The following is a 47,539-nucleotide window of genomic DNA, read 5'->3' as shown; positions in this document are numbered from 1 at the left end:
CCGCCAAGCGCGAAGAAGTTATCGAACACGCTCACGCGTTCGAGGCCGAGCACGCTGGCGAAGCACTGCGCGAGGGTCGCTTCGAGCGCGTTGCGCGGGGCGACGTATTCATCGAGGCTTTGCCATTGCGGATCAGGCAGCGCACGACGATCGAGCTTGCCGTTCGGTGTGAGAGGCAGCGCATCGAGCACGACGAAGGCTGACGGCACCATGTAGTCGGGCAAACGCGAACTCAAATGCTCGCGCAACGCGCTCGCATCGATCTCCGAAGCCAGCGTGACATAAGCGACCAACTGCTGATCATCCTGCTGACGCGCCCGCGCGATGACCACCGCTTCGCGCACTTCCGGATGACTGGCGATCTGCGCCTCGATCTCACCCAGTTCGATACGAAAGCCACGAATCTTGACCTGATGATCGTTGCGGCCAAAAAACTCGAGACTGCCATCAGAACGATAACGCCCGAGATCACCCGTACGATACATCCGCGAACCAGGAGCAAAAGGATCGTCGATGAACCGCTCGGCGGTAAGCTCAGGCCGATTCAAATATCCCCGCGCCACGCCCGCACCGCCGACATACAGTTCACCCACCGCACCGATCGGCGCCAATTTCCCTTGTGCATCGAGCAGATAAACCGTGAGATCAGGAATACGCACACCGATCGGGCTATTGCCGTCCGCGCAATCTTCGCGTGTCAGCGGGCGATAGGTCACGTGCACGGTCGTCTCGGTGATGCCGTACATGTTGATCAGGCGCGGTTGCTGGTCCGAATGACGCGCGTACCAGGGTTCGAGCATCGACGGATTCAGCGCCTCTCCGCCGAAGATCACATAGCGCAGCGCAGTAGGAGCATCGTTAGTTTCCTGCGCCTGAATGAGGGCGCGAAACGCGCTGGGCGTCTGATTCAGAACAGTGACCCCCTCGCGCTGAAGCAGGCGAAGGAAATCCGGCGCGAACCGGGCGACATGCTGCGGCACGATCACCAGCTTGCCGCCATGACGCAACGCGCCCCACAACTCCCACACCGAAAAATCGAAGGCGAACGAGTGGAACAGACACCACACATCGCGTTCATGAAAGCCGAACCAGTCTTGCGTCGCGTCGAACAGGCGCACGATCTGCGCATGCTCGACCATCACGCCCTTGGGTTTGCCGGTCGACCCGGACGTGTAGATCACGTACGCAAGATGAGGCGGAGCGACGGGCACTTGCGGATCGTCTTGCGGATATGAATCGTCGAGCGATGCATCGGGATCGAGCACGGTCAGCGAACCGGTGTCACCCAGTGCATCACGGCCCGTGGCATCGGCGAGCAGCAGACGTGGCGTGGAGTCGGTGAGGATGTGATTCAGACGCTCGCCGGAATAGGCCGGATCGAGCGGCACATAAGCACCACCAGCCTTGAGTATCGCCATCAAGGCGACGACCATGCCGATGCCACGCTCCACGCACAGCGCCACGCGGTCTTCCGGACACACCCCGAGCGCAATCAGATGATGTGCGAGCCGGTTGGCGCGCGCATTGAGTTGCGCATAAGTAAGCGACGCATCTTCGAAGACCAGCGCGATCGCATCGGGCGTGCTTCGAGCATGCTGCTCGAAGAGTTGATGGATGCACAGATCCGCAGGATAGCCCGCGCCGACGTGGTTCCACGTTTCGACCAGCAGCGTGCGAATCTCGGGCGGCAGCACGTCGAGCTGATTCACCGGCGTCCGGGGCGCCTGTTCGAGCGCCTGCACGAGACTCGACAACGCCTGCCCCATGTACCCGCACAATTGCTCAGGCGACAGCGGCGAAACCGTCTGCGCGGTGAGTTCGAGACTATCGCCGTTGTCGTCCACCGAAAGCGTCAATGGATAGTTGGTGCGCTCTTCGGCACTGAGCAACTCGATCCCTTCGAAACGCCCATCGGTCGAGCCTTGATTGTGGCGATAGTTTAGCAACGCGCTGAAGAGCGGCGCGGGCGCGGCGACGCCACTGCATCGCTGAGCGAGCGCGAGCGGCGCATGCTGATGCTGCAGCAAGGCCGCGAGACGTTCGTGCGTGTCACGCACGCTGTCGACGACGGAAGCCCCATTCACATCGAGGCGAATCGGCAGGGTATTGATCAGCAGCCCCAAAGCCTGATCGACGCCCGCCTGCATGCGCCCGAGCAGCACGGTGCCGAACACGATGCGTCCATCGGAGTCGACTGCACTGCCCGCGTTCAGCACGCGCGCCCAGGCGAGATGACAGAGGCTCGCGAGACTCACGCCGAGGTTTCGGGCTTGTGCGCGCAGACGCGTATCGAGCGCTGCGGGCAGCGTCACGCGTGCTTCGCCGATGGCCGAGCCGTCATGATGCACATCGGTGAGACCGAAGGGCAGCGTCGGTTCGTTCACATCGGCGAGCATGTCGCGGAAGAACGCTTCGTGCGCTTGCTGATTCGCATCGAGCCGCGCCTGCGCGACCAGATTGCGGAACGGTTGAGCCGCGCCGAGCGTATCGCCCTTGCCGTTGACGATCGTATCGATTTCCGCATGCATCACATCGAGCGTCGCATGATCGCCGATCAGGTGATGCCAGTTCAACTGAACGAGCCAGCGCCCGCTTTGCGCTTCGGGCGCGATCGCGATTCGCATCAAGGGAGCCTGCGTGAGATCGAGGCGTTTCGTGCGGGCATCGAAATGCCGCGCCAGCGACCCGTCGATCTCCGTAATCGTCACGGGCGCCTTGCGCCAGACGACCTGAGCAGCGGCGCTGAGGCCATCGTGGATAAAAGCGGTGCGCAGGATGTCGTGCCGTTCGATGACGTGCTGCAGGGCATCGAGCCACGCGTCGAGCCGTGCGCGGCTATCGAAGGCGAGACGCGCGGTTTGCAGATACGGATCGCCCTCCGAGGTCAGCATATGATGGAACAGAATGCCTTCCTGCAAAGGCGCAAGTGAATAGATATCCTGAACATTGGCGAGCCCGCCGGGCACCTGCGCGACAATTCGATCGATGTCCGTTTGCGTGAGTTCGACGAGCGGCAGCATCGCCGGAGTAATCGCGGTGCAGTCGGGCGTGATCGCGTTGGGCGGCACGACGATATCGACCGTGGGCGCTCCGCCTTCGAGTGAAGCCGCCAGCGCGCTGAGCACGGGCGTGGCGAACAGATCGCGCACGCTCGCATGCACGCCGATGCGCCGCAGCCGTTCGATGAGCGTCACGGCGAGCAGCGAGTGTCCACCGAGCGCGAAAAAGTTGTCGTGACGTCCGACGCGCTCGAGCCCGAGCAGCTCGGCCCACAATTCGGCGAGCGCGGCTTCGGTTGAACCTTGCGGTGCTTCGAAGGGGCGCAGCGCGAACGCATCGGCTTGCGGATCGGGCAACGCGCGGCGATCGAGCTTGCCGCTTGGCGTCAGCGGCAACGCATCGAGCGTGACGAAGGCCGATGGCACCATGTAATCGGGCAAACGCGAGGCGAGATGCTCGCGCAAGGCGCTGGCATCGATATCGGCAAGCAGCGTGACATAGGCGACGAGTTGCTGATCCTGCGAACCCTGATGTCGCGCCCGCGCGATGACGACCGCCTCACGCACCGCCGCATGGCTTGCGATCTGTGTCTCGATCTCACCAGGCTCGATGCGAAAGCCGCGAATCTTGATCTGATGATCGTTACGGCCGAGAAACTCGATATTGCCATCGAGGCGATAACGCGCGAGGTCGCCGGTACGGTACATGCGCGCGCCCGCAACGAACGGATCGTCGAGGAAGCGCTCGGCGGTGAGTTCAGGCCGGTTCAGATAGCCGCGCGCCACGCCCGCGCCACCGATATGAAGTTCGCCGACCGCGCCCGGCGGCACCACGCGACGTTGCGCATCGAGGACATACGCGCGCGTGTTGGCAAGCGGCCTGCCGATCACGGGATGCGTCTGTTCGGCCGTGATCTCTGCAACGGTCGCATCGACTGTGCATTCGGTCGGACCATAGACGTTGAAGGCGCGAATCTGTTCGGCGCGCGCGAGTCGGTTCCAGGTCTGCGGCGTGAGCGGCTCGCCGCCCACGAGAATCGTAAGGGGCGATTGCCGTCGTTCGAGCAGACCAGCGGAGAACAGCGATTCGAGCTGAGTCGGGGTGCAGTCGAATACGTCGATGCCAGCGGTATCGAGGAAATCGACCAACGCCATCGCGTCGGTGCGCACATCGGCGGAAACGATCATCAGCCGATTTCCGGACAGCAAGGCGGTGAGGTTCTGCACCGAGGCATCGAACGCGATGCTCGCGTTCAGCGTGACGCCGGAGTGCGGCGCGCAATGGGCGAAGACCGTCGAATGCAGCGCGTGATGCAGGTTCAGCACATGACGATGCTCGACCAGCACGCCCTTCGGTTTGCCGGTCGAACCGGATGTATAGATCGCATACGCAAGATGATGCGAGGCGAGTCCGGGCACGAGCGGATCCCCTTGCGGCAGCGTGTCATCGAGCGACGCGGCGGGATCGACCACGTTGAGCGCGCCCGTGTCGCCGAGCGTATGACGGCCGGCGGCATCGGCGACCAGCAGCAGGGGCGCGGCGTCTTCGAGGATGTAACTCAGGCGCTCGCCCGGATAGGCCGGATCGAGCGGCACATAGGCACCGCCAGACTTGAGGATGGCGAACAATGCGGCGATCGCGCCGATGCCGCGCTCCATGCACAGCGCCACGCGGTCTTCCGGACGCACGCCCAAAGCGATCAGCCGATGCGCGAGCCGGTTGGCGCGCGCGTTGAGTTGCGCGAACGTGAGTGTTTCGTCGTTGCAGGCGAGCGCGACGGCATCGGGCGTGAGTCGAACCTGCTGTTCGAGAAGCTGATGGATGCACAGATGTTCGGGATAAGGCGCGGCCGTATCGTTCCATCGTTCGAGCAGCGCCTGTCGCTCGGGCAGCACGAGTTCGAACGCATTGAGCGGTGCATCGGGCCGCTCCAGCGCCTGTTCGAGCAAACGGGTGAAGCGCCGCGCGTGGGCATCCACGTCTTCGAGTGTATAGAGCGACGGATTGCCGTCGAACATCAATTCGATACCGAACGCGTCGCCCTCGTCATGCACGATCAGCGCGAGATCATCCGGCGTTCCATAGAAAGAGCGGTTCGAGCCGATCCGGCAGCCGGCGAAGTCCAGCGCGACGCTGTAATCGGGCATGATGTTCACGGTGGGACCGAAGAGCGGCCGGTCGGATTCGATGCGTCCCACATCGCGCCGGATGTCTTTGACGCGATAGCGCTGATGACGCAGGATGCGGCGGCTTTGTTTCGACACCGTATCGAGCAGATCGATGATGCTCGTGTCCGCATCCAGCGCCGCGCGCAATGGCAGCGCATTGGACAACATGCCCGGCACGCTTCTCGCCAGCCGTCCGACCCGCGCCGTGACCGGGAAGCCGAGCACCACTTCGGGCTGCCCGCTCAGACGCGCGACATAGGCGGCCATGACCGCCGTGATGAATTGCGGCCACGTCGCGCCGTTGCGCTCGGACACTTGCCGGAGAAGCCGCGTCGTTTCGGCTGACAGGCGCATTTGCGCGATCGCCTGTGCGGAATCATCCGCGAGAATCGGCTCGTGCGCCATGCATTCACCGAGAATCACCGGCTCGGGACAGTCCGCCAGATACTCGCGCCAGAACTGCTGATCGCGCTCGAAGGCGCTGGACGCGCGGTAGGCGTCATCGTCATCGATGAGATCGGCGAGCCGTCCCCAGCCGGCTGGCGCGGGCTCGCGTCGCTCGACCAGCGCGGAATAGACCGCCGCGAGGCGCTGCGTGAAAAGGAAAAACGAAAAGCCATCGAACGCGATGTGATGAATCCGCTGAAACAGGAAGAACCGCGTCGGGCCGGCCTGAAAAAGCGTGCCGTCGAAGAGGGGATGGCGGCCGAGATCGATGGCTTCGGCAAGCGCGGCCTGCACATGGCGATCGATGGCCTCCACGGGGTCGGGCGCATCGCTGACGTCGACCACGGGCAGCGTGAAGTCTACGAGCGTGTCCGGCACCACCTGATGCGGCATGCCATCGTCGATGACGATGCGCACCTGCATCGCGTCTGCTTCGCCCACCGTCTGCCGGACCGCCGCTTGCAATATCTCGACGTCGAGCGGCCCGATGATCTCCGTCAACTGCGCGAGATTGAAGCGCGGATCGCGCAAGTCGAGTTGTTGCCGAAAGAAGATGCCCGATTGAGCGGGAGCGAGAGGAAAGCTGAGCATGGCATCAATCCGTATATGCGAGCACACGGGTGCTCTGGAAACCGATGATCAAGGACATCGCTACCCAACACGCTTGGAAGAAACGCACGATTGTTCGCGCGTTTTTCCAGCCGGCCACGGATCCTTGCGTAAGTGTGTTAAGGATGAGCCCGATAAATTATGGTCGAATTAGAGAGGCTCGCGCATCGCCGGTGACAAGGCGATGAATGACAGCATCGCTCAGGGATTCACGATGCGCGACAGCGAGCCCAGTGCGACGAACGCTCTCATGCGCAGCGCCAGCGCGAGACTTCCCTGTGCCCGGATCACGTCCTTCACGGCCGGGTCGCTCAGCGATCCGAGCCGGTTGAGCGGTGTGCGAAAGCAATGCGCCAGCGTGATGCCGAACCCGTTATCGGCGGGGTCGACGCCATGCCACCAGAACGGCGGGATATAGAGGACATCGCCGGGATCGAGCGTCGCTTCGAATTTCATCAGCGCTGCATCCGCGGGAAAGAAGCGCGCCCGTTCCTCCATATGATGAAGGTTGGACTTGATCGGCCCGGCATACGCGTGCCAATCTTCATTCGAGAGCCGGAACATCGAGATGCGCTTCTTGCCGAGAATCTGCGTCGTCAGGGTTTCGTCCGTCGTATGGTAATGCCACTCGGTCGAGGCATTTCGATAAATGAAAAGACGGTCGCGCGCATAGACGCGTGGCGGCAAATCGCGGTTCGCATCGAGAAAATCATAGCTGCCGAGATCGGCTTTCCATTCCGACGGAATCGGCAGCGCGCGAATGGCCAAGGTGTCGTCCGGCGCGGCGTCGCGCAGGCGCGCGATGGCTTCATCGAGCTGGTACTTCGGCAGGTTCTGATGCCAGAGTCCGGCCGGGCTCGCGTTGAAGGTATCGGATACGCCCACCTCACGATTCGTCAGTGCTTCGAGATAACCGGGCGTGCCCCACTTCTTCAACGCAGGCCAGTCCGGGACAGCATGTCTGATGACGACGGGTTGCTGGGCGCACACGAAATCGCGCCAGAATCTGTCGTGTCCGAGTGTTTCGTTATCGATCGATGGAAGTTCCATGCTCCGGCCCGGAACGAGATCGATAACCTTCACGATGCGCTTTGCCATTTTCTATCCCCAGATCAAGGTTCAATGAGAACGCGGATCGATCGATCGGGCATCGATGAAGTCGAGGCATTGCCTGAGTGAACTATGCGCATGCTCCACTTCCCAGCCGGACGGAATGTCGAGATGAGCAGGCCAGAGCGAGCGTTGCCGCGATGCGTTGATCAGGACAAGGAACGTGCCTCGTTCATCGTCGAATGGGTTGTCCATGCTGTTGCTCCCTTCGTTCGCGTTTCCAGTCGCAATGAAATATAGGCAAAGGGAGTTAGCAATGAATTAGGCGTCGCGTGGGGGAGAAGCGTGGAGGGTGTTAGGGATTTTCGTCGGCTTGAACTCAAACACGCGCTGCTTCGCGATTGCTTCATGAGTTTGTCGAGCGCGTCAGCGCGTACCGGGACTCATGCGCTCCGCGATCGCGCGGCACGCTTCCTTGAGCGGCGCGATGTACGTTTCGAGCGGCGTCGCGCACTTTCTGAACAGCGGAATGCTGACGCTCACGCAGCCGAGCGTCGCGCCGTTCGCGCCGACGATCGCGCTGCCGTAGCAGAAAATCTGCGCCTCGTTTTCCTCACGGTCTTCCGCGTAGCCGCGCGCGCGGGTCGCGTCGAGTTCGGCGTCGAGCGCGACGCGCTCGATGATCGTATTCGGCGTGAAACGCTCGAACGCGATGCCTTGCAGCAGCGCATCGCGTTCGGCGGGCGTCTGCGTCGACAGATAAGCCTTGCCGACGGAACTCGAATAGAGCGTCACGCGCGTGCCGATGCGCGAGGCCATACGCACTGCGTGCGGGCTTTCGAGCTTTTCGACGTACACCATTTCCGAGCCGCTGCGCACCGCGAGGTGCACGGTTTCCTGCGTGGCGTCGCGGAGGATCTGCAACGCGTCGGCGGCCGCGATGCGCAAGTCCGAGCGCTCCCAACTGCGACTCGCGAGCGACATCAACCGCGCGCCGAGCGCGTAACAGCCGCCGCGCGCGCTCTCGACCACCAGCCCCTCCGCGATCAGCGCGCCGACGATGCGATACACCGTCGGACGCGGATAGCCGCTCGCCGCCGTGAGACGCGCGATGGTCGGCGGCTCGTCGGCATCGGCGATAACCTGCAGCACCGCCATGAACTTCGAAAAGGCGGCGGTGCCAGTGGCTTTGGCGGCGTCGAGGGATGTCGTGTCGGTCAGCATGATGCTGCGAATCATGCCACGAGATAGCCGCCGTCGACGGGAACGATCGCGCCGGTCATGAACGACGCCGCCGGCGACGCGAGAAACGCCGTCACGCGCGCGACGTCTTCCGGCAAGCCCCAGCGCTTCATCGGCGTGCGTTTGAGAATGGCTTGCGAACGGCCGTCGTCTTCCTGCAGCGCCTGCGTCAGCGGCGTCGCGATCCAGCCGGGCGCGACGGCGTTCACGCGGATGCCATCGGCGGCGTAGGCGATCGCGAGCGACTTCGTCAGTTGCGCGACGCCGCCCTTGCTCGCGCTGTATGCGGGCACGAGGCCGCCGCCGAAGAACGTCAGCATCGACGCCGTATTGACGATCGAACCCTTGCTCCGCGCGAGCAGCGGACGCGCGGCGGCGCACATGCGCATCGTGCCGTTGAGGTTCACGGCGATCACGCGCTCGAAGGTTTCGATGTCATGCTCGTCGCCGCGACGGATCATGCCCGCGCAGTTGACGAGCACGTCGAGCGCGTCGAGCTTCGCGAACAGCGTGGCGGCGCTGGCGGCATCGGCGACATCGAGCGCGGCGAGTTCGACGCCATCGCCGAGCGCGTCGCGTTGGGCGTCGGTCGGCGCGAGGCCGGCAGCGATCACGCGCGCGCCGAGCGCGGCGAACTGCTGCGCGATGCCCGCGCCGATGCCCTGCGTGCCGCCGGTCACGACGACGGTCTTGCCCTTGAAGAGGTCAGCTTGAAAAGTCATAACGTTGCGATTTAGACGGCGGGAACGGGCGCGGCCTGTTGCGCGGCATCTTCGATCGGCGCGCGCACGACGAACATGTAGACGAGCGCGGCGGCGAACGCGACGCCCGCGCTGATCAGAAATGCGTTCACGAACGAGTGCGTCTTGTCGACGACGAGCCCGGTGATGAACGGCGCGAACGAGCCGCCGAAGTAACCGCCGAAGTTCTGGATACTGCCGAGCGACGCGACCATGTGGCGCGGCGCGGCGACGGAAACGAGCGCCCAGGCTGCGCCGCTCGCCATGTTGACGAAGAACATCGCGGCCGAGAGATAGACGATCGCGAGCGTGAGATTCGGCGTGAACGCGGCCGGCACCGTGAACAGTGCGCCGCCGATGAGACCCGAGCAGATCGGCCACTTGCGGCTGCGGATCGGGGCGACGCCGCGCGCCATCAGACCATCGGCGATGAAGCCCGACGACAGCATGCCGAGCGTGCCCGCGAGATACGGAATCGTCACGACCCAGCCGGTCTTCGCGATCGTCAGATGCCGCTCGTGTTCGAGATACGCGGGCAGCCACGTGAGATACAGCCACACCATGTAGATCACGCCCATGAAGCCGAAGATCATGCCCCACGTCGTCGCCTTGCCGAACAGGCCGCGCCATTCCGCGAAGGTCATGTTGCGTTCGGTGCGCTGCGCGGGCTCGCCTTCAGTGAGATGCGCGAGTTCCTGCGAATCGAGCTTCACGTCCTTGCGATTGCGATAGACGATATACCAGCCGATCGACACCGCAATCCCGAGCGCGCCCATGATGACGAACATGTTGCGCCAGCCGAAGTTGAGCAGCAGCACGGTGAGGATCGGCGGCGCGAGCGCGGGTCCGATCGTCGATGACGTGACGAAGATGCCGGTCGGCTTGCCGCGCTCGCGTTGCGCGAACCATTCGGACACGACCTTCGCGCCGGCCGGAAACTGCGGCGCTTCGCCGATGCCGAGCGCGATGCGCGCCGCGAGGAACTGATGCAGGTTCGTCACGAGCCCGCCGAACAACTGCGCGACCGACCACACGAACATGCCGAGGCCGAGCATGACGCGCGCGCCGAAGCGATCGAGCATCGCGCCGATGGGCAACTGCGAGAACGCATACGCGAACGAGAACGCGGAAAGCAGCAGGCCCATCTGCGACGCGGACAGCCCAAGTTCCTGCGTGACGGAGTGATTCGCGATCGACAGCGTGCTGCGATCGAGATAGTTGACGATGCCCGCGAGCATCAAAAAGCTGATCGCGACGATCTGAACGCGCTTCAGGCGCGGTGATTTTTCCAGCATTGTTGTCTCCTCCGAATGCTCTTGTGAGTCTGCTAGAGGTGGTTTGGGAAATCAGCGGATGAACTGATCGACGAAATCCGCGCCGAGACCGACTGCCTCGTAATGCTTGCGGCACATGTCGACCTTGGTGAACACGTCTTCGTAGCCGGTGTAGTTGCCGTACGGGTCGCAATAGAACATCACGCCGTTCACCTGGAAGTACGTGATCATCTCTTCCACGTCTTCGGGCACGTAGAGCGTGTGCGTTTCGCCGGGCGGTTCGAAGACATAGCTGCCTTCGGTCGCTTCCCAGTCATGTTCCAGATAGCGCCAGCGGCCCTTCAGCACCATGCCGTGCACCGCTTGCGGATGACGATGACGCGACAGCACGCCGGATTTGCGCACGCGCAGGAGGTTCATCCAGTAGCCGGTCGAAACGTTCAGGCACAACGGGCGAAACCAGACGTTTTCGGCTTGCGGAACCCATTCGCGCTCGTCGGTGGGGATCGCATGACCGATGACGATTTCTTTCTGCGCTTCTTTCGGGAAGGGAAGTTGATACGGCGTCATGGCGTCGGCCGCGGGCTTTGGCGCGCTCATTGCGTCTCCTTGTCCATATTGTGGATGAATGAATCAAATTATGGACAAATATTCTTCCTCGTCGCGAGAATTGTCAAGATTCTTCATCGGACGCCGAATTCGTGCAGGGACGAAAAAAAGCGGCCCGTGTAACGGGGCCGCTTTTCGATCGCTCGAAGAATCCGAACGGTTTATCGCGCCATCATCAGCATGTGCACGTTATGCATCACCCACACCGTGCCGACGATCAGAATCAACGACATGAGTATGGTGTAAGCGAACGACATCGCGTGCCAGCGCTGTCCCTTCGACGCGTTCACGTGCAGGAAGAACACCACATGCACGATGACCTGCACCGCGGCCAGCACCGCGAGCGCGACGATCGCGCCTTCGCCCCGGAACGCGCCCGAGGTCGCGGCCCAGAACGAAGCCACGGTCAGCACGACAGCCAGCACGAAGCCGATGAGATAACCGCGCACGGTGACGTGCGGGAAATCGCTTGAGTCGGTATGCGTATGTGCCATCAGACCACGCTCCCAAGATAGACGAAGGAAAACACGCAAATCCAGACGATGTCCAGGAAGTGCCAGAAGAGGCTCAGGCACGCGAGGCGGCGCAGATCGCGCTCGCTCATCTGCGGCTTGCGTACGATCTGCACGACGAGCACGGCCAGCCAGATCAGACCGATGGTGACGTGCAGGCCGTGCGTGCCGACCAGCGTGAAGAACGCCGACCAGAACGCGCTGCGTTGCGGACCCGCGCCTTCCGCGATGAGATGCGCGAACTCATGCACCTCCAGCCACAGGAAGCCCGCGCCGAGCGCCGCCGTGACGAGCAGCCAGGCGAGCACCGCGCCCGACTTGCGGCGCGTCGCGGAGATCATCGCGAGACCGAAGGTCAGGCTGCTCGTGAGCAGCAGCGCCGTTTCGTACGCGACGTCCGTCAGGTTGAACAGATCCTTGGCCGTCGGGCCGCCTGCCGTTTGCATCGCGAACATCGCGAAGGTGGCGAAGAGCGACGCGAACAGCACGCAGTCGGTCATCAGGTAGGCCCAGAAGCCGAACACCGAGTGCGGCTGGTGTTCATGCTCGTGCGCGTGTTGCGCGGACAGTGTCGATTGCGACATTACATTGCCTCCAGTTCGGGTTCGCGCGCGGCGCCAGCCTTCGCGGGCGCCTTCGGCGGGCGATTGCGCTCTTCGGTCGCCTTCACGGTCGCGGCCGGGATGATGAAGCCGGCATTCTCACGGAAGCTGTAGCCGATCACCGTCGCGGCGATGCCGACGAGACCCACGATAGCCAGCCACCAGATGTGCCAGATCGCGGCGAAACCGAACGCCAGCGCGAACAGACCGATCACCAGTCCCGCACTCGTATTCGACGGCATGTGGATGTCGCCGAACGGACGCGCATCGATACGGCCGTGTTCCTTGGCATCGGCGAAGTCGTCAAGTTCGCGCACAGCCGGGAGATTCGCGAAGTTGTAGACGGGCGGCGGCGAGCTCATCGTCCATTCGAGCGTGCGGGCGTTCCACGGATCGCCCGTGACGTCGCGATACGCAGGCTGATTGCGGCGGATGATACTCACCACGATCTGCGCGACCTGGAACACGACGCCCACCGCGATGATCGCCACGCCGACAGCCGCAACGATGAAGTACGGCTGCCATGCCGGGTTGTCGTAGTGATTCAGACGGCGCGTCGCGCCCATGAAGCCGAGGATGTAGATCGGCACGAACGCGACGAAGAAGCCCACGAACCAGCAGACGAACGCGTTGCGGCCGAGTTTTTCGTCGAGCTTGAAGCCGAACACCTTCGGCCACCAGTACTGCACGCCCGCGAAGTAGCCGAACACCACGCCGCCGATGATCGCGTTGTGGAAGTGGGCGATCAGGAACAGCGAGTTGTGCAGCACGAAGTCCGCGCCCGGAATCGCCAGCATCACGCCGGTCATGCCGCCGAGCGTGAAGGTGATGACGAAGCCGATGGTCCACAGAACGGGCGTGGTGAACTGCACGCGGCCGCGGTACATCGTGAAGAGCCAGTTGAAGATCTTCACGCCGGTGGGGATCGAGATGATCATCGTCATAATGCCGAAGAAGGCGTTGACGTTCGCACCCGAACCCATCGTGAAGAAGTGGTGCAGCCACACGAGGAACGACAGCACCATGATGCAGCACGTCGCATACACCATCATGCGATAGCCGAACAGCGGCTTCTTCGAGAACGTCGCGATCACTTCCGAGTAGATGCCGAAGGCGGGCAGAACCAGGATGTAGACCTCGGGGTGACCCCAGGCCCAGATCAGGTTCAGGTAGACCATCGGGTTGCCGCCGCCGTCGTTCGTGAAGAAGTGCATGCCCATGTAGCGGTCCAGCGCCAGCAGCGCGAGCGCCACGGTCAGGATCGGGAACGTCGCCATGATCAGCACGTTCGAGCAGAACGCCGTCCACGTGAAAACGGGCATTTTCATCCACGTCATGCCGGGCGCGCGCATCTTCACGATCGTCACGAAGAAGTTCACCGCCGTCAGCAACGTACCGACACCGGACAACTGCAACGCCCAGATGTAGTAGTCGACGCCGACGCCCGGATTGAACTGCGTCTCCGACAGCGGCGGATACGCGAGCCAGCCCGTCGACGAGAACTCGCCGATGAACAGCGACAGGTTGATCAGAATGGCGGCTACGGCCGTCATCCAGAACGAGAGCGAGTTGATGAACGGGAACGCCACGTCACGCGCGCCGATCTGCAGGGGCACGACGAGGTTGAAGAACGCGACCAGCAGCGCCATGGCCATGAAGAAGATCATGATGGTGCCGTGCGCCGAGAAAACCTGGTCGAAGTGATGCGGCGGCAGATAGCCCGGCGAATCCATTGCGATGGCTTGCTGCGCGCGCATCATGACGGCGTCGGCGAAGCCGCGCACGAGCATCAGCCCGGCGACGACCAGATACATGACGCCGATGCGCTTGTGATCGACCGAAGTCAGATACTCGCGCCAGAGCCAGCCCCATTTTCCGAGTTTGGTGAGAAGGGCGACCGTACCGAGCGCGAGGATCGCCATGAAGACGGTCGCCCCCATGATGATGGGCTCGTGGTACGGGATCGCCTCAAGCGTTAATTTGCCGAACATGGCTTACCCCTTTGTTACACAATTTGCGCCTACGACCGAGTTGCCGTAGTTGTACTTCGCGACGATGTTGCTGAAGAGTTTCGGATCGACGGTCGAGAAGTAGCGCACCGCGACTTTTTCGCTCGGGCGTGCGACGCCCGCGTAGACGTCCATGCTCAGGTTCTCGGGCGCGGTCTTGACCTTCTTGATCCACGCGTCGAAGTCGGCGTCGGACATCGCCAGCGCGCGGAACTTCATGTCGGAGAAGCCTTTGCCGCTGTAGTTCGCCGAGATGCCCGCGTAGTCGCCCGCGTGATCGGCGAGCAGGTGCAGCTTCGTCTGCATGCCGGCCATCGCGTAGATCTGGCTGCCGAGTTGCGGGATGAAGAACGAATTCATCACCGAATCCGACGTGATGCGGAAGTTCACCGGCGTGCCGACCGGAAACGCGAGCTGGTTCACCGACGCCACGCCCAGGTCCGGATAGATGAACAGCCACTTCCAGTCCAGCGCCACGACTTCGACGTTGATCGGCTTGACGTTCGATTCCAGCGGCTTGTACGGATCGAGCTCATGGGTGGTTTTCCACGTCAGGATGCCGAGGTACAGGATGATGATCGCGGGAATGGCCCAGACCACGATTTCGATGGCCGTGGAGTGCGCCCACTTCGGCGCGTAGGTGGCGTTCTTGTTGGACGCCCGATAGCGCCATGCGATAAACAGGGTGAGCAGAATCACCGGGACCACGACAAGAAGCATGGCGTAAGTCGCGGTGGCGATCAGCGAAGATTCCGCTGCGCCAATCACGCCTTTCGAGTCCAACACCTCCAGCTTGCATCCCGAAAGACAGACACTGGCTATCAACCCCGATAACAATGGCACTGCTAAACGTTGGGTATTTTCATTCATTGCATTCGCTGGTTTCTATGATCGAAGCGTCCCGGGAAGAACGCCACCGCACGGCGTTGCGCCGCGTCAGGATCATGCCACGCGCGTTTTTTCGCGATGGCGCGAATGTTTAGAAAATTGTTTCAGATCAAGCCGATGCGACAGGGTGTCGCGCTTCCGGGATCGCCCGGAGAGAGTACGGGAGTCTACAACGAAGGGATAAGGTCGCAGTTGTCAAAAAGCGTGGTTATCGGTGAATTTCATTCCGCCGCACAGAACGCCCAGCGTGCCAGCGCATGCTCAGTATTTTCCGCAGGTTTATTTGCTTAGATACCTAAGTTTATGATGGGCTCCATCCGATGAAACTCAGTCGATCACTTCGAGGGGGAGCCGCGCTTGGAACTGACAATCGATGCGATGAAGGCGGCCCTGTCGCGTTCCACACGGCTCGATGCGAAGTGGCTCGTGATCGGCGGCGCGGTCGTCATCGCGGGTGTGCTCGCGCTGATCCCGCTCGTGTTCCTCTTCTGGCAGAGCTTCTTCACGCCGCAAGTCGCCGATAACCCCGCCGTTTTCACCTTCGGCAACTACAGGCTCGCGTACGGCAGTCCCGAAACGCTGCGCACGCTCTTCAACTCGCTCGAGTTCGCGTTCGGCGCCGCCTGCGTGTCGTTCGCGATCGGCACCGTGCTCGCGTGGATCATCGAGCGCACCAACACGCCTTTTCGCAAGTTTTTCTACGCGATCACCATCGTCCCGCTGATCGTTCCGAGCATCCTTTTCACTATCGCGTGGATCTTTCTCGCGAGCCCGAAAATCGGCGTGCTCAACGTCGCGCTCGGTTCGCTCTTCGGTGTGACGAAACCCGTCTTCGACATCTACAGCATGGGCGGCATGATCTGGGTCGACGGCCTGCACTATTCGACGATGGCCTTCCTCCTCATGTCCGCCGCCTTTCGCGGCATGGACCCGTCACTGGAGGAATCGTCGCTGATGAGCGGCGCGGGCATCGCGCGCACGATGTGGCGCATCACGCTGCGGCTCGCGTTGCCGGCCATCGTCTCGACGCTGCTGATTCTCTTCGTGCGTGCGCTCGAATCGTTCGAAGTGCCCGCGCTGATCGGCCTGCCGGTCAAGCTGCAAGTGTTCACGTCGTCGATCTACGAGGCGATCGAGCAGTATCCGAGTCAGATCGGTCTCGCTTCCTCTTACTCGATGCTGCTGCTCATCATCACCTCGGTGGGCCTCTATCTGCAATCGCGCGTGTCCTCGGGCGGCGGCAAGTATTCGACGATGAGCGGCAAGGGCTTTCGTCCGCGCGTGGTCGACATCGGCAAATGGCGTTATCTGACGGCCGGTGTGTTCGTCGTCTACTTTCTGCTGATCGTCGCGCTGCCGTTCGCGGTGCTGCTGTGGTCGTCGCTGCAGAAGTATTACCGCACGCCGTCGCTCGCCGCGCTGCATCATCTTTCGTTCGATGCTTATGGCTACATCCTGCATCTCTCGACGCTGCGGCACGCGGTCATCAACAGTCTTCTGCTCTCGTTCGGTTGCGCGACCGCCGTCATGCTGCTGTCCGCGGTGATCTGCTGGATCGTCGTCAAGACGAAGTTGCCGGGGCGCTGGCTGCTCGACAACCTCGCATCGCTGCCGCTCGTGTTTCCGGGGCTCGTGCTCGGCCTGTCGTTCATGATCGTGTCGCTGAAGGTCGATATCGGCATTTACGGCACGCTGTGGATTCTGCTGATCGCGTACATCACGCGCTTCATGCCGTACGGCATGCGCTACACGACGACATCGATGGTGCAGATTCACAAGGAACTCGAAGAGTCCGCCGCGATGAGTTGCGCGAGCTGGAGCGCGACCTTCTTCCGCATCGTGTTGCCGCTCCTGAAACCGGGCCTGCTCGCGGGCTGGATCTACGTGATGATCGTGTCGATTCGCGAGTTGTCGAGTTCGATCCTGCTCTATAGCCCCGGCTCGGAGACGGTGTCGATCGTGATCTGGGAACTGTGGCAGAACGGGCAATACGTGGAGCTTTCGGCGCTCTCGGTGATGCTCGTGCTCGCGTTGCTCGCGCTCGTCATGCTGCTGCAATGGATCGGCGGAAAATTCGGCGTGAAAGCGAATCACGCCTGAAGTGAAACACATCGGAGACGCAAGTGCTGAACGTACAAGGCCTGAACACCGAATATGTCGATGGCAACAACGTGCGCGTGCGCGCGGCCCGCGACGTGTCGTTCGACGTGCCCGAAGGCAAGCTCTTCACGCTGCTCGGCCCGAGCGGCTGCGGCAAGACGACGACATTGCGTTCGATTGCCGGGCTGGAGCGTCCCGTCGATGGTTCCATCTCCGTGAACGGCGTGACCGTATTCTCCGCGCGCGACGACACTTTCGTGCCGCCGAATCGCCGCAAGTTCGGCATGGTGTTCCAGTCGTACGCGATCTGGCCGCACATGACCGTGTTTCGCAACGCGAGCTTTCCGCTTGAAGTCGGCGAGAAGAAATACACGAAGCGTGAGATCGAAGCAAAGGTGATGCGCGTGCTGACGGCGGTCGGTCTCGATCATGTCGCGGACCGCGACGCGACGCGCATGTCGGGCGGCCAGCAACAACGCCTCGCGCTCGCGCGCGCGCTCGTGATGGAACCGAAGCTGCTGCTGCTCGACGAGCCGCTCTCGAACCTCGATGCCAAGCTGCGCGACAAGATGCGCTTCGAGCTGAAGCGCATGCAGCGCGAACTGCGCATCACGACCATCTACGTGACGCACGATCAGGAAGAAGCGCTCGCGCTGTCGCATGAAATCGCCGTGATGAAAGACGGCCAGATCGTGCAGAAAGCCGCGCCGCGCGCGATCTACGATCTGCCGAACTGCAAGTTCGTCGCGGACTTCGTGGGCACGACCAATTTCATCGATGGCCGCGTGCGCGATTGCGAAGGCGATGACGGCAATGTGATGATCGAATCGTCGATCGGTTCGATCGCGGTGGCGAACGCGGTGGCGTGCCGCCCCGGCGATGAAGTCGTGATCTCCGTGCGCCCGGAAAACGTGATGGTCCATGAATCGCGCGATGGCGTGAGCGCGCGCAATGTCTACACCGGCACCGTCGCGGCGAAAGTGTTTCTCGGCGAAACGCTCGATTTCCAGATTCGCGTCGGCGAACAGATCGTGCTGGCGCGCGTGCATCCATCGCACAAGACGCCGGTCGGGGAGACCATTTACTTTTCGATCGATGCGTCGAGCTGCATCGCGCTGGCTTCGCAGAAGGCCTGAGGCGCTACACCCGCTGAACTACGTCGCAATGACTAGCGACACATCGCCGCTGCATCCGCACGGCGGATAGGCGTCTCGCGCGACGCTCCTTACTCTTGTCGACAAAGCTACAACGACAAGGAAAGGACGATGAGCGTCGTCGACACAAGCCTCCCTTCGAACGCATCGACCGACACGCGCGCCTGGCGCGTGCTCGGCGCGAGCACGTTCGCATTCACGATCTGTTTCGCCATCTGGATGGTCTTCGCCATCCTCGGCATTCCCCTCAAGAAGCAACTGCATCTCAGCGATACCGAATTCGGCCTGATCGCCGCGACGCCCGTGCTGACGGGCTCGCTGTTGCGCGTGCCGCTCGGCGTCTGGACCGACCGCTTCGGCGGCCGCATCGTGTTCTTTTGCACGATGGCCGTCACGATCGTGCCGATCTGGCTCGTCGCTTACGCCACCGAGTTGTGGCAGTTTCTCGTGCTCGGCCTGTTCGTCGGCATCGCGGGGGCGTCGTTTTCGGTGGGCACGCCGTATGTCGCGCGCTGGTTCCCGAAATCGCGTCAGGGCTTCGCGATGGGCATTTTTGGCGCGGGCAATTCGGGCGCCGCGCTCACCAAGTTCGTCGCGCCCGCGCTGATTCTCGCAGCGGGCACCTGGACCATCGTGCCGAAGGTCTATTCGATCGCGATGCTCGTCACCGCGCTCGTGTTCTGGCTCGTGTCGGCGTCGAACCCGGCGCATCGCAGCGGCGGGACGCAGAGCTTCGCCGCGCAGATGGCCGTGCTCAGGGACCGGCGCGTGCTGCGTTATGCGCAGTATTACTCGGTCGTGTTCGGCGGCTACGTCGGCCTCGCATTGTGGATGCCGCAGTACTACGTGAACCAGTACGGCTTCGACATCGAGCACGCCGCATTTCTCGCCGCATGCTTCTCGTTGCCTGGCGGCATGCTGCGCGCGCTCGGCGGCTGGATGTCCGACCGCTTCGGCGCATATCGCACGACGTGGATCGTCATGTGGCTCGCGCTCGCGTGCTTTTTCGTGCTGAGTTATCCGGTCACGGATTTCGTGGTTCACGCGAAGGACGGCCCGCGCACGTTTCACATCGAGATGGGACCGATCGCCTATACGGTGCTGATGTTCGTCGTCGGCGTCGCGATGGCGGTCGGCAAGGCGTCCGTCTTCAAGTTCGTCTCCGATGAATTCTCCGCGAACATCGGCGCGGTATCGGGCGTGGTCGGCCTTGCGGGCGGTCTCGCGGGTTTCCTGCTGCCCATTCTCTTCGGTCTGCTCGTCGATCTCACGGGCGTGCGCACCACCTGTTTCATGCTGATGTTCGGCGCGACCGCCGTCAGCCTGATCTGCATGCACTTCACGTTTCAATCCAAACACTAGCCATGTCATCAAGATATCTGCTCACCCAATGGGAGCCCGAGAACGCCGTATTCTGGCGTGCGACGGGCGAATCGGTTGCCCGCCGCAATCTCTGGATCTCGATCCCGGCGCTGGCGCTGGCCTTCTCGGTGTGGTCGTTGTGGAGCGTCGTGGTCGTCAGTCTCGACAAGGGCGGCTTCCACTTCACCAAGGACCAGTTGTTCTGGCTCACCGCGTTGCCTGCGGTATCGGGCGCGACGCTGCGTATCTTCTATTCGTTCCTCGTGCCGATCTTCGGTGGCCGGCGCTTCACCGCGTTCTCGACGGCCAGTCTCCTGATTCCGGCCATCGGCATGGGCGTCGCGCTGCGCGATCCGTCGACGGGCTACCCGACGCTGCTCGTGCTTGCGTTGCTCTGCGGCCTCGGTGGCGCGAACTTCAGTTCGTCGATGGCGAACATCAGCTTCTTCTTCCCGAAAGCGAAGAAGGGCTTCGCGACCGGCATGAATGCGGGCATCGGCAATCTCGGTGTGTCGATCGTGCAGTTCGTCACGCCGCTCGTGATTTCGGCGAGCGTGTTCGGCGCGCTGGCCGGCGCGGGCCAGAGCTACGCCGCGAAGGACGTCGAGCACAGTATCTGGCTGCAGAACGCGGGCTTTATCTGGGTACCGTTCATCGTGATTTCGGCGCTCGCGGCATGGTTCGGGATGAACGACATCGCGGACGCGAAGGCGTCGTTCGCCGAACAGGCCGTGATCTTCAAGCGCAAGCACAACTGGCTCATGTGCCTCTTGTATATCGGCACGTTCGGCTCGTTCATCGGCTTTTCGGCGGGGCTCGCGCTGCTGACGAAGGCGGAGTTTCCGTCGGTCAATCCGACTGCTTACGCCTTTCTCGGGCCGCTCGCGGGCGCGCTGACGCGGCCTGTCGGCGGGTGGATTTCGGACCGCCTCGGCGGCGCGCGCGTGACGTTGTGGACCTTCATCGCGATGATCGCGGCGGTCTTCGGTGTGATGGCGTTCCTGCCGCACGGCGGCTCGGACGGCAGCTTCGCGGGCTTCCTCGCGATGTTCATCGCATTGTTCGCGCTCACTGGCATCGGCAATGGCTCGACCTTCCGCATGATTCCGGTGATCTTTCTCACGCAGAAGCAGCGCGAAGCCGAAGGCCAGGTTGACGCCGTCAGGAAGCAGGCGCTGCATGAAGCGGGCAAGGAGTCGGCTGCGGTGCTCGGCTTCGCGGGCGCGATCGGCGCGTATGGCGGCTTCTTCATCCCGCGCAGCTTCGGCACGTCGATGAGCGCGACCGGCTCGCCCGACGCCGCGCTGTGGTGCTTCATCGCGTTCTATGCGGTGTGCGCGGTGGTGACGTGGTTCTGCTACGCCCGCCGCAATGCGGACATGCCGTGTTGACCTAATTCGAAAGGCGTAGACGCACTAGTCCTGATGACACGCATCGACCGCCCTTTCGAGGAATGGGCGCGCGCGCGTCGCGTCCCTAAACTCGAATCAATGTATTCATGGCGGCGCATGGCCGCCGCGCCCGGAGAAACGGATGAGTCACTTTCTGGATCGGCTGAAGTTCATGTCGCGCATCAAGTCCACGTTTTCGAACGGACATGGCGCGGTCGTGAACGAAGACCGCAAGTGGGAAAACGGTTATCGCAGCCGCTGGCAGCACGACAAGATCGTGCGCTCCACGCACGGCGTGAACTGTACGGGCTCCTGCTCGTGGAAGGTCTATGTCAAGAACGGTCTGATCACCTGGGAAACGCAGCAGACGGACTATCCGCGCACGCGCCCCGATCTGCCGAATCACGAACCGCGCGGCTGTCCGCGTGGCGCGTCGTATAGCTGGTACGTGTATTCCGCGCAGCGCGTGAAGCATCCGATGATCCGCGGCCGTCTCATCGAGATGTGGCGCGAGGCGCGCAAGACGCTCGATCCGGTCGAGGCATGGGCGTCGATCTGCGAAGACCCGGTGAAGGCGAAGCGCTACAAGAGCGTGCGCGGCCTCGGCGGCTTCGTGCGCGCGGACTGGGACACGGCGAGCGAGATCATCGCGGCGGCGAATGCGTACACCATCGGCAAGTACGGCCCGGATCGCGTGATCGGTTTCTCGCCGATTCCCGCCATGTCGATGGTCTCCTACGCCGCCGGCGCGCGCTATCTGAGCCTGATCGGCGGCGCGTGCCTGTCGTTCTACGACTGGTACTGCGACCTGCCGCCCGCATCGCCGCAAGTCTGGGGCGAACAGACGGACGTGCCTGAGTCCGCCGACTGGTACAACTCCACGTATCTGATGGTGTGGGGCTCGAACGTGCCGCAGACGCGCACGCCCGACGCGCACTTCTACACGGAAGTGCGCTACAAGGGCACGAAGACGGTCGCGGTGTCGTCGGATTACGGCGAGATGGTGAAGTTCGGCGACATCTGGCTCGCGCCGAAGCAGGGCACCGACGCCGCGCTCGCCATGGCGATGGGCCATGTCGTACTGAAGGAGTTCCACGCGAGCGGCAAGTCGGCGTACTTCCGCGACTACGTGAAGCGCTATACCGACATGCCGATGCTCGTCGTATTGCGCGAGAACACGAATGGCGATGGCACGCTCGTGCCCGACCATTTCCTGCGCGCATCGCAACTGCAGAACGGTCTCGACGAGGCGAACAACCCGCAATGGAAGACGCTCGTCATCGACGAGACCAGCGGCAAGATCGTCGCGCCGAACGGCACGATCGGCTTTCGCTGGGGCGAGGCGAATCACGACGACGGCGCGAAAGTCGGACGCTGGAATCTTGAACAGAAGGACGGCGGCTCGGGCCGCGATATCGATCCGCGTCTGTCGCTGATCGACGCACACGACGAAGTTGCCGAAGTAAGTTTTCCGTACTTCGGCGCGGAACACGACGCGCTGCTCGCGCGGCGCGTGCCCGTAAAGCGCATCGCCCTTGCGGACGGCGCGAGCGCGTACGTCGCGACCGTGTTCGACCTGCAAATGGCGAACTACGGCGTGGATCAGGGTCTCGGCGGCGCGAACGTCGCCATGTCCTACGATGACGACGTGCCCTACACGCCCGCCTGGCAGGAAAAGCATACGACCGTGCCGCGCCATCTCGTCATTCAGGTGGCGCGCGAGTTCGCGGACAACGCGGACCGCACACAGGGCAAGAGCATGGTGATCGTCGGCGCGGCGCTGAATCACTGGTACCACAACGACATGATCTATCGCGGCATCATCAATCTGTTGATGATGTGCGGCTGTATCGGCAAGAGCGGCGGCGGCTGGGCGCATTACGTCGGCCAGGAAAAGCTGCGTCCGCAATTCGGCTGGGCGCCGCTCGCGTTCGCGCTCGACTGGTCGCGCCCGCCGCGTCAGATGAACGGCACGTCGTTCTTCTACAACCACACGAGCCAGTGGCGTCACGAGAAGGTCGGCGTGGACGAGATTCTCGGGCCGACCGCGGACAAATCGCGCTACGAAAATCTCTCGATGCTCGATCTGAACGCGAAGTCCGAGCGCATGGGCTGGCTGCCATCCGCGCCGCAACTCGGCGCGAATCCGCTCGATATCGTCGATGCCGCGAAGCGCGCGCGCCGCGATCCGATCGAATACACGGTCGATCAACTGAAGTCCGGCGCGCTCGACTTCGCGTGCGACGATCCCGACAATCCGGCCAACTTCCCGCGCAACATGTTCGTATGGCGCTCGAACATTCTCGGCAGTTCGGGCAAGGGTCACGAATACTTCCTGAAGTATCTGCTCGGCACGCAGAACGCGCTTTTCGCCGATGAAGCCGACGCGATCAAACCCGCCGAAGTGAACGTGCGCGGAGCCGCCGAAGGCAAGCTCGATCTTCTCACCGTACTCGATTTCCGCATGAGCACGACGTGTCTCTATGGCGACATCGTGCTGCCAAGCGCGACGTTCTACGAGAAGAACGACCTCAACACCTCGGACATGCATCCGTTCATCCATCCGTTGTCGGAGGCGGTGCAGCCGTTGTGGGAAAGCAAGAGCGACTGGGAAATCTACAAGGCGATCGCGAAGAAGTTCGTGGAGATCGGCGGCAAGCATCTCGGCACGCGCACCGATCTCGTCTGCACGCCGCTCATGCACGACACGCCGGGCGAACTCGGCCAGGCGTTCGAGCCGAAGGACTGGCGTCACGGCGAATGCGATCTGATTCCAGGCAAGACCGCGCCGTCGATGACGCTCGTCGAACGCGACTACAACGCGGTCTACGACAAATTCACGTCGGTCGGACCGTTGCTCGCGAAACTCGGCAACGGCGGCAAGGGCATCAGCTGGAACACGGCGCATGAAGTGGATGAACTCGCGTCGCTGTCGGGCGAGCACAAGGGGCGACCGCGTCTCGACACCGCGATCGACGCCGCCGAGATGATCCTCACCTTCGCGCCCGAAACGAATGGACATGTTGCGGTGAAAGCGTGGGAAGCGCTCTCGAAGATCACGGGACGCGATCACTCCCATCTCGCGCTCGGCCGCGAGCACGACAAGATTCGCTTTCGCGACGTGCAGGCGCAACCGCGCAAGATCATTTCCGCGCCCACATGGTCCGGACTCGAATCGGAAGAAGTCAGCTACAACGCGGGCTACACGAACGTGCACGAGCTGATTCCGTGGCGCACGCTCACGGGGCGGCAGCAGTTCTATCAGGATCATCGCTGGATGCTCGATTTCGGCGAGGGCTCGTGCGTCTACAAGCCCGCGATCGATACGAAGACCATCTCGCCGATGCTCGGCGCGAAGCCCAACGGCGAGCACGAGCTGGTGTTGAACTGGATCACGCCGCACCAGAAGTGGGGCATCCACTCCACCTACACGGACAACCTGCGCATGCTCACGCTGTCGCGCGGCGGCCCGCACGTGTGGGTGTCGGAAGCCGAGGCGAAGCAAGCCGGGCTGAAGGACAACGACTGGGTCGAAGTGTTCAACGTGAACGGCACGCTGACAGCGCGCGTCGTCGTGAGCCAGCGCGTGCCGCGCGGCATGTGTCTCATGTATCACGCGCAGGAAAAGATCATCAACGTGCCGGGCGCGGAGACGAGCGGCATGCGCGGCGGCATCCACAATTCGGTGACGCGCACGGTGCTCAAGCCGACGCACATGATCGGCGGCTACGCGCAACAGGCTTACGGCTTCAACTATTACGGCACCGTGGCCAGCAACCGCGATGAATACGTCATCGTGCGCAAGATGAAGAAGGTCGACTGGCTCGAAGGCCCGCTCAAGGAAGGAGCAGCATCATGAAGATCCGCGCCCAGGTGGCGATGGTCCTGAATCTGGACAAGTGCATCGGCTGCCATACGTGCTCAGTCACATGCAAGAACGTGTGGACGTCGCGCGATGGCGTCGAGTACGCGTGGTTCAACAACGTCGAGACGAAGCCGGGGATCGGCTATCCCAAGCAGTGGGAGAACCAGGAGAAGTGGAAGGGCGGCTGGGTCCGCAAGAGCGACGGGCGCATCGAGCCGCGTCAGGGCCCAAAGCTCAAAGTGCTCGCGAACCTCTTCGCAAACCCGAATCTCCCGGCCATCGACGACTATTACGAGCCGTTCACCTTCGACTACGAGCGTTTGCAGAACGCGCCGCTCTCGGAAACGCCGCCCACGGCGCGCCCGGTGTCCGCGATTACCGGCAAGAAGATGGACAAGATCCATTGGGGGCCGAACTGGGAAGACGATCTCGGCGGCGAGTTCGAATCGCGCAGCCGCGATGCGCTCTTCGAAAACGTGCAGAAGGATATGTACTCGACTTTCGAGAACACCTTCATGATGTATCTGCCGCGTCTGTGCGAGCACTGCCTGAATCCGGCGTGCGTGGCGTCGTGCCCTTCGGGCTCGGTGTACAAGCGCGAGGATGACGGCATCGTGCTCGTCGATCAGGACAAGTGCCGTGGCTGGCGCATGTGCGTGTCCGGCTGCCCGTACAAGAAGATGTACTTCAACTGGAAGTCGGGCAAGGCGGAGAAGTGCGTGTTCTGCTATCCGCGTATCGAGGCGGGCGAGCCTACCGTGTGCTCGGAAACATGCGTGGGCCGTATCCGCTATCTCGGCGTGATGCTGTACGACGCGGACCGCATCGCTGAGGCGGCGTCGGTCGAGGCAACGACGGACCTGTATCAATCGCAGCTCGATCTGTTCCTCGATCCGCACGATCCGCAGGTTCAGGCCGAAGGGCTGCGTCAGGGCATCGCGCAAAGCTGGCTCGATGCGGCGAAGCGTTCGCCGGTTTATCGTATGGCATGCGAATGGAAGGTCGCGTTTCCGCTGCATCCTGAGTACCGCACGCTGCCGATGGTGTGGTACGTCCCGCCGCTCTCGCCGATCCAGTCCGCAGCCGATGCGGGTCACATGGGCCTGAACGGCGTGATTCCCGATGTCAGGAGCCTGCGCATTCCGATGCGCTATCTCGCGAACCTGCTCACCGCCGGCGATGAAAAGCCTGTCGTGGCGGCGCTCGATCGCATGCTCGCGATGCGCGCCTACAAACGCGCGCAGCACGTGAACAACGTGAACGATGACGCCGTGCTGAACGACGTCGGCCTCACGGCATCGCAAGTGGAAGATATGTATCAACTCATGGCGATCGCCAATTACGAGGACCGTTTCGTGGTGCCGTCGTCGCACAAGGAAATGGCGGAGGACAGCTTCGACGAGAAAGGCAGTTGCGGCTTTTCCTTCGGCAATTGCGGCTCGTCAGGCGCGTCGGACGGCTCGCTGTTCGGATCGAGAACGCATGGCGAAGTGAGCTACGCCGCGATGCCGAAGTCGCGCAAGAAAGCCCTTACGGAAAGCTGATCGAGGATCAAACGATGTCGCTCTATCCCATACTTTCCGCGCTGCTCGACTACCCTGAGCCGGCGCTGCTCGACGCGTTGCCGGAGATCGAAGCCGCGCTGCATGAGTGGCCGCAGGCGCACACGCGCCTTGCGCCGCTGATCGCGTCGCTGAAACGCCCGCTGATCGACGTGCAGCAAACCTACGTCGCCACGTTCGACCGCAATCCGGCGCATTCGCTGCATCTGTTCGAGCACGTTCACGGCGAAAGCCGCGACCGCGGCCAGGCGATGGTCGATCTGCTCGACGAATATCGCGGCCTCGGTTTCGATATCGAAGCCAACGAGTTACCTGATTACGTGCCGCTCTTTCTCGAAGTGCTCGGCGCGATCGAACCGGGCCGCGCGCAGGCGCTGCTCGACGACGCGATTCATGTGCTCGATGCAGTCGGCGAACGTCTCACGCGCGATGAAAGTCCGTATGCGGCCGTATTCACGGTCTTGCGCGAACTCGCCACGGTCGAACCGCGTCCGCTCGCGCAGCCGCCGGTGCGCGACATGGACGAGATGCTCGAAATCATCGGGCCCGGTCCGGACGGCGTCGAGCCGCTGCTCGCGCCGCACTTGCGGCCGGACACGCAGACCATCCGCTTTCATCCGCGCGGCGCTTCGGGCGGCGCGGGCGCACCCATCGCAAAGGACGCACGATGAACATGTTCAACGCCTTCGTGTTCGGCATCTATCCGTACATCGCCGCCAGCATCTTTCTGTTCGGCAGCCTCGTGCGCTTCGAGCGCGAGCAATACACGTGGAAGGCCGACAGCACACAGCTCGTCGATCGCGGCAATCTCAGGCTCGGCAATATTCTGTTTCACGTCGGCATTCTCGGGCTGTTCTTCGGTCACCTCGTCGGCCTGCTCACGCCGGTTGCGGTGTGGGATGCGCTCGGCATCGAGCACAGCGTCAAGCAAGTGTTCGCGATGGTCGCGGGCGGCGCGATGGGCACGATGTGTCTCGCAGGCCTGCTGATCCTGCTGCATCGCCGTTTGACGAGCACGCGGCTCTCGGCCGTGACAAAGATCGGCGATCGCGTGCTGCTGCTGTGGATTCTGATCACGCTGCTGCTCGGGTTGTCGACGATCGGTGTATCCGCAGGTCATATGGACGGCTCGATGATGGTGCGCCTCATGACCTGGGCGCAACACATCGTCACATTCCGTGCCGATGCAGCGCACTATGTCGCAGATGCGCCGCTGCTCTTCCGTGTACATTTGTTCATGGGCATGAGCCTGTTCGTGATCTTCCCGTTCACGCGTCTCGTTCATGTCTGGAGTGGCTTCGCTTCGCTCGGCTATCTCGGACGGGCGTGGCAACTGGTCCGCAGCCGCTGAATCCGTTCATCGAGAAGCATGTCCCTGCCGTCGTTTCGCGACCGTCTGACCACACGCATCGTCACCTTGTCGATGGTGTCGCTGGTGCTCGTGCTCGCGATGATCGGCGGGACGTTGTGGCTCTCGTGGCAATTGCAGGGCGCGGGCGCCGCCATCAACGACGCGGGCAGCCTGCGCATGCGCGCGAACGCGGTTGCGATCGCGCTGCTGCGAAATGGCGGCGACGCGTCGCCGGCGCTGCAACTGCATATCGAGCAGATGAACGCGACGCTCGATCGTCTGTGTCACGGCGATCCGGCGCGCCCACTTTTTCTTCCCGACGACGAAGACGTACACCGCCAGTTCGAACACGTCGCGAATGCGTGGCATACGCGGCTCGAACCGGACGTGCGCAAAGGCATGGCAGCCGACCCGGACGCCATCTCGCGCTATCTCCTTGAACTGCGCGCGTTCGTCACTGGGGCGGACGAACTCGTCGGTCTGATCGAACGCGAGAACGCGCGCAAGACCGCATGGCTGCGCACCTCGCAGATGGCGCTAGCGGCGATGGCATGCATCGGCACACTGGCGATCGTCTATCTGCTCTATCTATGGATCGTCGTGCCGGTGCAGCGCTTGCAGGAAGGGCTCGCGCGCATCGAGGGACGCGAGTTCGAAACGCGCTTGCCCGTCGAGACGCAGGACGAATTCGGACATCTTGCCGCGGGATTCAATCGCATGGCCGCGGAACTGCAGACGCTATATCGCGATCTCGCGGGCCGCGTCGAAGAAAAAACGTCGGAGCTCGCCGCGCAGAACCGTGAACTCACGGCGCTCTATGAAATGGCGGCGTTCGTGAATCAGCCGAACGACGTCGATGTGCTGTGCCGAGGCTTCCTCGCACGCCTCACGCGTCAGGTCGACGCGGACGGCGCGGCGGTCCGTCTCATCACCGAGGACGGCAAGGTGCGTCTGATCGGCTCGGAAGGACTGCCCGCCTCGTTGCTACAGGACGAACGGTGCCTGGCCGCCGATGGCTGCGTCTGCGATGCGCAACGCTGCCGAAGCCTCGGTTTCGCGACCGTCGCGGCATTCGACATCGTGTCGCAAGGTGAGAAGCTCGGTGCGTTCTCGCTGCATTTCAGAGGCGAGCGGGTCCTTCCGGCTTCCGAGTCGCACCTGCTCGACACGCTCGGCGCGCACTTCGGCACGGCGCTAAAGAACCGGCGGCTCGCGGCGCTGGCGCGGCAGCTCGCGGTATCGGAGGAGCGCAATCTCGTCGCGCAGGGCTTGCACGACAGCATCGCGCAGAGTCTCAATTTTTTGAAGATGCAGGTGCATCTGCTCGACGTCGCGACGCGTGAAGCCCGCATCGACGAGATTCGCGAGATCGTGCCCTTGCTCGCGGGCGGCGTGGCCGACAGTTATGACGACGTGCGCGAACTGCTGATGAATTTCCGCACGAAGATCGGCAGCGGCGAGTTGCGGCGCGCGGTGGATGAAGCGGTCGAACGCTTCGGCCTGCAGACGGGTATCGCGCCCCGGCTCGACTATCGCGACGAAGGCGGCCTGCCGTTGCCGCCGGATCAGCAATTGCAGGTGCTGTTCATCTTGCAGGAGGCGCTCTCGAACATCCGCAAGCACGCGGAGGCACAACGCATTACCGTGACGATCGTCAATGATCGCGACTTTAGCCTCCTTGTCGAGGATGATGGACAAGGCTACGATCCCGAGGAGATGGCCGCCCTCGGCGAGACGCATGTCGGCTTTCACATCATGCGCGAGCGCGCGCACAGGTTGGGCGCCATGCTTCGTCTCAGTGGAGCGCCCGGGCGCGGGGCGCGTGTCGAACTCGTTCTGGCTGCCCCGGCGCGTCAGGCCGCCTGAATGTGGCTCGCGCGCTCGTTTCACACGCTGCATCGAGTTGTGTCATGACCATCCGCATTCTGTTGATCGACGATCACGCGCTGTTTCGCTCAGGCGTTCATGCGCTGTTGCAAAGGCAAGCCGATTTCGAAGTCGTCGCCGAAGCCGCCGACGGGCTCGAAGGCCTGAAGCGCGCCAAGCAGTTCCTGCCGGACGTGATTCTGCTCGATCTCAACATGCCCGGGCTGTCCGGGCTCGAAACACTGAAGTTGCTCGTGCAGGACGTGCCGCGAACCGCCGTGGTCATGCTGACGGTCTCCGAGGATCTCGACGAACTCACGCTCGCATTGCGCGATGGTGCTTGCGGCTATCTGCTGAAGAGCATCGAAGCCGAGACGCTCGCGAACGCGATTCGCAAGGCGGCGGCGGGTCAGCCGGTCATCGCGGATGACATGACATCGAAACTTGTCGCCAGTCTGCGCGCACCGAAAGCCACGGCTGCGCCCGCGCCCGCCGTCGCAGCCGATCCACTCACGGCGCGCGAGCGCGAGATCATGCGCGAATTGGCGCACGGCGCTAGCAACAAGGAAATCGCGCGCTCGCTGATGCTCGCGGAGAGCACGGTGAAGATCCACGTGCGCAACATTCTGCGCAAGCTCAATTTCACGAGTCGCGTGCAGGTCGCGATCTACGCGGTCGAACACGACGCGTCGCGGGCGCCGGAAGCAGCCTGAGCGTTCGCATCTCATCAAGCCGTACAACATGAATTCACATCAAACCGAGTCGCCTATGACCTCTCATGCACATTCCTTCGCGCCGCTCACGATTCGCGGTCGCAGCCTGTTGCCGATCGTGCAGGGCGGCATGGGCGTCGGCATTTCCGCGCATCGGCTGGCGGGCAGCGTGGCGCGTGAAGGCGCGGTCGGCACCATCGCGAGCATCGACTTGCGGCATCATCACGAGGACTTGCTCGCGATGTGCCGTGAAGACCACACGCGCCCGACGCTCGAACGCGCGAACCTGATCGCGCTCGCGCGCGAGATCAAGGCGGCGCGCGAGTTGTCGCAAGGGCGCGGCATGATCGCCGTCAACGTGATGAAGGCGGTGAGCGCGCATGCGGATTACGTGCGCGTCGCGTGCGACGAGGGCGCGAACGCCATCGTGATGGGCGCGGGCCTGCCGCTCGACTTGCCCGATCTCACGGCGGGCTGCGATATCGCATTGATCCCGATTCTCTCCGACAGCCGTGGCGTCACGCTCGTGCTCAAGAAGTGGATGAAAAAGGGCCGCCTGCCCGATGCCATCGTGATCGAGCATCCGGCGCACGCGGGCGGGCATCTGGGCGTCGGCGACGTCGCGGATATGCACGACGAGCGCTTTGGTTTCGAGCGCGTGCTGACTGAACTCGATGCGTCGTTCGCAGCGCTCGGGCTGAAGCGCGAAGACGTGCCGGTGATCGTCGCGGGCGGCATCAACAGTCACGAAGCGGTGCGCAAGTGGCTCGCGGCGGGCGCGAACGGCGTGCAGATCGGCACGCCCTTCGCCGTCACCGAAGAGGGCGACGCGCATCCCGAGTTCAAGCGCGTGCTGGTCGAGGCGACGCCGGACGATATCGTCGAATTCGTCAGCGTGACGGGCTTGCCCGCGCGCGCCGTGAAGACGCCCTGGCTCATGCGCTATCTGCGCAACGAAGAGCGCATCCGCACGAAGATCGGCGCGCGCAAGCAGACATGCCCGTCGGCGCTCGAGTGCCTGAGCGCGTGCGGCCTGCGCGACGGCATCGAAAAGTTCGGCCACTTCTGCATCGATACGCGTCTGGCGGCGGCGTTGCGCGGCGATGTCGGCAATGGACTGTTTTTCCGTGGACGCGAGAAGCTGCCGTTCGGCGCGGCGATCCGCAGCGTGCGCGATCTGATCGAGCTGCTGCTGACAGGCGCCACGAAGGCCGCGCCGGCGTCGTGCTGAGCAGACTGAAACGCGCTGTTTCGCTGCGTGCCGTGGCGGATCGTCGCGTTCCTATTGGCGGTGAAAGGGTTCGCGTTTAGTCTCGATACATTAAAGGAGTATCGACGATGTCGAAGCGTTTTCCGCTGTACCCGAAGCACCCCGAGCGCAATTGCTGGGGCTGCGATCACTATTGCGCGACCGACGCCATGCGCTGCGGCAACGGTTCGAGCCGCACGCAGCATCCGGCCGAACTGCTGGGCGACGACTGGTACGAGCAGGGCGATTGGGGCATCGAGGTCGACGAGAACGCAAAGTCGATTCAACCGGGCGCGGCCAAATCGCGCTGAACGGCGAATTCAACGGACGACATCGGCGATCGTCACGTCGATGACACCCGCTTCCTTCGATGACACCGGCCCGCTCGATCCCGTCAGATCGCCCGTCGCGGGCCGTGCGTTTCCCGCCGCCGACACGCGCGCTTCGATGCTGATGCGCGCGAAATTCGAGAGACGGCGGCTCGGCGTCATCGACATGGAATCGTCCAGACGCACGCTTGCGGGCAACTGGTTCGCGCTCAGGCGCTGTACGGCGAGCGGCATGCGCGATCCATCATCGGCGAGTGCGTAGACGAAGACGGTATCCGTCGGGCGCACGCGCTTTTCCAGTTCCGGACTCAAACGCACGCGGACTTCGACCGAAGGCACGCTTACCTTTGCAGCAAGCGCCCGCGTCTCGTCGATATTCCTTTGCGCCTGCTGCGCGATTTGCGGCGCGAGATCCGGCACCTTGCTCAGTCGCTCCCAGAACTGAATGGCGCTCGCGTAATCGCGCCGGTCGAACGCGGCCGATGCGGCCAGCGCGAGCGCTTTCGGCTGATCGGCGTCGAGCGCGAGCGCCGCATCGATGACTTTCAGCGTCGCGTCGTTCAGATCGCCACCGTTTGCGCTCGCCATCGCGTCGGCGTAATCGGCGAGCAGTTCCGCGTCGCGCGGGTTCAGCGCCACGGCGCGCTGATACGCCTGCGTCGCATCGCCGGGGCGGTCGAGCACCATGTACGAGCGGGCGAGCATCGCCCAGCCTTGTGCGTCGTTCGGGTCGGCGCGCAGGCGTGCGGCGAGGCGGCTGACGGCGGCCTCCATCGAGGCGGGCGCGTCGGCGTGTTCGCCTGTCGATGGCATCGGCGCGGTCTGGATCGCGAGCGCGGCCGGATCGCCGATGCGCATGTAAAGCGTGAGCGCCGATGCAGGCACGAGCGCGATCAGCAATCCCGCCAACGCCGCGTGACGCGAACTGACCGCGTGGCCGCGTTCGTGCGCGGGCACGCGCAAAAGCGGCGGCACGACGCATGCGAGCGCGCCGAGCAACATCGTGGCGACGATCAGCCAGAACGCGGTCATCGGCTCATGCTCCTTCGACGTCGCGCGAATCGGGCGCGGCGGATATGCAGCGCCATCGCAAGCGCGCCCGCCGCGAGCACGGCAAACGGCCCGAACCACAGCGCCCATGTGACCGGCTTCACCGGCGGGCGATACAGCACGAAGTCGCCGTATCGACGCACCATGTACGCCTGAATCTGCTCATCGCTCGCGCCTTGCCCGACCTGCTCGCGAATGCGCGCGCGCAGATCGGCTGCGAGTTCCGCGTTCGAATCGGCGAGGCTCTGGTTCTGGCACACCACGCAGCGAAAGTGCTCCGCGAGATGGCGCGCGCGTTCGTCGTCGGGTGTTTCCTGCGCGTGCGCGCATGTCATGCACGCAAGGAGTATCAACGCATGTCGGCTAATCATGCGCGCTCTCCTTTTGCAGCTTGCCGACGAGCGGCACGATCACGCCATCGAGCGACGCGCGCGTGAGCGGTCCCGCCTGCCGGTATCGCACCACGCCCGCGCGATCGATGACGAAGGTTTCCGGCACGCCATACACGCCGTAATCGATGCCGGTGCGGCCGTCGCGATCGACGAACGACGTCACGTACGGATCGCCCGCCGTCTCCAGCCATTGCAGCGCGGGCGCGCGCTCGTCACGATAGTTCAGGCCGTACACCGGCGCCGCGCCGCCCGCCGCGAAGTTCATGAGAACGGGATGCTCGTCGCGGCACGCCTCGCACCACGACGCCCACACGTTCAATATCCACACCTGGCCGCGCAACGCGTCCGACGACATCGTCTGATTCGATGCATCGAGACGCGGCAGATCGAACGCGGGCGCAGGCTTGCCGATCAGCGCCGATGGTAACCGGCGCGGATCGTGGCGCAGCCCGGCCGCCAGCACCGCGACGAGCAGCCCGAACACGACGAGCGGAATCAGGAAGCGCTTCATCGCCCAGTCTCGCCCACGGTTTGCGACGGCTTTGCGACCATCGACACGGCGGCGCGTGGCTGCGGCGCGCGCTGCTTCGCATAACGCCGGTCCGCCGCCGCGAGCAGGCCGCCGAGCGCCATCAGCACGCAGCCGCCCCAGATCCAGCGCACGAACGGCTTGATCTGGATGCGCACGGTCCACGCGTTCCCGCCCGATGGCCGATCGAGCGCGACGTAGAGATCGCGCAACACGCCGTGATCGATGGCGGCTTCCGTCGTCGGCATATTGGAGACGAGAAACTCGCGCTTCTCCGGATGCAACGTCGCGATCACACGGCCGTCACGCGTCACGGTGAGCGTGCCGCGTGTGGCGCGATAGTTCGGACCGTCGATCGCGCGGACCTCGTCGAGACGAAACCGATAGCCGCCCGCATCGACGCTCTCGCCGGGCGCGAGCCGCGCATCGCGTTCGATGGGAAAACCCTTCACCATCGTCACCCCGACGATGAACACGCCGACGCCCCCATGCGCGAGCCACATGCCGATGGTGCCGGGCCGCACGCGACGCCCGCCTCTGACGACGCGCCCGATCACGCTTGTCGCGATCGTCGCGAAGGTCCAGGCGGCGAGCGCAAAGCCGAGGCTCACGAGCGGACGTGATGGCCCAAACAGCCCAGGCAGGAACGCGCTAACGACACTCACGAGCGCAGCCCAGCGCAACCGCACCGCAAGCTCGGGCAGCCGCGCGGCCTTCCAGCGCGCGAGCGGGCCGACGCCCATCAGGAAGATCGCGGGCGTCATCAACGGGACGAACACGCTGTCGAAATACGGTGCGCCGACGGAAATCTTGTCGAGATCGAGCGCGTCGAGGATCATCGGATAGAGCGTGCCGAGCATCACCGAAGCGGCGGCCACCAGCATCAGCAGATTGTTCGACAGCAGGAGCGACTCGCGCGACACCGCTTCGAACCCGACCGCCGATGCCGCGCGCGGCGCACGCCAGGCGAACAGCACGAGGCCGCCGCCCGAGAACAGCGCGAGCAGCGCGAGGATGAACACGCCGCGCGTCGGATCGGAGGCGAATCCGTGCACCGAAGTCACGACGCCCGAGCGCACGAGAAACGTGCCGAGCAGCGAAAGCGAGAACGCGCAGATCGCGAGCAGCGCGCTCCACGCGCGGAACGCGCCGCGCTTCGCGGTGGCGGCGAGCGAATGGATCAGCGCGGTGCCGACGAGCCACGGCATGAACGACGCGTTCTCGACCGGGTCCCAGAACCACCATCCGCCCCAGCCGAGTTCGTAATAGGCCCACGCGCTGCCGAGCATGATGCCGAGCGTGAGGAACATCCACGCGGCGAGCGTCCATGCACGCGACGCGCGCGCCCACGCGGCATCGAGTTTGCCTTCGAGCAGCGCGGCGATCGCGAACGCGAACGCCACCGAAAAGCCGACATAGCCCATATACAGCAGCGGCGGATGAATCACCATGCCGGGGTCCTGCAGGAGCGGATTGAGATCGCGGCCGTTCATCGCGGGCGGCATGATGCGCGTGAACGGATTCGAGGTCAGCAGCATGAACAGCAGAAAGCCCGCGTTGATCCCGCTCATCACGCCGTGCACGCGCGCCGCGAACGGCAGCGGCAGCCGTTTGCCGAAGGCAGCGACGGCGATCATCCAGAGCGTCAGCAACAACACCCACAGCAGCAGCGAGCCTTCGTGTCCGCCCCAGACCGCCGTGAAGCGATAAATCGCCGGCAGCGCCGAGTTCGAATTCCCGACGACATAGATCACCGAAAAATCATTGCCGAGAAACGCCGCCGCGAGACAGCCGAACGCGATCGCGACGAAGCCGAACTGCCCGAACGCGGCGGGCGCGGCGACGCGCATCCATCGTTCGATGGAGAAACGCGCGCCGAGCATCGGCACGATGCCCGCGACGAGCGCGAGCAGCATCGCGAGAATCAGCGCGAAGTGGCCGAGTTCGACGATCATCGGCGCGTTCCGGCGTTCGCGTCCGCAGACGCGCGGACGTCGCGGAGCGCCCGTTCCACTTGCGGTGGCGTGTATTTTTCGTCGTGCTTCGCGAGGACTTCGTCGGCGTGGAATCGGCCATCGGCGCCGAGCGTGCCTTGCGCCACGACACCGCTGCCTTCGCGAAACAGATCGGGCAGCGCGCCCGTGTAGGTGACGGGCAGCGACGCGCGCTCATCGGTGACGACGAAGCGCACCGTGCGGCCATCGGCATCGCGCACGAGCGAGCCGCGCTCGACCAGCCCGCCGAGCCGGAAGCGCTGCGTGCGCGTCTCTTCATGCGCGACGATCTGGCTCGGGCTGACGAAAAACATCACATTGGCGCGAAACGCATTGAGCACGAACGCGCACGCGAGGCCCGCGCTCGCGACGCCGAGCGCGATGAACGCGAACCGGCGATGACGCGCTTTCATCGGCGCAACCCACGATGCACGAGCCACGCTTGCGCGCCCATCAGCAAAAAGGTGAGTGCGAGCGCGGCCGAGAGAATGGGATTCGCGGCGAGCATCGCCAGGACCGATTCGAACGTGTTCATGCGGCGCGCTCCTCGATTCGCGATGGCGCTTCGCCCGCCGGCACGCGCTCGGCCGCCCGCATGATGACGCGCACGCGCGCGAGCGACACCGCGATCGCATACGACCAGAATCCCGCCGACATCACGACGATGCCCCATGCCATCGACTTTTCCATCGCCACGCCGCTGCCGAAACCGAGCGACGGCCCCTGATGCAGCGTGTACCACCATTGCACGGAAAAATAGATGATCGGGATGTTCACGACGCCGATCAGCGCGAGCACCGAGCACGCGCGGTCGGCGCGGCGCGTGCCGTCGATGGCCGCGTGCAGCGCGATGAAGCCGACATAGAGGAAGAACAGGATCAGCTCGGAGGTCAGCCGCGCGTCCCAGACCCACCAGGTGCCCCATGTCGGCTTGCCCCACAGCGCGCCGGTAATCAGCGCGATCGCGGTGAAGAGCGCGCCGGTCGGGGCGAGCGCGCGGGCCATCATCGCGGAGAGACGGGTGTGCATCGCGAGATGGAGCGCGCCGTACGCGGCCATGACGAGATAGATGAACATCGACATCCACGCTGCGGGCACATGCACGAACATGATGCGGTAGATGTCGCGTTGCAGCGCATCGGCGGGCGCGATGGCGAGGCCGATGACGAGCCCCGCCGCGACGAACACGACCGACGCCCACGCGAACCACGGCGTCGCGCGCGCGGCGAAGCGTTCGAAGTGGCGCGGCGACGCGAAACGGAATGCGTTCATGGCGGCTATTCCATCGAGATGCGAAGGGCCGCGGCGCTGGCCCACGGACACAGCCAGAGCGCAACGCACAGCGCGGCCGCGAGCAGCGAGAAATTCGCGTTCGCCCACGCGGCGCTCGCGGCGGGACTGGCCGCGCCGACCCCGAACACGAGCACCGGCACGTAGAGCGGCAGAATCAGCAACGCGAGCACGACGCTGCCGCCGCGCACGCCGAGCGTGAGCGCCGCGCCCATCGAACCGATCAGCGAAAGCAGCGGCGTGCCGATCAAAAGCGACGCCATCAGCATGACGATGGTGCGCGCATCGAGCCCGTATTCGAGCGCGACGACCGGCGCGAGCACGACGAGCGCGAGGCCCGTTGTGATCCAGTGCGCGACGATCTTGCCGAGCACGATGCCCGCGAGCGGCTGCGGCGAAAGCAGCATCTGTTCGAGCGCGCCGCTCGCGAAATCGTTGCTGAAGAGCTGGCCCGCCGACAGCAGCGCCGCGAACAGAGCCGTGACCCAGAGCACGCCCGGCGCGATCGCATGCAGGAGCGTTGGATCGGGACCGATGCCGAGCGGAAACAGGCTGGACGCCAGCACGAAGAACAGCAGCACCGAAAGCGTCACGGTGCGCGAGCGCCAGTTGAGGATCAGTTCGCGCCGGATCACCTGGAGCGTCAGCGCGATCATGCCGCGCTCCGTTCGAGATGCAGATGCCGGGTGCGCGCGGCATCGACGGGAAGCGGGCGATGTGTCGTCGCGACGAGCGTGCCGCCTTCGCGCAGATGATCGTCGATGCACGCGGCGAACCAGCGCGCGCCGGCGTCGTCGATGGCTTCGGTGGGTTCGTCTAGCAGCCACAGCGCCTTGCCCGCGAGCACGAGACGCGCGAGCGCGACGCGCCGCCGCTGCCCTTGCGACAGTCGATTCAGACGCGTGTACATGAGCGGCAGGACGCCGGCGCGGTTCAGCACGTCGCGTTCGTCGATGCGCGCCGCGTGCGCGCCGAGCAGGGCGGCGAAGCGAAGATTTTCCGTGACGGTCAGTTCGCCGTTGAAGCCGTCGGCGTGGCCGATATACGCGAGGTCGCGCCTGAAGCGAGCGGGATCGTCGCGCACGTTCATGCCGCGCCAGGACACGTCGCCGGCGGCGGGCGGCAACAGTCCCGCGAGCGCGGCGATCAGCGAGCTCTTGCCGCTGCCGTTCGCGCCGTGAATGAGCAGCGCCGCGCCGCCATCGACGCGAAAATCCACGCCGGCCACGATGGTGCGGCTGCCGCGCATTACGTCGAGTTGCCGGGCGCTGAGCATCGATGTTTCCTCTCGGTCGATGGCGTCGTTAGAGCGTGTTGTTCGCCTGGGCTTCTATGGATGGCCTGTATACGTGTCGGTTTATTGGTGTTGCCCCTGTGCGGGGCGGCAGTCACTTTCTTTGCTGCTGCAAAGAAAGTAACCAAAGAAAGCAGCTCTCCCCATCCGGAACGCTTCAAGCCGGCCGCGGCACGGGCGAACGTATAGGGCACAGCAGTAGCGAGTGCCCTCATAGACCCCCTCGGGCGTGGACCGCGCACGGTCTGCCCCATCGCACCACAAAACAGACTGGTTCAGCATGAAATGGCTCCGGCCCGCTTCGCGGTCGACCGGTCAATCGGGAATGCGCACACTTCCTTACTAAGCGACCCATACCAATGGTTTCCCTTGCACACCCAGCGGCAGCGCGCAGCGCCGTGCCGGAACTCTTTTGTGCTGAACCAGCGCGCTCAAAGTCATGGCTCGGCAGACCGTGCGCGGTCCACGCCCGAGATGGCCTTTGAGGGCACTCGCTAGCCCCGCACAGGGGCAACACCAATAGACCGAAACGATCACGGGATCCGGCAAACGGTTTGCACCCGCCCCGGCCCCCATTCACTTGCGCTTGCTCTTCTCCATTTCCTCCGCCTTCACCATGTTCGGCAATTCATGCGCAATGCCCTTGTGGCAATCGATGCAAGTCTTCTCGCCCGTCTCCAGAAAGCGCTGATGCGCCTCCTGCGCGCGCGGACTCTGCCGCGTGAAATCCATGTACTGGAACGAGTGGCAATTGCGGCATTCGAGCGAATCGTTCGCCTTGAAGCGCGCCCATTCGTGTTCCGCGAGTTCGAGCCGCTTGTCGAGAAACTTCTCGCGCGTATTCACCACGCCGAAGATCTTCGCCCACACTTCCTTCGACGCCTGCATCTTGCGTGCGATCTTGTCGGTCCACTCGTGCGGCACGTGGCAGTCCGAGCACTTCGCGTGCACGCCCGTGCGATTGCTGAAGTGAATCGTGTTCTTCAGCTCGGCATAGGTGTTGTCGCGCATCTCGTGACAGCCGGTACAGAAGACTTCGGTGTTGGTGAGTTCCATCGCCGTGTTGAAGGCGCCCCAGAAGATCACGCCCGCGACGAAGCCGCCCAGCGTCAGAAAGCCGAGGCTGTAATACAGGCTCGGCCTTCGGATGGTGATCCAGTAGCGCTTGATGAGTTCGCGCATGATGGTCGCTTATTTCTTTTGGCTCTTGGATGTAGGCTGCTGCTTGATATCTTCGACCGCGACGAACGTATTGCCGATGAGCAGTTTGGCATCGGCCTGCGGCACATGGCACTGCGTGCAGAAGTAGCGTCGCGGCGACAGATGCCCGGACACGAGGCCATCGCGATCGATGTAATGCGACACCGCGACAGGCACCGCGCCGCTCTCTTCGGCGCGGCTGCGCGCGTGGCAGGCGAGGCAGCGGTTGGCGTTCTTGTCGAGCTGATAGTTGTCGATCTTGTGCGGGATCGTCGGCGGCTGCTGCGCGTAGTTGAGGCCGCGTATCACGTCCTTGTTCTCGGTCGGCGCGATGAGCGGCGCCTTCGGTTCTTCGTTGAGCGGCGTCGTGCCGCGCAAGGAATCGTGGAACGGCAGAACGGGGACGGTCGGCTGCGCGATCGCAAGCGCGGCCAGCGCGACCAGCGATGCGATGATTACGGCGAAGAACGTGCGCATAACGTGCTCCTAGACCCGGACGATCCTGACCGCGCACTTCTTGAAGTCGGTCTGGAAGGAGATCGGATCGGTGGCGTCGAGCGTCACTTTGTTGATGAGCTGACTCGAATCGAACCACGGCACGAACACGAGCCCGCGCGGCGGCTTGTCGCGGCCGCGCGTCTCGATGCGCGTGCGCATTTCGCCGCGCCGCGATATCACGCGCACTTCGACGCCGCGCCGCACGCCGAGCGCCTTGGCGTCATCGGGATGCATGAAGCACACCGCATTCGGAAACGCGCGATAGAGCTCGGGCACGCGACGCGTCATCGATCCCGAGTGCCAGTGTTCGAGCACGCGCCCGGTCGCGAGCCAGAACGGATATTCCTTGTCCGGCGATTCGGCGGGCGGCTCGTAAGGCAGCGCGTAGATCACGGCGCGGCCGTCGGGATTGCCGTAGAACTGCCAGTCCGCGCCGGCTTTCACGTACGGATCGGAACCTTCCTTGTAGCGGCGCAGCGTTTCCTTGCCGTTCACTACCGGCCAGCGCAGCCCGCGCGCCTGATGATACGAATCGAAGGGCGCAAGATCGTGGCCGTGGCCGCGACCGAAACTCGCGTATTCCTCGAACAGACCTTTCTGGATATAAAAGCCGAACGCCTTGGCTTCGTCGTTGCGATACTTCGCGTCTTCCTGCGACGACGGGAATTTATCGACCTGGCCATTGCGATACAGCACGTCATAAAGCGTCTTGCCCTTGTATTCCGGCTTCTTCGCGATGAGTTCCGGCGGCCACACTTCCTCGACCTTGAAACGCTTCGAGAACTCGACGATTTGCCAGAGATCGGAGCGCGCGTCGCCAGGCGCGCTGACGAGCTGATGCCAGAACTGCGTGCGGCGTTCCGCGTTGCCGTACGCGCCTTCCTTCTCGACCCACATCGCGGACGGCAGGATCATGTCGGCGGCGACGGCCGTGACGGTCGGATAGACATCGGATACCACGACGAAATTCGACTCCTTGCGATACCCCGGCAGCCCTTCGTTGTTGATGTTCGCGCCGGCCTGCATGTTGTTGTTGACCATGACCCAATAGGCGTTGAGCTTGCCGTCGCGCAGCATGCGGTTCTGCAGAACGGCGTGAAAACCCGGCTTGTCGGGAATGGTTCCCTCCGGCAGCTTCCAGATGTGCTCCGCTTCCTCGCGATGCTTCGGGTTGGTCACGACCATATCGGCGGGCAGCCGATGCGAAAACGTGCCGACTTCACGCGCCGTGCCGCACGCCGACGGCTGGCCGGTCAGCGAGAAGGGGCTGTTGCCCGGCGTCGAGATCTTGCCCGTCAACAGATGCAGGTTGTAGACCATGTTGTTGGCCCACGTGCCGCGCGTGTGCTGGTTGAAGCCCATCGTCCAGAACGATACGACTCGCGTCTTCGGGTCCGCGTACAACTGCGCGAGCTGATCGAGCTTGTTCTTCGGCACGCCCGAGAGTTTCGTCACGTAAGCCGCGTCGTAGCGCGACACGAACTTCGCGAATTCGTCGAAGTTGATCGGCTGAGAGCCGTTCGGATCGCCGGCGTTCTTCGCCGCCTTCTGCAGCGGATGATCGGGCCGCAATCCATAACCGATATCCGTGTTGCCCTTCTTGAACACCACATGTTTGTCGATGAACTCGCGGTTCACCTTGCCGTTCTTGATGATGTAGTTCGCGATGTAATTCATGATCGCGAGATCGGATTGCGGCGTGAACACGATGGTTTCGTCGGCGAGATCGAACGAGCGATGTTCGAACGTCGAGAGCGTCACGACGCGCACGTTCGGGTCCGCGAGCCGCCGGCCAGTGACGCGCGTCCACAGCACCGGATGCATCTCGGCCATGTTCGAGCCCCACAGCACGAAGGCATCGGTTTCCTCGATGTCGTCGTAGCAGCCCATCGGCTCGTCCATGCCGAAGGTGCGCATGAAACCCGTGACGGCGGAGGCCATGCAGTGCCGCGCGTTCGGGTCGAGGTTGTTGCTGCGAAAGCCCGCCTTCATCAGCTTCACGCCGGCATAGCCTTCCCATACGGTCCATTGCCCGGAGCCGAACATGCCGATGGCGGTCGGCCCTTTCTCTTTCAGCACGCGCTTGAACTGCTCGGCCATCACGTCGAACGCGGTGTCCCACGAGACGGTCGCGAACTCGCCGGTCTTGTCGAACTTTCCGCCTTTCATGCGCATGAGCGGCGTCGTGAGCCGGTCCTGTCCGTACATGATCTTCGACAGGAAATAGCCCTTCACGCAGTTGAGCCCGCGATTGACTTCGGCTTGCGGGTCCGCCTGCGTCGCGACGACCCGGTTGGCCTTCACGCCGACGACCACGCCGCATCCCGTGCCGCAGAAGCGGCAGGGCGCCTTTGACCAGGCGATGTCGTCGCTCTGCGCGATGGCTTCCATGCCGGGCAGCGTGATGCCCGCGGAGGCGGCCGCCGTGGTGGCGGCCGTCTGCTTAATGAACGCGCGACGAGTCAGTTTCATCGGCGATATCCTCGCTGAGCGAATCGGCATGCTCGTGATGCTGATAGACGAGCGCGATACTCACGACATCGGGTATCGACTGCACCGCATGCAATTGATCGGCGACCCGCGATGAGCTGTCGCCTTCGAGCGTGACCACGAGCTTGCCGTCGACGCTGGACCCGTGCACCTGCGCGCCGGGCATCGCGGCGAGCGTCTGCATGACGCGATCCAGGGCTTCTATCCGGGCGTATACAACGACCCCGGCGACGTGGAACTCGCAAGACTCTTCGGTCTTATCGTCGAAGCGATCGTGGCTATCGACGGGCATGAGCTCCATTTAATTGAAATAATCGCGACGCTCGTTAATGATGTGGCGGTCCGCCAATCAGCATTTGATAGAACCAGACCGCGAATCCGTAAGCGGCAATGATCATGACCGTGAGCACCGGAACCATTACGACGGTCAGAAACAGAAAGCTGCGCAACTCTTCGGATTTCCGTATTTCGTCGTTCTCATCCATGGGGCGCGTCAGATCTCTTGGCATTGTGGGATGGCCAGCACCAAAGATGACTCCATTGTTGGTATATGGAATGCATCTTTTCAAGGCCAAATTAGCAGGCCCGCGATGCCGCTTGTGCAATGGTTGATTAATTGCGTTTGCTCCCGCTCGGCGGGCATCGTTTCGATTCTGAAAACGCATTACCGGGAATGGCGCGAAACGCCGTGTTGCAAATTCCCGATAGCGCTTTCGCTTTGTTCCGAAATTCAGCCGTCGTCGGGCTGTCTAGAATGCCGGCAACTTCACTATCGCGCATCAGACATCATGCCGACCAAGCTTGAATTCACGACCCCGGAAGGGCGCATCGCGCTCACTATCAGCGATGCTCAATTCATGGCCTACGACGCAGGCGAAGTCGCGTTGCAGTCGACGCGCGATTTCGTCGAGCGCATGCGGTCGATGGGTCTCGGCGAACTGGCGGAACGCCATGCGAGTCTGCTCGCGCAGAACCAGGTCTCGGTGATGGAACTGCGTGAAGCGCGCGAGGATGCCGAAACCCTGCTCGGGAGCGAGCAGGAGCGCGGCGTGATCGCGCAGCGGCTCATGCCGCGGCTGGAAGCATTGCGCGAGACCATCACGCAAACGCAAGCGGACATGCGCGCGAGCGTCGAGCGGCTGGCCGCGCTTTCGGCGGCGTGTCATCGCGCGTTGCATCAGGTGCCGGGTTATCGGCCACCCGCGCGCGCGCAGCGATAAGCGAAAAAACTTCGGTGTATTGAACAAGCAGACGATCCGGCACGTCTTCGAAAGACGAGGCGTACACTCGAAAGCATCAAACGAGGATCGCGATGGCGAAGCCTACACCCGAGCCGTGGTATCACCCGCCGCAGGAAGAAGTCTGCGCGCTGTGCGGGCGCGCCGTGCCGTCCGCGGAGCGCGATCTGCATCATCTCGTGCCGAAGTCGCAGGGCGGCAGGCAGACGGCGGTGCTGCATCGCATCTGCCATCGGCAATTGCATGCGCTCTTCAGCGAGAAGGAACTTGCGCAGCGCTACTCGTCTGTCGAAGCGCTGCTGGCGCATGAGGCGGTGCGCAGTTTCGTCGATTGGGTGCGCACCAAGCCGGACGGCTTCTATCAACGCACACGGCGCGCGCGTTCGCGCTGAACGCGTATCTCACTGCGCGCACGATACCTCGCACCGTTGCGCCGTCATGCCGAAACGCTGCTGGATGAAATTCTCGACGACGAGATAGAGATCCGCCTCGCGCGGCCTCGTTCCCCAGCGGCTGTTGCCCGCCACCGACGCCACCGTGAACCACGAATGCGGTGGAAACAGTTCGACGCGCAGCATGCCGCGTTCGAGGATTCTGAGGCGCCCCGTATCGATATGAAACTCGGCGCTGACCGCGCCCCCCGGCATGTCGATGCTCACCGTGATCGCCTTCGCCTTCATGGTCTCGCTCTCTCAAAGTGCCCGACGCCGGGAGCGTGCGTGCCGCACGGCGTCCCGCCGCCCGTATGAACCGGAAAGAGGGGCGCCGGGCGCGCGAGCCGCCCGGCGCCGCGCGAAAAGATTCGTCGTCTCCGCGCGCATGACAACCTTAATGCGCCTGACGCCGTCGAACAATCCTGCTTTGGCAGGGAGCCGACAGAGGGGCACGATTGTCAAATTCTCCAGCGACGCGTTCATGCGGTCCTTTCGAAGGGCATAATCGCGGCCGTCGTTTCGGCAGAGTTCTTTTAGTAGGCATACAGTACTGACGTTGCGCGTTGCCGCCGAAATACCGGCGACATCGGCAAGTCACTCGCAACGCGTGCGGAGCATGACGGCGAACGTTCGCCGCCGCACACAAAACAACCAACCTGCATTTCATATCGGCCGCGCGTGTTCCCCACGGGAGCAAGCGGTGAGCAAGCGCCGATCCTGTTCACGAGATTCGAATCAAAGAGGAAAGCACAATCATGCTGAAAGCGTATTCCTATGCAGCATCCGCAGCCGACAAACCGCTCGGCCCGCTCGAAATCCAGCGCCGCGATGTCGGTCCGAACGATGTGCGCATCGACATTCTGTTCTGCGGCGTGTGTCACTCGGATCTGCACATGGCGAAAAACGAATGGGGCGGCTCGAATTATCCGGTCGTGCCGGGTCACGAGATCGTCGGGCGCGTGGTCGAGGTCGGCGCGGACGTGTCGAAGTTCAAGGTCGGCGAACTTGCGGGCGTTGGCTGCATGGTCGATTCATGCCGCGTATGTGAATCCTGTAAGGAAGGACTGGAGCAGTTCTGCGATGGTCCCGCGAGTTTCACCCAGACCTACAACTCGCCGGATGCCAAGTCGGGCGGCGTGACGTACGGCGGCTATTCGACGGCCATCGTCGTCGATGAGGCGTTCACGCTGCGCATCCCTGAGAACCTGGAACTCGCGGCGGTCGCACCGTTGCTGTGCGCGGGCATCACGACGTATTCGCCGCTGCGTCACTGGAACGTGCAGAAGGGCCACAAGGTCGGCGTCGTGGGTCTGGGCGGTCTCGGTCACATGGGCGTGAAGATCGCCGCCGCGATGGGCGCGCATGTCGTGCTGTTCACGACATCGCCGGGCAAGAGCGAGGACGCGAAGCGCCTCGGCGCGCATGAAGTCGTGATCTCGAAAGACCCGGATCAGATGGCGGCGCACGCCAACAGCTTCGACTTCATCCTGAACACGGTGGCCGCGTCGCACGATCTCGACCAGTTCATGGCGCTGCTCAAGCGTGACGGCACGATGACGCTCGTCGGCGCGCCGGAGCATCCGCATCCGTCGCCTTCGGTGATGAACATGATCTTCAAGCGCCGCTCGCTCGCCGGATCGCTCATCGGCGGAATCGCGGAAACGCAGGAGATGCTCGATTTCTGCGGCAAGCACGGCATCACGTCCGACATCGAGATGATTCGCATGGACGAGATCAACAAGGCTTACGAGCGCATGCTGAAGAGCGACGTGAAGTATCGCTTCGTGATCGACATGGCGACGATGGAAAAGTAAGCGCGCCGATCAGCGGGGCGCGTTCATCGTCGCGCGCATGCGTTCGACGAAGCGCTCCGTCACGGCGGGCAAGGTCCTGCCGCGCTTCTTCACGATGGCGATCGGCCGCGCGAACGCCGCATGGTCGATCGCTTTCACCACGAGCCCAGGTTCCGCGCGCACCTCGCGCGCGGTTTCCGGCAAGATCGTCACGCCCAGACCGCCGCGCACCATCGCGACGGCGGTCATCATGTAAGTCGGTTCGCAGGCGATATCGAGCGCTTCGCGCGTTTCGCTGAGCGCCGCGTCGACGACCGCGCGCACGCTCGTGCCCGGCGCGGTGAGCACGAGCGGCGAGCGCGCGAGATCGGCTAAGCTCACGCGGCGCTTCTTCGCCAGCGCATGGTCCTTCGGACAGACGGCCACGAGCCGGTCCACGCCTGCGTGCAGCACTTCGAGCAAAGGATCGAGCACCTCGCCGCCGGTCAGTCCGATATCCGCTTCCTCGTTGCGCACGAGCGCATTCACGGTGCTCGCCACCACATCGCGAATCTGAAAGACGACGCGCGGCACGTCCCGCTTCATGCCGATGATCAGTTCGGGCAACGCACTCGCCGCGAAGGTCGGCAGGCACGCGATGCGGATCGTGCCGCTTTCTCCCTCGCCCATCGCGCGCGCATCGCGCAGCACGTTCTCCATGTCGCGCAGCGACTTGCGCAAGAGCGGCAGCAACTCGCGCCCGGTCGGCGTGAGCGCGACATTGCGGCTATTGCGATCGAACAGGCGCGCGCCGACCGCGTCTTCCAGCCGGCGTATCTGCACGGTGAGCGCGGGCTGCGACAGATGCAGCCGCTCAGCCGCACGCGTGAAGCTGCCCGCTTCGGCCACGGCGACGAGTGCGCGGATGTCGCGAAGATTGAGATCCATTATGGTTCGTGATAGCTGCGATCAAATCATTTCAATTGTGTTATCGCCGCTTCGAACTTACTCTGAACCCCATCAAAAGACAATATTCGGAGACACGTTCATGCTGCCGTTACTCGGCCTGGCCACCATCGTCGTCCTGCTCGGGGCGATACTTTCCAAACGCATGTCGCCGCTCGTCGCGCTCATCATCGTGCCGATCGCGGCGTCGCTGATCGGCGGCTTCGGCTTGCAGACGAGCAAATTCGTCATCGACGGATTGAAGAATCTCGCGCCCGTCGTCGGCATGTTCGTGTTCGCGATTCTTTATTTCGGCACCAT

Annotated in this window: 43 protein-coding genes (1 of these 43 only partly in view); 16 read left to right on the top strand and 27 right to left on the bottom strand. The window is 63.3% G+C overall.

The window, feature by feature from the left end:
- The 11 genes from AWB80_RS24190 to cyoA all read right to left on the bottom strand — a co-directional run.
- Positions 1-6,206: non-ribosomal peptide synthetase (locus AWB80_RS24190; protein WP_061177187.1), on the bottom strand; the 6,206-nt coding region annotated here is incomplete at its 3' end.
- Positions 6,207-6,425: 219 nt separating this feature from the next.
- Positions 6,426-7,322 carry a cupin-like domain-containing protein gene (locus AWB80_RS24185; protein ID WP_061177186.1) on the bottom strand — a complete coding sequence of 299 codons (897 nt, stop codon included), beginning with the start codon at positions 7,320-7,322 and terminating at the stop codon, positions 6,426-6,428.
- A gap of 21 nt (positions 7,323-7,343) precedes the next feature.
- A complete protein-coding gene (locus AWB80_RS24180; protein ID WP_061177185.1) occupies positions 7,344-7,529 on the bottom strand; it encodes an MbtH family protein in 186 nt (61 codons plus the stop codon).
- A gap of 171 nt (positions 7,530-7,700) precedes the next feature.
- A complete protein-coding gene (locus tag AWB80_RS24175; protein ID WP_087131563.1) occupies positions 7,701-8,513 on the bottom strand; it encodes an IclR family transcriptional regulator in 813 nt (270 codons plus the stop codon).
- Complete coding sequence (locus tag AWB80_RS24170) at positions 8,510-9,238, bottom strand: SDR family NAD(P)-dependent oxidoreductase (RefSeq protein ID WP_061177184.1); 729 nt, start codon at positions 9,236-9,238, stop codon at positions 8,510-8,512. Before AWB80_RS24170 ends, AWB80_RS24175 begins: the two co-directional genes overlap by 4 nt.
- Positions 9,239-9,249: 11 nt before the next feature.
- Positions 9,250-10,551, bottom strand: coding sequence for an MFS transporter (locus AWB80_RS24165; RefSeq protein WP_061177183.1), 1,302 nt, complete (start codon positions 10,549-10,551; stop codon positions 9,250-9,252).
- A gap of 51 nt (positions 10,552-10,602) precedes the next feature.
- Complete coding sequence (locus AWB80_RS24160; RefSeq protein ID WP_061177182.1) at positions 10,603-11,130, bottom strand: 2,4'-dihydroxyacetophenone dioxygenase family protein; 528 nt, start codon at positions 11,128-11,130, stop codon at positions 10,603-10,605.
- A gap of 170 nt (positions 11,131-11,300) precedes the next feature.
- The gene (gene cyoD, locus AWB80_RS24155; protein ID WP_061177181.1) at positions 11,301-11,633 is read right to left on the bottom strand and encodes a cytochrome o ubiquinol oxidase subunit IV; all 333 of its coding nucleotides are present in this window, start codon (positions 11,631-11,633) and stop codon (positions 11,301-11,303) included.
- On the bottom strand, positions 11,633-12,235 hold the full coding sequence (gene cyoC, locus AWB80_RS24150) for a cytochrome o ubiquinol oxidase subunit III (protein ID WP_061177180.1): 603 nt from the start codon (positions 12,233-12,235) through the stop codon (positions 11,633-11,635). The genes cyoD and cyoC overlap by 1 nt, the downstream gene beginning before the upstream one ends.
- On the bottom strand, positions 12,235-14,244 hold the full coding sequence (cyoB, locus tag AWB80_RS24145; protein WP_061177179.1) for a cytochrome o ubiquinol oxidase subunit I: 2,010 nt from the start codon (positions 14,242-14,244) through the stop codon (positions 12,235-12,237). The genes cyoC and cyoB overlap by 1 nt, the downstream gene beginning before the upstream one ends.
- A 3-nt stretch (positions 14,245-14,247) precedes the next feature.
- On the bottom strand, positions 14,248-15,132 hold the full coding sequence (gene cyoA / locus AWB80_RS24140; RefSeq protein ID WP_061177178.1) for a ubiquinol oxidase subunit II: 885 nt from the start codon (positions 15,130-15,132) through the stop codon (positions 14,248-14,250).
- A 375-nt stretch (positions 15,133-15,507) separates the two neighbouring features.
- On the opposite strand from cyoA, the gene AWB80_RS24135 reads away from it, so the two are divergent.
- The 12 genes from AWB80_RS24135 (at position 15,508) to AWB80_RS24080 (ending at position 32,074) form a co-directional block, all read left to right on the top strand.
- On the top strand, positions 15,508-17,250 hold the full coding sequence (locus AWB80_RS24135) for an ABC transporter permease (protein ID WP_061177177.1): 1,743 nt from the start codon (positions 15,508-15,510) through the stop codon (positions 17,248-17,250).
- Positions 17,251-17,273: 23 nt separating this feature from the next.
- Positions 17,274-18,386, top strand: coding sequence for an ABC transporter ATP-binding protein (locus AWB80_RS24130; RefSeq protein WP_061177176.1), 1,113 nt, complete (start codon positions 17,274-17,276; stop codon positions 18,384-18,386).
- Positions 18,387-18,515: 129 nt separating this feature from the next.
- Complete coding sequence (locus AWB80_RS24125; protein WP_061177175.1) at positions 18,516-19,766, top strand: MFS transporter; 1,251 nt, start codon at positions 18,516-18,518, stop codon at positions 19,764-19,766.
- 2 nt (positions 19,767-19,768) lie between these two features.
- Positions 19,769-21,157, top strand: a complete 1,389-nt coding sequence (locus AWB80_RS24120) for a NarK family nitrate/nitrite MFS transporter (protein ID WP_061177174.1) — start codon at positions 19,769-19,771, stop codon at positions 21,155-21,157.
- 142 nt (positions 21,158-21,299) lie between these two features.
- The gene (locus AWB80_RS24115; RefSeq protein ID WP_061177173.1) at positions 21,300-25,016 is read left to right on the top strand and encodes a nitrate reductase subunit alpha; all 3,717 of its coding nucleotides are present in this window, start codon (positions 21,300-21,302) and stop codon (positions 25,014-25,016) included.
- The gene (narH, locus tag AWB80_RS24110) at positions 25,013-26,566 is read left to right on the top strand and encodes a nitrate reductase subunit beta (RefSeq protein WP_061177172.1); all 1,554 of its coding nucleotides are present in this window, start codon (positions 25,013-25,015) and stop codon (positions 26,564-26,566) included. Before AWB80_RS24115 ends, narH begins: the two co-directional genes overlap by 4 nt.
- 14 nt (positions 26,567-26,580) lie before the next feature.
- A complete protein-coding gene (narJ, locus tag AWB80_RS24105) occupies positions 26,581-27,255 on the top strand; it encodes a nitrate reductase molybdenum cofactor assembly chaperone (RefSeq protein WP_061177171.1) in 675 nt (224 codons plus the stop codon).
- Positions 27,252-27,935 (top strand): respiratory nitrate reductase subunit gamma, encoded by a 684-nt coding sequence (gene narI / locus AWB80_RS24100; RefSeq protein ID WP_061177170.1) that lies wholly within the window; start codon positions 27,252-27,254, stop codon positions 27,933-27,935. Before narJ ends, narI begins: the two co-directional genes overlap by 4 nt.
- Positions 27,936-27,953: 18 nt before the next feature.
- Entirely contained in the window at positions 27,954-29,801 is a 1,848-nt protein-coding gene (locus tag AWB80_RS24095; protein ID WP_061177169.1) for a type IV pili methyl-accepting chemotaxis transducer N-terminal domain-containing protein, read from the top strand.
- Positions 29,802-29,845: 44 nt separating this feature from the next.
- Positions 29,846-30,514, top strand: coding sequence for a response regulator (locus AWB80_RS24090; RefSeq protein ID WP_061177168.1), 669 nt, complete (start codon positions 29,846-29,848; stop codon positions 30,512-30,514).
- A gap of 55 nt (positions 30,515-30,569) precedes the next feature.
- Positions 30,570-31,745, top strand: a complete 1,176-nt coding sequence (locus AWB80_RS24085; protein ID WP_061177167.1) for an NAD(P)H-dependent flavin oxidoreductase — start codon at positions 30,570-30,572, stop codon at positions 31,743-31,745.
- Positions 31,746-31,852: 107 nt separating this feature from the next.
- Positions 31,853-32,074: a DUF3079 domain-containing protein gene (locus AWB80_RS24080; RefSeq protein WP_061177166.1), complete on the top strand. Its 222-nt coding sequence runs from the start codon at positions 31,853-31,855 to the stop codon at positions 32,072-32,074.
- 9 nt (positions 32,075-32,083) lie between these two features.
- Here the strand turns inward: AWB80_RS24080 and AWB80_RS24075 are convergent, their stop codons facing one another.
- The 14 genes from AWB80_RS24075 to napE all read right to left on the bottom strand — a co-directional run bounded on the left by AWB80_RS24075 (position 32,084) and on the right by napE (position 43,314).
- On the bottom strand, positions 32,084-33,124 hold the full coding sequence (locus AWB80_RS24075; protein ID WP_061177165.1) for a tetratricopeptide repeat protein: 1,041 nt from the start codon (positions 33,122-33,124) through the stop codon (positions 32,084-32,086).
- Entirely contained in the window at positions 33,121-33,513 is a 393-nt protein-coding gene (locus AWB80_RS24070; RefSeq protein ID WP_061177164.1) for a cytochrome c-type biogenesis protein, read from the bottom strand. Before AWB80_RS24070 ends, AWB80_RS24075 begins: the two co-directional genes overlap by 4 nt.
- Complete coding sequence (locus AWB80_RS24065) at positions 33,506-34,045, bottom strand: DsbE family thiol:disulfide interchange protein (protein WP_061177163.1); 540 nt, start codon at positions 34,043-34,045, stop codon at positions 33,506-33,508. Before AWB80_RS24065 ends, AWB80_RS24070 begins: the two co-directional genes overlap by 8 nt.
- Positions 34,042-36,018 carry a heme lyase CcmF/NrfE family subunit gene (locus AWB80_RS24060; RefSeq protein WP_061177162.1) on the bottom strand — a complete coding sequence of 659 codons (1,977 nt, stop codon included), beginning with the start codon at positions 36,016-36,018 and terminating at the stop codon, positions 34,042-34,044. Before AWB80_RS24060 ends, AWB80_RS24065 begins: the two co-directional genes overlap by 4 nt.
- Positions 36,015-36,470, bottom strand: a complete 456-nt coding sequence (ccmE, locus tag AWB80_RS24055) for a cytochrome c maturation protein CcmE (RefSeq protein WP_061177161.1) — start codon at positions 36,468-36,470, stop codon at positions 36,015-36,017. Before ccmE ends, AWB80_RS24060 begins: the two co-directional genes overlap by 4 nt.
- Entirely contained in the window at positions 36,467-36,592 is a 126-nt protein-coding gene (locus AWB80_RS45345) for a hypothetical protein (protein ID WP_279628668.1), read from the bottom strand. The genes ccmE and AWB80_RS45345 overlap by 4 nt, the downstream gene beginning before the upstream one ends.
- A complete protein-coding gene (gene ccmC, locus AWB80_RS24050) occupies positions 36,589-37,329 on the bottom strand; it encodes a heme ABC transporter permease CcmC (protein WP_061177160.1) in 741 nt (246 codons plus the stop codon). The genes AWB80_RS45345 and ccmC overlap by 4 nt, the downstream gene beginning before the upstream one ends.
- 5 nt (positions 37,330-37,334) lie before the next feature.
- On the bottom strand, positions 37,335-38,003 hold the full coding sequence (ccmB, locus tag AWB80_RS24045) for a heme exporter protein CcmB (protein ID WP_061177159.1): 669 nt from the start codon (positions 38,001-38,003) through the stop codon (positions 37,335-37,337).
- The gene (gene ccmA, locus AWB80_RS24040; protein ID WP_061177158.1) at positions 38,000-38,623 is read right to left on the bottom strand and encodes a cytochrome c biogenesis heme-transporting ATPase CcmA; all 624 of its coding nucleotides are present in this window, start codon (positions 38,621-38,623) and stop codon (positions 38,000-38,002) included. Before ccmA ends, ccmB begins: the two co-directional genes overlap by 4 nt.
- Positions 38,624-39,217: 594 nt before the next feature.
- Positions 39,218-39,823, bottom strand: a complete 606-nt coding sequence (locus AWB80_RS24035) for a NapC/NirT family cytochrome c (protein WP_061177157.1) — start codon at positions 39,821-39,823, stop codon at positions 39,218-39,220.
- Positions 39,824-39,832: 9 nt separating this feature from the next.
- The gene (locus AWB80_RS24030; protein WP_061177156.1) at positions 39,833-40,318 is read right to left on the bottom strand and encodes a nitrate reductase cytochrome c-type subunit; all 486 of its coding nucleotides are present in this window, start codon (positions 40,316-40,318) and stop codon (positions 39,833-39,835) included.
- A gap of 9 nt (positions 40,319-40,327) precedes the next feature.
- Positions 40,328-42,811 (bottom strand): periplasmic nitrate reductase subunit alpha, encoded by a 2,484-nt coding sequence (napA, locus tag AWB80_RS24025; protein WP_061177155.1) that lies wholly within the window; start codon positions 42,809-42,811, stop codon positions 40,328-40,330.
- Positions 42,783-43,121, bottom strand: coding sequence for a chaperone NapD (locus AWB80_RS24020; RefSeq protein WP_279628667.1), 339 nt, complete (start codon positions 43,119-43,121; stop codon positions 42,783-42,785). Before AWB80_RS24020 ends, napA begins: the two co-directional genes overlap by 29 nt.
- 34 nt (positions 43,122-43,155) lie before the next feature.
- Positions 43,156-43,314 carry a periplasmic nitrate reductase, NapE protein gene (gene napE, locus AWB80_RS24015; protein ID WP_061177153.1) on the bottom strand — a complete coding sequence of 53 codons (159 nt, stop codon included), beginning with the start codon at positions 43,312-43,314 and terminating at the stop codon, positions 43,156-43,158.
- Between the two features lie 303 nt (positions 43,315-43,617).
- Here napE and AWB80_RS24010 point away from each other — a divergent pair, with 303 nt between their 5' ends.
- Positions 43,618-44,049: a hypothetical protein gene (locus AWB80_RS24010; RefSeq protein WP_061177152.1), complete on the top strand. Its 432-nt coding sequence runs from the start codon at positions 43,618-43,620 to the stop codon at positions 44,047-44,049.
- Positions 44,050-44,141: 92 nt separating this feature from the next.
- A complete protein-coding gene (locus AWB80_RS24005) occupies positions 44,142-44,459 on the top strand; it encodes an HNH endonuclease (protein WP_061177151.1) in 318 nt (105 codons plus the stop codon).
- Between the two features lie 9 nt (positions 44,460-44,468).
- Here the strand turns inward: AWB80_RS24005 and AWB80_RS24000 are convergent, their stop codons facing one another.
- On the bottom strand, positions 44,469-44,747 hold the full coding sequence (locus tag AWB80_RS24000) for a hypothetical protein (protein ID WP_061177150.1): 279 nt from the start codon (positions 44,745-44,747) through the stop codon (positions 44,469-44,471).
- Between the two features lie 509 nt (positions 44,748-45,256).
- On the opposite strand from AWB80_RS24000, the gene AWB80_RS23995 reads away from it, so the two are divergent.
- On the top strand, positions 45,257-46,315 hold the full coding sequence (locus tag AWB80_RS23995; RefSeq protein WP_061177149.1) for an NAD(P)-dependent alcohol dehydrogenase: 1,059 nt from the start codon (positions 45,257-45,259) through the stop codon (positions 46,313-46,315).
- Positions 46,316-46,324: 9 nt separating this feature from the next.
- Here AWB80_RS23995 and AWB80_RS23990 read toward each other — a convergent pair whose 3' ends face one another.
- Positions 46,325-47,221 (bottom strand): LysR family transcriptional regulator, encoded by an 897-nt coding sequence (locus tag AWB80_RS23990; RefSeq protein WP_061177148.1) that lies wholly within the window; start codon positions 47,219-47,221, stop codon positions 46,325-46,327.
- A 100-nt stretch (positions 47,222-47,321) separates the two neighbouring features.
- On the opposite strand from AWB80_RS23990, the gene AWB80_RS23985 reads away from it, so the two are divergent.
- Positions 47,322-47,539, top strand: the 5' end (the start) of a protein-coding gene (locus AWB80_RS23985) for a CitMHS family transporter (protein ID WP_061177147.1). Its footprint extends 1,087 nt past the window's final position; the window shows 218 of its 1,305 coding nt (coding positions 1-218); its start codon is at positions 47,322-47,324; its stop codon lies beyond the right edge, outside the window.

This window comes from Caballeronia pedi, assembly GCF_001544915.2.
In the GTDB taxonomy this organism is placed as follows: domain Bacteria; phylum Pseudomonadota; class Gammaproteobacteria; order Burkholderiales; family Burkholderiaceae; genus Caballeronia; species Caballeronia pedi.
This window is presented reverse-complemented; position numbering and strand designations above follow the sequence as displayed.

What these genes read in the sequence shown, in the direction of transcription:
- AWB80_RS45345 (WP_279628668.1), bottom strand. Translation starts at nt 36,592, where the DNA reads ATGAACACGTTCGAATCGGTCCTGGCGATGCTCGCCGCGAATCCCATT.
- cyoC (WP_061177180.1), bottom strand. Translation starts at nt 12,235, where the DNA reads ATGTCGCAATCGACACTGTCCGCGCAACACGCGCACGAGCATGAACAC.
- narJ (WP_061177171.1), top strand. Translation starts at nt 26,581, where the DNA reads ATGTCGCTCTATCCCATACTTTCCGCGCTGCTCGACTACCCTGAGCCG.
- napA (WP_061177155.1), bottom strand. Translation starts at nt 42,811, where the DNA reads ATGAAACTGACTCGTCGCGCGTTCATTAAGCAGACGGCCGCCACCACG.
- AWB80_RS24060 (WP_061177162.1), bottom strand. Translation starts at nt 36,018, where the DNA reads ATGATCGTCGAACTCGGCCACTTCGCGCTGATTCTCGCGATGCTGCTC.
- AWB80_RS24165 (WP_061177183.1), bottom strand. Translation starts at nt 10,551, where the DNA reads ATGCTGGAAAAATCACCGCGCCTGAAGCGCGTTCAGATCGTCGCGATC.
- AWB80_RS24095 (WP_061177169.1), top strand. Translation starts at nt 27,954, where the DNA reads ATGTCCCTGCCGTCGTTTCGCGACCGTCTGACCACACGCATCGTCACC.
- AWB80_RS24070 (WP_061177164.1), bottom strand. Translation starts at nt 33,513, where the DNA reads ATGATTAGCCGACATGCGTTGATACTCCTTGCGTGCATGACATGCGCG.
- cyoA (WP_061177178.1), bottom strand. Translation starts at nt 15,132, where the DNA reads ATGAATGAAAATACCCAACGTTTAGCAGTGCCATTGTTATCGGGGTTG.
- narH (WP_061177172.1), top strand. Translation starts at nt 25,013, where the DNA reads ATGAAGATCCGCGCCCAGGTGGCGATGGTCCTGAATCTGGACAAGTGC.
- AWB80_RS24175 (WP_087131563.1), bottom strand. Translation starts at nt 8,513, where the DNA reads ATGATTCGCAGCATCATGCTGACCGACACGACATCCCTCGACGCCGCC.
- AWB80_RS24075 (WP_061177165.1), bottom strand. Translation starts at nt 33,124, where the DNA reads ATGACCGCGTTCTGGCTGATCGTCGCCACGATGTTGCTCGGCGCGCTC.
- AWB80_RS24115 (WP_061177173.1), top strand. Translation starts at nt 21,300, where the DNA reads ATGAGTCACTTTCTGGATCGGCTGAAGTTCATGTCGCGCATCAAGTCC.
- AWB80_RS24030 (WP_061177156.1), bottom strand. Translation starts at nt 40,318, where the DNA reads ATGCGCACGTTCTTCGCCGTAATCATCGCATCGCTGGTCGCGCTGGCC.
- AWB80_RS24010 (WP_061177152.1), top strand. Translation starts at nt 43,618, where the DNA reads ATGCCGACCAAGCTTGAATTCACGACCCCGGAAGGGCGCATCGCGCTC.
- AWB80_RS24185 (WP_061177186.1), bottom strand. Translation starts at nt 7,322, where the DNA reads ATGGCAAAGCGCATCGTGAAGGTTATCGATCTCGTTCCGGGCCGGAGC.
- AWB80_RS24080 (WP_061177166.1), top strand. Translation starts at nt 31,853, where the DNA reads ATGTCGAAGCGTTTTCCGCTGTACCCGAAGCACCCCGAGCGCAATTGC.
- cyoB (WP_061177179.1), bottom strand. Translation starts at nt 14,244, where the DNA reads ATGTTCGGCAAATTAACGCTTGAGGCGATCCCGTACCACGAGCCCATC.
- AWB80_RS24160 (WP_061177182.1), bottom strand. Translation starts at nt 11,130, where the DNA reads ATGAGCGCGCCAAAGCCCGCGGCCGACGCCATGACGCCGTATCAACTT.
- narI (WP_061177170.1), top strand. Translation starts at nt 27,252, where the DNA reads ATGAACATGTTCAACGCCTTCGTGTTCGGCATCTATCCGTACATCGCC.
- AWB80_RS24005 (WP_061177151.1), top strand. Translation starts at nt 44,142, where the DNA reads ATGGCGAAGCCTACACCCGAGCCGTGGTATCACCCGCCGCAGGAAGAA.
- ccmB (WP_061177159.1), bottom strand. Translation starts at nt 38,003, where the DNA reads ATGATCGCGCTGACGCTCCAGGTGATCCGGCGCGAACTGATCCTCAAC.
- cyoD (WP_061177181.1), bottom strand. Translation starts at nt 11,633, where the DNA reads ATGGCACATACGCATACCGACTCAAGCGATTTCCCGCACGTCACCGTG.
- AWB80_RS24125 (WP_061177175.1), top strand. Translation starts at nt 18,516, where the DNA reads ATGAGCGTCGTCGACACAAGCCTCCCTTCGAACGCATCGACCGACACG.
- AWB80_RS23995 (WP_061177149.1), top strand. Translation starts at nt 45,257, where the DNA reads ATGCTGAAAGCGTATTCCTATGCAGCATCCGCAGCCGACAAACCGCTC.
- AWB80_RS24090 (WP_061177168.1), top strand. Translation starts at nt 29,846, where the DNA reads ATGACCATCCGCATTCTGTTGATCGACGATCACGCGCTGTTTCGCTCA.
- ccmC (WP_061177160.1), bottom strand. Translation starts at nt 37,329, where the DNA reads ATGAACGCATTCCGTTTCGCGTCGCCGCGCCACTTCGAACGCTTCGCC.
- AWB80_RS24170 (WP_061177184.1), bottom strand. Translation starts at nt 9,238, where the DNA reads ATGACTTTTCAAGCTGACCTCTTCAAGGGCAAGACCGTCGTCGTGACC.
- ccmA (WP_061177158.1), bottom strand. Translation starts at nt 38,623, where the DNA reads ATGCTCAGCGCCCGGCAACTCGACGTAATGCGCGGCAGCCGCACCATC.
- AWB80_RS24020 (WP_279628667.1), bottom strand. Translation starts at nt 43,121, where the DNA reads ATGCCCGTCGATAGCCACGATCGCTTCGACGATAAGACCGAAGAGTCT.
- AWB80_RS23990 (WP_061177148.1), bottom strand. Translation starts at nt 47,221, where the DNA reads ATGGATCTCAATCTTCGCGACATCCGCGCACTCGTCGCCGTGGCCGAA.
- AWB80_RS24035 (WP_061177157.1), bottom strand. Translation starts at nt 39,823, where the DNA reads ATGCGCGAACTCATCAAGCGCTACTGGATCACCATCCGAAGGCCGAGC.
- AWB80_RS24000 (WP_061177150.1), bottom strand. Translation starts at nt 44,747, where the DNA reads ATGAAGGCGAAGGCGATCACGGTGAGCATCGACATGCCGGGGGGCGCG.
- napE (WP_061177153.1), bottom strand. Translation starts at nt 43,314, where the DNA reads ATGGATGAGAACGACGAAATACGGAAATCCGAAGAGTTGCGCAGCTTT.
- AWB80_RS24065 (WP_061177163.1), bottom strand. Translation starts at nt 34,045, where the DNA reads ATGAAGCGCTTCCTGATTCCGCTCGTCGTGTTCGGGCTGCTCGTCGCG.
- ccmE (WP_061177161.1), bottom strand. Translation starts at nt 36,470, where the DNA reads ATGAAAGCGCGTCATCGCCGGTTCGCGTTCATCGCGCTCGGCGTCGCG.
- AWB80_RS24085 (WP_061177167.1), top strand. Translation starts at nt 30,570, where the DNA reads ATGACCTCTCATGCACATTCCTTCGCGCCGCTCACGATTCGCGGTCGC.
- AWB80_RS24120 (WP_061177174.1), top strand. Translation starts at nt 19,769, where the DNA reads ATGTCATCAAGATATCTGCTCACCCAATGGGAGCCCGAGAACGCCGTA.
- AWB80_RS24180 (WP_061177185.1), bottom strand. Translation starts at nt 7,529, where the DNA reads ATGGACAACCCATTCGACGATGAACGAGGCACGTTCCTTGTCCTGATC.